This is a genomic window from Nonomuraea sp. WAC 01424 (assembly GCF_003947315.1).
GTDB classification, from domain to species: domain Bacteria; phylum Actinomycetota; class Actinomycetes; order Streptosporangiales; family Streptosporangiaceae; genus Nonomuraea; species Nonomuraea spiralis.
On sequence record NZ_QHHZ01000027.1, the window covers coordinates 1 to 57,671 of the forward strand.

At 68.5% G+C, this 57,671-nt stretch carries 34 protein-coding genes and 1 pseudogene (1 of these 35 running past the window's edge); 12 read left to right on the plus strand and 23 right to left on the minus strand.

Translation table 11 applies throughout. The annotated features are described in order from the left end of the window. Positions 1-227 precede the first annotated feature (227 nt). Together DMB42_RS48760 and DMB42_RS48765 are read right to left on the minus strand one after the other, a co-directional pair. Positions 228-1,655, minus strand: coding sequence for a DEAD/DEAH box helicase (locus DMB42_RS48760; RefSeq protein ID WP_260478385.1), 1,428 nt, complete (start codon positions 1,653-1,655; stop codon positions 228-230). 352 nt (positions 1,656-2,007) lie between these two features. After that, positions 2,008-2,214: a cold-shock protein gene (locus DMB42_RS48765; protein WP_020545593.1), complete on the minus strand. Its 207-nt coding sequence runs from the start codon at positions 2,212-2,214 to the stop codon at positions 2,008-2,010. A 1,191-nt stretch (positions 2,215-3,405) separates the two neighbouring features. Between DMB42_RS48765 and DMB42_RS48770 the strand changes: the two genes are divergently transcribed. Continuing rightward, the gene (locus DMB42_RS48770) at positions 3,406-3,807 is read left to right on the plus strand and encodes an integrase core domain-containing protein (protein ID WP_221762702.1); all 402 of its coding nucleotides are present in this window, start codon (positions 3,406-3,408) and stop codon (positions 3,805-3,807) included. 251 nt (positions 3,808-4,058) lie between these two features. Here the strand turns inward: DMB42_RS48770 and DMB42_RS48775 are convergent, their stop codons facing one another. The 3 genes from DMB42_RS48775 to DMB42_RS53885 form a co-directional block, all read right to left on the minus strand. Next, complete coding sequence (locus DMB42_RS48775; protein WP_125647813.1) at positions 4,059-5,324, minus strand: WD40 repeat domain-containing protein; 1,266 nt, start codon at positions 5,322-5,324, stop codon at positions 4,059-4,061. A gap of 295 nt (positions 5,325-5,619) precedes the next feature. Continuing rightward, on the minus strand, positions 5,620-21,597 hold the full coding sequence (locus DMB42_RS48780; protein ID WP_125647815.1) for an RHS repeat-associated core domain-containing protein: 15,978 nt from the start codon (positions 21,595-21,597) through the stop codon (positions 5,620-5,622). Between the two features lie 1,398 nt (positions 21,598-22,995). Further along, entirely contained in the window at positions 22,996-23,151 is a 156-nt protein-coding gene (locus DMB42_RS53885; protein ID WP_185845267.1) for a hypothetical protein, read from the minus strand. A gap of 235 nt (positions 23,152-23,386) precedes the next feature. On the opposite strand from DMB42_RS53885, the gene DMB42_RS48790 reads away from it, so the two are divergent. Next, on the plus strand, positions 23,387-24,253 hold the full coding sequence (locus tag DMB42_RS48790) for a hypothetical protein (RefSeq protein ID WP_125647818.1): 867 nt from the start codon (positions 23,387-23,389) through the stop codon (positions 24,251-24,253). 555 nt (positions 24,254-24,808) lie between these two features. Here DMB42_RS48790 and DMB42_RS48795 read toward each other — a convergent pair. The 3 genes from DMB42_RS48795 to DMB42_RS48805 all read right to left on the minus strand — a co-directional run bounded on the left by DMB42_RS48795 (position 24,809) and on the right by DMB42_RS48805 (position 27,343). Next, the gene (locus DMB42_RS48795; protein WP_125647821.1) at positions 24,809-25,036 is read right to left on the minus strand and encodes a hypothetical protein; all 228 of its coding nucleotides are present in this window, start codon (positions 25,034-25,036) and stop codon (positions 24,809-24,811) included. Between the two features lie 418 nt (positions 25,037-25,454). After that, the gene (locus DMB42_RS48800) at positions 25,455-26,159 is read right to left on the minus strand and encodes a response regulator transcription factor (RefSeq protein ID WP_185845268.1); all 705 of its coding nucleotides are present in this window, start codon (positions 26,157-26,159) and stop codon (positions 25,455-25,457) included. Next, positions 26,156-27,343, minus strand: coding sequence for a cell wall metabolism sensor histidine kinase WalK (locus DMB42_RS48805; protein WP_125647824.1), 1,188 nt, complete (start codon positions 27,341-27,343; stop codon positions 26,156-26,158). Before DMB42_RS48805 ends, DMB42_RS48800 begins: the two co-directional genes overlap by 4 nt. Positions 27,344-27,429: 86 nt before the next feature. Between DMB42_RS48805 and DMB42_RS48810 the strand changes: the two genes are divergently transcribed. Genes DMB42_RS48810 through DMB42_RS48820 form a run of 3 tightly spaced genes read left to right on the plus strand, consistent with a single transcriptional unit; the run spans position 27,430 to position 30,729 of the window. Further along, complete coding sequence (locus tag DMB42_RS48810; RefSeq protein ID WP_125647827.1) at positions 27,430-28,347, plus strand: ATP-binding cassette domain-containing protein; 918 nt, start codon at positions 27,430-27,432, stop codon at positions 28,345-28,347. After that, the gene (locus tag DMB42_RS48815; protein WP_125647830.1) at positions 28,344-29,921 is read left to right on the plus strand and encodes an ABC transporter permease subunit; all 1,578 of its coding nucleotides are present in this window, start codon (positions 28,344-28,346) and stop codon (positions 29,919-29,921) included. The genes DMB42_RS48810 and DMB42_RS48815 overlap by 4 nt, the downstream gene beginning before the upstream one ends. A gap of 43 nt (positions 29,922-29,964) precedes the next feature. Then, positions 29,965-30,729 carry an ABC transporter permease gene (locus DMB42_RS48820; protein WP_125647833.1) on the plus strand — a complete coding sequence of 255 codons (765 nt, stop codon included), beginning with the start codon at positions 29,965-29,967 and terminating at the stop codon, positions 30,727-30,729. A gap of 63 nt (positions 30,730-30,792) precedes the next feature. On the opposite strand, the gene DMB42_RS48825 is transcribed toward DMB42_RS48820, so the two are convergent. The 6 genes from DMB42_RS48825 to DMB42_RS48850 form a co-directional block, all read right to left on the minus strand. After that, positions 30,793-32,046: a hypothetical protein gene (locus DMB42_RS48825; RefSeq protein WP_221762703.1), complete on the minus strand. Its 1,254-nt coding sequence runs from the start codon at positions 32,044-32,046 to the stop codon at positions 30,793-30,795. A gap of 242 nt (positions 32,047-32,288) precedes the next feature. Beyond that, positions 32,289-35,606, minus strand: a complete 3,318-nt coding sequence (locus DMB42_RS48830) for a GH116 family glycosyl hydrolase (protein ID WP_125647836.1) — start codon at positions 35,604-35,606, stop codon at positions 32,289-32,291. A gap of 30 nt (positions 35,607-35,636) precedes the next feature. Continuing rightward, positions 35,637-36,608, minus strand: a complete 972-nt coding sequence (locus tag DMB42_RS48835; protein ID WP_125647839.1) for an ABC transporter substrate-binding protein — start codon at positions 36,606-36,608, stop codon at positions 35,637-35,639. A 53-nt stretch (positions 36,609-36,661) separates the two neighbouring features. Then, the gene (locus DMB42_RS48840) at positions 36,662-37,675 is read right to left on the minus strand and encodes an ABC transporter permease (RefSeq protein ID WP_125647842.1); all 1,014 of its coding nucleotides are present in this window, start codon (positions 37,673-37,675) and stop codon (positions 36,662-36,664) included. Continuing rightward, the gene (locus DMB42_RS48845; protein WP_125647845.1) at positions 37,672-38,448 is read right to left on the minus strand and encodes an ATP-binding cassette domain-containing protein; all 777 of its coding nucleotides are present in this window, start codon (positions 38,446-38,448) and stop codon (positions 37,672-37,674) included. Before DMB42_RS48845 ends, DMB42_RS48840 begins: the two co-directional genes overlap by 4 nt. A 113-nt stretch (positions 38,449-38,561) precedes the next feature. Next, positions 38,562-39,227 (minus strand): FadR/GntR family transcriptional regulator, encoded by a 666-nt coding sequence (locus tag DMB42_RS48850; protein WP_260478386.1) that lies wholly within the window; start codon positions 39,225-39,227, stop codon positions 38,562-38,564. 348 nt (positions 39,228-39,575) lie between these two features. Here DMB42_RS48850 and DMB42_RS56555 point away from each other — a divergent pair. Together DMB42_RS56555 and DMB42_RS48860 are read left to right on the plus strand one after the other, a co-directional pair. Continuing rightward, a pseudogene (locus tag DMB42_RS56555) lies at positions 39,576-39,824 on the plus strand (winged helix-turn-helix domain-containing protein); the annotation flags it as partial. Positions 39,825-39,983: 159 nt separating this feature from the next. Next, positions 39,984-40,922, plus strand: coding sequence for a BtrH N-terminal domain-containing protein (locus DMB42_RS48860; RefSeq protein ID WP_125647851.1), 939 nt, complete (start codon positions 39,984-39,986; stop codon positions 40,920-40,922). Positions 40,923-41,885: 963 nt separating this feature from the next. Here the strand turns inward: DMB42_RS48860 and DMB42_RS48865 are convergent. From DMB42_RS48865 to DMB42_RS48880, 4 genes are all read right to left on the minus strand, one after another. Further along, positions 41,886-42,329 carry a hypothetical protein gene (locus DMB42_RS48865; RefSeq protein ID WP_125647854.1) on the minus strand — a complete coding sequence of 148 codons (444 nt, stop codon included), beginning with the start codon at positions 42,327-42,329 and terminating at the stop codon, positions 41,886-41,888. A gap of 282 nt (positions 42,330-42,611) precedes the next feature. After that, entirely contained in the window at positions 42,612-43,958 is a 1,347-nt protein-coding gene (locus tag DMB42_RS48870; protein WP_125647857.1) for a caspase family protein, read from the minus strand. 56 nt (positions 43,959-44,014) lie between these two features. Beyond that, on the minus strand, positions 44,015-45,280 hold the full coding sequence (locus DMB42_RS48875; protein WP_125647860.1) for a hypothetical protein: 1,266 nt from the start codon (positions 45,278-45,280) through the stop codon (positions 44,015-44,017). Positions 45,281-45,301: 21 nt separating this feature from the next. After that, positions 45,302-46,876, minus strand: coding sequence for a hypothetical protein (locus DMB42_RS48880; protein WP_125647863.1), 1,575 nt, complete (start codon positions 46,874-46,876; stop codon positions 45,302-45,304). Between the two features lie 263 nt (positions 46,877-47,139). On the opposite strand from DMB42_RS48880, the gene DMB42_RS48885 reads away from it, so the two are divergent. The 4 genes from DMB42_RS48885 (at position 47,140) to DMB42_RS48905 (ending at position 50,982) form a co-directional block, all read left to right on the plus strand. Next, positions 47,140-47,514 (plus strand): nuclear transport factor 2 family protein, encoded by a 375-nt coding sequence (locus DMB42_RS48885; protein ID WP_221762705.1) that lies wholly within the window; start codon positions 47,140-47,142, stop codon positions 47,512-47,514. Between the two features lie 136 nt (positions 47,515-47,650). Continuing rightward, on the plus strand, positions 47,651-48,013 hold the full coding sequence (locus tag DMB42_RS48890) for a VOC family protein (protein WP_125647869.1): 363 nt from the start codon (positions 47,651-47,653) through the stop codon (positions 48,011-48,013). A gap of 261 nt (positions 48,014-48,274) precedes the next feature. Further along, positions 48,275-49,729, plus strand: a complete 1,455-nt coding sequence (gene rox / locus DMB42_RS48895) for a rifampin monooxygenase (RefSeq protein WP_125647872.1) — start codon at positions 48,275-48,277, stop codon at positions 49,727-49,729. Between the two features lie 200 nt (positions 49,730-49,929). Then, positions 49,930-50,982 carry an FUSC family protein gene (locus tag DMB42_RS48905; protein ID WP_185845269.1) on the plus strand — a complete coding sequence of 351 codons (1,053 nt, stop codon included), beginning with the start codon at positions 49,930-49,932 and terminating at the stop codon, positions 50,980-50,982. Positions 50,983-51,010: 28 nt separating this feature from the next. Here DMB42_RS48905 and DMB42_RS48910 read toward each other — a convergent pair whose 3' ends face one another. Genes DMB42_RS48910 through DMB42_RS48920 form a run of 3 tightly spaced genes read right to left on the minus strand, consistent with a single transcriptional unit; the run spans position 51,011 to position 54,964 of the window. After that, positions 51,011-51,814: an SDR family NAD(P)-dependent oxidoreductase gene (locus tag DMB42_RS48910; RefSeq protein WP_125647879.1), complete on the minus strand. Its 804-nt coding sequence runs from the start codon at positions 51,812-51,814 to the stop codon at positions 51,011-51,013. A gap of 10 nt (positions 51,815-51,824) precedes the next feature. Further along, the gene (locus DMB42_RS48915; protein ID WP_125647882.1) at positions 51,825-54,203 is read right to left on the minus strand and encodes a glycoside hydrolase family 65 protein; all 2,379 of its coding nucleotides are present in this window, start codon (positions 54,201-54,203) and stop codon (positions 51,825-51,827) included. Further along, complete coding sequence (locus DMB42_RS48920) at positions 54,200-54,964, minus strand: beta-phosphoglucomutase family hydrolase (RefSeq protein ID WP_125647885.1); 765 nt, start codon at positions 54,962-54,964, stop codon at positions 54,200-54,202. The genes DMB42_RS48915 and DMB42_RS48920 overlap by 4 nt, the downstream gene beginning before the upstream one ends. A 155-nt stretch (positions 54,965-55,119) precedes the next feature. On the opposite strand from DMB42_RS48920, the gene DMB42_RS54560 reads away from it, so the two are divergent. Then, on the plus strand, positions 55,120-55,512 hold the full coding sequence (locus DMB42_RS54560; protein WP_221762706.1) for a hypothetical protein: 393 nt from the start codon (positions 55,120-55,122) through the stop codon (positions 55,510-55,512). A 115-nt stretch (positions 55,513-55,627) separates the two neighbouring features. Here the strand turns inward: DMB42_RS54560 and DMB42_RS48930 are convergent, their stop codons facing one another. After that, positions 55,628-56,500: a hypothetical protein gene (locus DMB42_RS48930; protein WP_125647889.1), complete on the minus strand. Its 873-nt coding sequence runs from the start codon at positions 56,498-56,500 to the stop codon at positions 55,628-55,630. A gap of 235 nt (positions 56,501-56,735) precedes the next feature. Next, on the minus strand, positions 56,736-57,671 hold the 3' portion of the coding sequence (locus DMB42_RS48935; protein ID WP_125647892.1) for a site-2 protease family protein. The gene runs 186 nt beyond the window's last position; 936 of the gene's 1,122 nt are visible here — the last part of the coding sequence; its start codon lies beyond the right edge, outside the window — the gene reads right to left on this strand; it ends in the stop codon at positions 56,736-56,738.

Consider the following 57,671-nt stretch of genomic DNA (forward strand, 5'->3'; position numbering starts at 1 on the left):
CTGCTCCACCAAGACCCCAACCGCCCCTGACCAGCCCGGGACATCGCCCGCCACCTCCGCGATGTCACCCTCAACACCATGTAGCGGCAACTGTCTCGCTGGGCCAGCAGCCAACTCATCCGCAAGATTGGGCCGGGTATCTACACCGCCCGGCCAATCTCTTCAGCACTCTTGCCAACAGCCCAAAAGCCTCAACTGCCTGGCCTTGGGCGAGCCCCCATCCGCTGCTACCGGAACCGTCTGCCGTTCCGTCCCGACCGACGACTGACAACCGGTGCGGTGGTGGTCACGGGGATGCCTGAGGGAGCCTGGGCGCCCGTGATACGCCTCAGCTCGGCCTCGCCCGAACGGACCTCGCTGGTCTGCGGGACGATACCGGCGTCGGCCATCAAGCGGGTCATGTCACGGCGCTGATTGGGCAGCACCAGGGTGACGACGCTGCCGGACTCGCCGGCGCGGGCGGTGCGGCCGCCGCGGTGCAGGTAGTCCTTGTGGTCGCTCGGCGGGTCGACGTTGACGACGAGGTCCAGGTTGTCGACGTGGATGCCGCGGGCCGCGACGTTGGTCGCCACCAGCGCCGTGACGTGTCCGCTCTTGAACTCGGCGAGGGTGCGGGTGCGCTGGGGCTGGGACTTGCCTCCGTGCAGCGCGGCGGCGCGCACTCCGCTGTTCAGCAGCTGTTCGGTGAGCCGGTCCACAGCGTGCTTGGTGTCCAGGAACATGATCACCCGACCGTCGCGAGCAGCGATCTCCACAGTGGTGGCCTGCTTGTCGGCACCCTGGATGTGCAGCACGTGGTGCTCCATCGTGGTGACCGCGCCCGCCGAGGGGTCGACCGAATGGACCACCGGGTCGCTCAGATAGCGACGGACCAGCAGATCGACGTTGCGGTCCAAAGTGGCGGAGAACAGCATCCGCTGGCCATCTGGGCGCACCTGGTCAAGCAGGTGGGTGATCTGCGGCATGAAGCCCATGTCGGCCATCTGGTCGGCCTCATCCAGCACGGTGATGCCGACCTGGTCCAGGCGGCAGTCGCCGCGCTCGATGAGATCCCTGAGCCGTCCCGGGGTCGCGATGACGACCTCGGCGCCGTTGCGCAGCGCATGGGCCTGGCGGCTGATCGACATGCCGCCGACGACCGTGGCCAGCCGCAGCTTCAGCGCTTGGGCGTACGGCGTGAGCGCGTCGGTGACCTGCTGGGCCAGTTCCCTGGTGGGGACGAGGATCAGGGCAAGCGGTCGCCGCGATTGTGCCCGCTGTCCGAAGGTGCGGACGAGCAGGGCCAGGCCGAAGGCGAGTGTCTTGCCCGACCCGGTGCGCCCCCGCCCCAGGACGTCCCGGCCGGCCAGGGAGTTCGGCAGCGTGGCCGCCTGGATCGGGAACGGTTCGTTCACGCCCAGGCCGGTGAGCACCTTCAGCAGTGCGGGCGGCATGCTCAGCTCAGCGAACGTCGCGGCTGCCGGCAGGGCCGGGGTTACGGTGACCGGCAGCGCGAACTCTCTCTGGAGCGCGGCGGGACGCCGCCCGTTGCCGGACCGGCTGGAGGCGCCTGAACGGCCCTGAGCCGGAGAGCTGAATCGGCCGCCCCTGCTTCGGGCGGAGCCGCCCGTACGGGGCGAAGAGTTGCGATCGTGCGCGCGAGTTGCGTGGTTCATGCAGAACCTTCCTCGATGCGGCACGTGTCAGGATCCTCGGCGCGATGAGCGGCACAAGAACAGCTAGCACGAGCCGAAGAAAGACGAGTCGAACCGGCGGAAACAGCCTGGGCTCGTACGTCGAAATGGTCGGCTTTCGCCGGGAAGAACGCGGCTGTGATGCCGCGCCGTAGAACTGGAGCGGGCCTATGCCCGAACCGGAGCCATCGGTGGTGCATCCGGTGTGCGGCGGAAGAACAGACACGCTGTGCTTCTCGGGTTGTGAGGTCATCACGGCACAATGGATGCCACAAAAGCAACGCGCCGGGGACCGCGCCCTGCGGCGCGGGCCCCGGCTACGTGGTGCGCAGTGTCAGGCGGGAACGATGTTCTCGGCCTGCGGGCCCTTCTGGCCCTGCGTGACGTCGAAGGCCACCTTCTGGCCCTCGCGCAGCTCACGGTAGCCGCCGTTGGCGACGATGTTGGAGTAGTGCGCGAAGACGTCGGCGCCGCCGCCGTCCTGCTCGATGAAGCCGAAGCCCTTTTCCGCGTTGAACCACTTCACGGTGCCAGAAGCCATGTTGATCTCCTTCGATGGGTGCAAAGCCGAAATCCGCGTCGAACGGATTCCGCGTCGCCGCGATAGGACCACACACCCGGAAATGACCGGAGAACAAAAAATGCACCTGAGGCTACATACCGTCAGGTGCACACAAGTCTTTATGGGTACCACAACTGCAACTGAGTCCAGGCTAGCACATGTGCCGCCGTGCTGCGCATGCCCCCGCCAACGCCGACATCATCCGCGCGCCATTGCCGCCTTGACCTGCAAGTTCCAGGTTCAACTGCGCTGTTGCCCGCACCGCGCCATCCCGATCGGCCAGGCAATCTCCTCGTCCTGCAGCTCATCAAAGAGGCCGCCATTCAGGCTGGGAAAGGCTTACGGTTCCGGGCACCGCAGGCGTCCGGGCCAGCGCGGCCTGCCTGTACGACCGAGCAGACCAGCAGGTCGGCGAGGTACTCGGCGGCACCGGGCCGCTCGCCGGTCGAGGATCGGCTAATACTCCAGTGACACATCGGGTCGCCCACCTGGTCGAGAACCAGCCGGTCGCCGAGTACGGCGGCCCGGGCTGGTACCGCATCACGAGTCGTGGCAAATGCCTCTAGGCGGACGGGATACTCAGGCAGCTCAGCGTGCACGATTGCGACTGGGAGCCGCACCAGTGGTGGGAGCTGCGCGTGGGCGGCAACTGGACCCAGGGCCCGCCCGTCCCGGGCACCGGCCACCAACTGTGCGCCTGCCGAAAATCACGTCCATGCACGTCAGGCAGACCATGCATCGCATCCGAGGTCCGCTGCGAGCCATCCTGCCTGTGAACGCAAATGACCAGGCGATGACTGCTCGGTGGTTGCTCGCACAGTTCGGTCCACCGCAAAATTCGAGTTCACCACGCAAGCCTGGCCCCAGACAGCCGCGCCGAGATGGGGGACAAATGGCGCATAGTGCCGATGGTCAAGAACGCATGGTTGCTCGGTGGTTGCTCGCGTGTACGCGACACAGCACGGCACCCGTCGGCACAGACCGACACGACGACGGGGATAATTCCGGCCACGACAATACAAAACAGCACTCCGTGACACCGAGCGACATCAACCAAGGATTCTCATAATCCATGGGTCGTGGGTTCAAGTCCCACCCGCCCTACTCTTCAATACCGCGTTCGACCTGGGGGCTCTCGGTTCCCGCCGGCCCTGGATCTCGTTGTTGATCATGGCCCTGCTCATGGACCTCGGGGACCGCATCGGTTTCTTCCGCTTCCTCATCCGCGACCGAGATACCAAGTTCACCAAGGTGTTCGACGCGGTCTTCGCTGGCGCGGGCGTGACAGTGGTGAAGATCCCGCCGCGCACGCCGCGGGCGAACTGCTATGCCGAGCGGTGGGTGCGCACTGTACGGGCCGAGCGTACCGACCGCATGCTGATCTACGGCGAACGGCACCTGCAGTCGGTTCTGACGGAGTATGCCGCTCACTACAACGGCCATCGGCCACACCAGTCCCGCTCGCAGCGACCACCCGATCACGACGAGTGGACCATCGTACCCCTGGAAGGCCTGATCGAACGCCGGAAGGTGCTCGACGGGCTGATCAACGAGTACCACCGAGCCGCATAGCCGCTTCGGAGAACTCCCAGCTCAAGCCCTACTCGATGAACTTTGAAGCGGTACACCCATCTGGCGAGCCTGCCGGCCCGGAACGGCCGCGGCGATGAGGCGTTCGAGCTGCTGCGCCCGCACATCGAGCTGGTAGGTGTCGCTTCTGGTAGAGGCATCGGATCTTGGTCGACTGGTGTCTTACCGAGAGCCCTTTCTCATGCCAACCTGTCCCGGCGCCTGCCGACCGACGCGATCAGGTTGGAAATGCCTCACTTCTCGTCAAGCCGAGAGCATATTTCGAACGATTCTTCATTAATGAAATCCGGTTCTGGCACACCACTGATCGTCTTCCAGTACTCCGGATCAGGTCTAAGGAGTCCTGCATCGACGCAGGCATCCCTGATCAAACCATCCTGGAACTTTGGGAGCAACCATGAATATGCGCCGCCCGTCCTGGTTCCTGCTGTGACCACCTGACCGCTCGCGTTCATGGCCAGGCGCCAAATTCCCGATTCAGGGGCCCTGAGGGTGGCCAGCTTGATCGGCCCAGAATTATCACGCAGGCCCCAGATGACAACTGGATCCCGGCCGGACGTGTCGCCCGGTTCGTCGTCGACGGTTGCCGCGATAGACCCGTCACGGGAAATTGCCACGGATGTTCCAGATTCTGGCGGAATGGGGAGAGAACCTACACGAACAGGCAGCCGTGGATTAGTGAGATTGTAAACAGCTCTGCCGATGATCGCCCTTTGGCCATCGGCACTGAGGGCCCCGCTTGTCCACGAGCGCATTTCGGGATCAAGCTCCGCGCTCATGAGCTTCGTGGCCATGAAGGGGCGCGCTCGGCCGGCCAGTAGCCATATCGCCGCAGAGTCATCGCTGACAGTGAGCAGCATGCGGCCGTCTGTCGTGGTCGATATGCTATGCACTCCTGAAGCGTTCTCGTGCATGCGCGACAACAGCTTCGGCTTCTGCCTGGCGAAGAGCTGCCAAATTTCTACAGACCCATCCCCGAAGCCGGCGAATAAAGTTCTTCCGTCAGCACTCAAGGACACATCTAGCAGGTCCGCCTTATAGCTGCCCACACGGATCATCGTCTTGATTGGTTTGACGGGGTCGCCGAGGTCCCACATCGCGATGTCACCACTGGCGCTTTCACCGACGACTGCGACTCTCCCGTCGGAGGAAAGAGCTACCGGCCCGGACTCGTCATCGAGCGTGACCCTTCGGGCACCCTCGAGATTTTCCCGGTCTGTCGTGGCGTCCTTCTCCAGCCGCCATATTCCGGAGCCCTCGAGCGCATCGGATATCAGCACTACTTCGCCGCTGAGATCCTGTGCGAGATCGATTATGTTGGCGCTTCCCGGAAACGATCCCCTGCGCTCTGCGACAAGGGTGTCCTCCAAGGTTGATCTCGTGTAGGAGTTGGTATGGACCTGGACCGACACGTAGCCCAGCAACTTCGCGGCGTACCAATCAGAGCCACGCTTGCCGACACCATCAAGAGCGATCGCGTAAGCATCGGATACATCCACCTGATTCCGGTGAATGGGTATTCCGATTCCGATGCACAGTCCGAGGGCCAGTCCTACGAGAGCCGGCCAACACAAACGACGCCGGCACCTGTGAAGCATGATCCCCATGGAGAGAGGTCTGTCGTGCGTGCCGGTACTCGTTCGGGCAGCGCTCGAGGCGTCCGACATGCTTCTCTCCTCCGAGCCGCACGGACCGGGCAGATCTCTGCCCGGTCCCGATACGAGGCAATGCTCTGCCCCACGACATCCGACTGTTCTCAGATCATGCTGGTTGCGTTCAGATGTACGCTACTACTCATTCGATGAACCCGATCGTCGTTGGCTTGTCGTAGATCTGGACGCCGCCGCCGAAGAAGGTCGCCGTGTAGCCAAGGGCGACCCAACGTCCCGGGTTCGCCTTGATGAAATCGTCGATCATTTTATTGATTGAGCTTGCTTGAAGCTGGTTAGCCCAGGCTGAGACCGAGTTGAGCATATCGCATATTTCACCGCCCTTGTCAGCGTAGGCCTTCAGCCGCTCCACCTTTCCGGAGAATTTGATCGACTCGCACACCCCTCCCAGGAAACCCTTGTTCGCCTGGACGTGCATCACACCCATCCACGCCTGGTACGGATTGTACGTCTTGGTACATCTGCCTACACGGTCCGTCCGATCCGTCATTTTACAGCTAACGGTCATGGGCCGATCGTCGCACCCTTCCTTCTTGCCGCTCGCGGCGGCAAGGACGCAGCTGATCGCACCATTACCGACGATCATGCATCCTTCGGGATTCTTCGTCTCCTTGACGCAATTGAGCTGGACGATGCCGGCGGCGAAGCAGTCCGACCCGGTCCCGCCGCTCACATGGCATCTGGCAACGTTCTGGGCAACGCCGTGACATGTCTTCGCATCGAGCCCATAGCCGTCGAAGTTGGTCGCCATATTGCCCTTGTAATTGCAGACCGCGTATGCGTCGATTGCCGCCCGGCAACCCTTTCGCGTGCCATCCGTCCCGTCGCCCCGGCATCCTACGTATTCGGCCGTCCCGCCATTGCACATCTTCACCACCGCTGAAGAGGCGTCGTACTGCTGACCGCTGTAGCTGCCTCGGCACTCGGCGTTCTCCTGATATGCCTCTACGCATACCTGCCGGGAAGTGAGTTTGTCCTGCCGGCAGGTCTGGTATTCGGATTGCCAGCCACAGCGATTGCCGAGGCCTATCTTCTGGCAAGCCACCTGAGTCCCGTCGGCTTCACATGCATACGCCGACTTCTTGTTGCGAATGCGGCAGTCCGCATAGGCGTTAGCCCCCTTCTTGCATGCTGTCGCACTATTCAAGTGATCAATGCCCAGCTCGCAGTCGTCTTGGTACGCTTCCTTCTGATTATGGAGCTTGTTCTCCTCGTAGCACTTCTTCCCCTCGAAGCCCTTTTTCTCGCAGGCCTTGTAGCTCGCCTTGGTCAGAACCCCGTCACCCTTCTTCTTGCATTTAGCCTGATTAGGCTTCTTGCTGCAGGACGCATGGCCGTCAGGGTCGACGTTGAGCAGGGGGTTGTTGTTCGCATAGCTGTAGCGGTTGAGCTGTACGGACGGGTCCGGGTTCTGGGTGAGGCTGTCACGGCTGACGAAACTGCCGGCGGTGGGCTGGTACCAGCGAGCGGCCATGTTGACCTTGCCCGTTGAAGGATCTGTGTACCCACTCTGGTAGCCGAGGGCGTGCACGGTCTGGCCAGTGCGGGCGGTCACTTCACCGAAGGGGTTGTAGGCGACGGAGTCGACCAGGCTGGTGCCGGTTGCGGTGAATGCACCGATGAGATCCCCGCGCAGGTCGCAGAAGGCGAGCTGCGCGCCACCCCCGTCGTCCAGACCGAGGGTGCGGCCGAGGGCATCCCGTCCGAACGAGGCGCTCTTGGCTCCGGTGGCGGTGTCGGTAATGGTGACGAGGTTGTTGCTTCCGCCGTCATAAGTCATGCGCTGGGTCTTAGCGTTGTAGGTGCGGGTTTCGACCCTGTCGAGCGCGTCATAGTCGTATTGGACGCCGTCGTCGTTGACCATGCGGTCGAACGCGTCGAATTTGGCGGTGCGGACCATGCCGCCGCCTTCCTCGGCGAGGGTGCCACGAGCGCTGTAGGTGTAGGTACGGCCGTCACCAGCGGTGAGCCGGTTGCGCTCGTCGTAGGTATAGGTCTTGTCACCGGCCTTGATACGGTTGCCGGCGGCGTCCCAGCCGTACTGGGTCGTTACCGCGTCCGGCCCGGTCCACGAGGTGAGCCGGTTGGCCCAGTCGTAGGTGTAGGTGCTCTTCCCGGCGCCGGCCGTGCCAGTGGTGGTCTTGGACGTCATGTCGTCGTCCAGGTCATAGCCATACTCGATGGCCGCGATCGGCGCGTTCGCCGACGTTGTCAGCACATCCTTGGTGAGCCGGTTCAGCCCGTCGTAGGCGTACGTGCGCCGGGCACCACCAGCACCGTAAGCCATCCCGATGAGGCGGTTGGACTTGTCGTAGTTGTAGTCGACCGTCGTCGCCGAGACGGGATCGACCGCTTTGGTGAGCCGGTCGGCGTTGTCCCATTCGAAGATGGACGTGCCGGTCGCGTCCACACGCTGCACGAGCCGGTCATTGGCGTCGTAGGCGTACGTGTTCAGGTCCCCGGCCGTCGCGCTGCTGGACTTCAACAACTCGCCACGGTCGTTGAAGGTGAAGGTCAGGTCGTTGGCTGTGACCAGGCGGCCGGCCTGGTCGTAGCCGAACGTCTTGGCCTCGGTGTCCACCTCGGCGCCGGAGCCGGTTTGCTTGATGAGCCGGTTCAGCTCGTCGAAGGTCCGCTCCACGCGCACCCCGCCCGGGGCGAGGCTGACAACGGGGTTACCGCCCGCGTCGTAGGAGACAGTCCAGGTGCGATCCTTCAGCTCCGGGTGCTGTGCGGTCGCGGGCTCGATGACAGATTCCACCAGGCCGAGGCTGTTATAGGTGGTGTAAGTCGCGCGACCTAGCCCGTTGGTCGCGCGGGTCTGAGCGTCGACGGCGTCGTACCCGAAACTGCTGGTGATCCTCTCGCTCGCCGAGACGGGCTCGACCAACTGGGTCATCCGGTTGGCGGCGTCGAAGACTCGGGTGACGGTGTGCCCCTCACCCGAGGTGCTGCTGATCAGGTTTCCGGCCAAGTCGTAGCCGGCCTTTCGAGTGCGTAGAACCGTCCCGCCGGCGTCCAGCTCACGCATTTCCACCTTGCGGCCGGCCAGGTCGTAGACGGCGGTCGAGGTGAGCCCGAGCATATTGGTCGTCGTCGTGGGACGTCCGGCCAGGTCGTAGCCGAAGGTTGTGGCGTTGCCGAGCGCGTCGGTGTGCTTGGTCAAAGCGCCCGTCGCGTCATACTCACGCGTCGACGAGTCCCCTGTGGGACGGGTGGTCTTGGTCAGCCTTCCGGCATCGTCGTATTCCAGCGTGGTGACGTAGGCGCCGGGCGTCGGCTTGCGCTCGATCGTGGTGAGCGTGATCTGCCGGCCGAGATCGTCGTAGGTCGAATCCGAGCGTGCACCAGTGGGGTCGACCGTCCACAGAGCCTCGCCGAGCAGGTCATAGCCGAGGGTCCAGATCCCCGCTTGCCCACCGCCGGCAGGAGGGTCATCGACCTTCACCTTGCGGCCCAGCGCGTCATAGACGGTGGTGGTGGTCTGGCCGCGGGGATCGGTGGCCTTCACGAGGTGGCCGGCAGCGTCGTACTCCGCGGTCGCGGTCGGCGTGATCGGCTGCCCGCCGGGTGGAGAGTAGATCGGGAGGGTCTGCGAAGTGACGCGCCCGGCCCGGTCATAGGCGACCGTGGTGGTCCGGCCTTCGGGATCGACCTGGTGGGTGCGCTCGCCGAAAGCGTTGTAACCCAGCTTCGAGGTCGGCCGCTCGCTGACCGGCGCGCCTCCGTTACGTTCAACCTGTACGGACGGCAGCTGCAAGCGCACCGGCAGCCCAGCGGCGTTGTAGGTCATGTTCGTGGTGAAGTCGGCCGCGTTCGCACCCGACGCATTACCCCGCGGGTCGGTCATGGCGGTGACCAGACCGCGATCGTCCACGGTCAGCGTAGTGACCAGGTCGGCGCCGTCGTTCCGGAGGATCTGCTTGATCGGCTTGTTGAGCACGCTGTATTCGAACTCTGACTCCTCAATACGGTTGCTGCCCGCGCCCGTGCGCGTCACCTTGAGCACGTTGTCGTTGGCGTCGTAAGCGAAGTTGATCTTACGGGCCAGCTTCTCCGGATCCACCACCTGCGAAGCGACTCGGCCAGCCGCGTCATACGACGCTTCGATCTTCAATGTGCCACCACCGGTCGTCTGCCGGATCAGTTGCCCGGCCGCGTCGAACACCCTGGATTCCAGCACGACGTCCCGTCCGCTGGAAGCCCCGTTCAACTTCGCGCCCTTGGCGATCGCTTCGAACGGCAGATTGTCGGCGTAGTAGGTGTAAGCGGTCGTGCGCCCCATGGCATCGGTCTTGGACGCGACCCGGCCCGCCGGATCATAGGCGATGGACTCCATCACCACATCCCTGGCGGCCTCTGGAGCGAGCGGGCTGCCTGTCCACCCCTTCAGCACCGTGGTCGCCAGCTGGCCTCCCGGCGTGTAGGTGTAGGCCAGCGTGGTACCACGCGGGTCGGTAGAGCTGACTTTCCGGCCCTTGGCGTCGTAGGTGAACGTCTCCACGCCCCTCTCGGGATCGGTGATCGTCTCCTGCCGGCCGTAGGCGTCGTAGGTGTAGGTGGTGCTGCGCGCCGCGTCCCCGCCTGTCGCGTCGGCGCTGGTCTCCGTCAGCAGCAGGCCGTCGGCGTCGTAGGTGGCCGACCACGTCACGGTGTGGGTCTTGCCATCGATGTCGTTCTTGATGCCCGGCCCTGTCTTGGCGGTCACCTTGCCCAAGGCGTCGTAGGCGATCGTGCTTGTCACGCCCTCCGGGTACGCCTGGGAGATCTCCGTGGTGGAGATCACGCGACCGAGCGCGTCATGGGTGAATTTCTTCACCAGTCCCGACGGAAGCGTCTCGGTCGCCAGGTCACCGGCGGCGGTGTAGGCGTAGATGGTCTCGCTGCCCTTGAAATCCTTGGCCGACTTCACGAGCCCGGCAGGCGTGGTTCCGCCGCCGACTGCGGACTCGGTGCCATTGGTGTAGGACTTACTCATACTGCGGCCGGTGGGGAAGTCTGCCGTGGCCGGAGTGGTGGACTTGACCTCTTCGCCGAATTCGTCAAACGTCCACGAGGTCATGTAGGTCTCGTCGGTGGCCGAGGCCGACCGGGCGTCCCGCTGGCCAATCTTCACGTCGTTGCGCGGGTCGAACGGTTTGTCGTTGATGACGAAGTAGTCGTAGTACTCCGTCGAGCAGTCCGCGCCCGCCGTCCGGCAGGTCCTCTTTGACAGCAGGTTCCCACGTGCGTTGTAGGCCAGCTCGACCACGTTACCGTTGGGGTCGATCACCTTGGCTGGATTCCCGCCCACGTCATAGGCCCACTTCGTGGTCGCGCCAACCTGGTCGGTCACCGACACCTCCCGGTAGCCGCGCTGCGCGTCGGCGACGTAGGTGACGACGCCGTTGTGCGGGTCGGTCACCGTCACGGTGGCGAAGGTGGAGATCGTGGTCTGCTTCGCGTACACCGGGTCCGACAGCTTCCACGTGCCTCCGTTGGCGTCGGTGTTCGTCATCAGCCGGCCGCCATCGGGGTTGTAGGCGTTGACCGCCCATACCCGGCCCGACGGCTGGGTCACCTTGGTCAACTGCGGCTGCGCATTGCCGGCCGCGAAGTGCCGCTGCACGGCTGCCGTGCTCAGCGGTCTGCCGTAGATCGCGGCCTCGTCGATGTCGCCGTTGAACGGGAAGATCGCGGCTGCGCTGGTCGTGGACGGCCAGGCCGAGGAGCCCTGACCGGAGCCGATCCGGGTCTCCGCCATCTCTCCGTGCCGGATCTCCCCCGCCAGCGTGCCCACCTCGACGGCGTCCAGATACAGCGTCTGGGTGTGCTCCGCCGGGGTCGAGCTGGTGGCGGGCTTGGTCTGCACCGCAGACAGCACCACATGGTGCCAGGCTCCGTCGTTCACCGTGCCCGAGGAGGTGATCGGGGTCTGCGCGATCGTGGACGGGCCGGTGTAGAACTGACCGCGCAGCTTGCCGTCGGTCCCCACGTACACCACCGGCATGGACTTCGACGGCGTGCCGTCAATGCTCGCGTCCATCGCGGTTTCGGGCGGCGCCGATGTGTTGTCGGCGGTGCTCTGCATGCCGATGACCGTGCCGGAGGCGGTGGTCTTGAACCACGCCTCGACCGCCAGTTCCCCACCCCGGCCGCTGATGGCGTTCTTCGGCAGCTGCACGAAGGTCGAGCTCGCCGCTCCCTTGAAGCGCATCGCCGGGTCGGGTGAGCCGGCCAGCGCGCCCGGGACCCGAGGACCGAGGTCGGCCGGCGTGGACCCGTTCAGTTTGGCCTGCTCTTCGGTGATGTTCCAGCTCGCCGCGCTGGCGACCACGGTGCCGGTACGAGTGTCGGCTTCATTCAGCCGGTAGTAGTACTCCGGCTCCGAGTCGATGACCACACTCTTGTACCGTGAGGCCGTGTCGTAGGTGTAGGTCGTGCAGGCCGTGGCCGAGGTTGGCGGGCACACCTTGACCAGCAGATCAGCCTCGTAGGTGTAGGTCCACGTCAGCGGCGTGCCGTTCACCGGGTCGGTGGACACGCTCGCCACGTGATTGCCCTGCCAGGTGAACGTCAGCGACCGGCCTCCGGTCGCGGTCACCTTGGTCAGCTTGCCATCGCTGCCGCGGGTCAGCTCCTGCCCGCGTCCACGATGGTCTGTGATCCTGGTGAGCAGGCCGGATGCGTCGAACCAGTAGGAGGTGGCCGACTTGTCCATCAACCGCCAACCCCCCGTCTGCTCGGCGGCCATCGTCGCGAACGTGCCCTGCGGCGGCGCGTAGTTGCCGTTACCGGTGGGCGCAAACCGCAGCTGCTCCCCGCCCGGGTAGGTCACCAGCAGACTGCCCGTCGGCTCGGCCTCGATCCGCATGTCGTACCGGGTGGTCCAGCCGGCGCCGAACATGCCGTCCGTACGGGGGTCCAGGCTGTTGTAGGTACGGCTCACCGACAGCTGTGGCCCGACCACCGTCACCGAGGCGTCGGTCTCGGTGTGCACGTAGTTGCCCGAAGTGTGGTTGAACTCGTGACCCTCCGTGCCGGCGGTCAGCAGTCCGTTGATGTTGCCCTGCTCCGGCACCGGAGTGAAGGTCCGCCACGAAGACGTCACCGTGGTGTAGGTGGTGGCCGCCTTGGCCATCCACGAGTACGTCTCGCCCCACTTCAGCCGCTCGTCGACGACCTGCCAGGCGCCTTCCTTGGTCCAGTCCTCGGTCTTCTCCGCCGAGTCCTTGCACCAGCGCCAGTTCGGTGCGCTGCCCGCGCAGATCTGGAACCAGTACTTGACCTCACCCTTGTTGAAGGGCCGCGCGTTCGCCGACAGCACCGGCGTCAGCGAGCCCACCTGGCTGTTGTTCGCCGGGGAGAACGACTCGAACGGCAGCGCCGTCACGCTCGCGTACACCCAGTCCGACCACGGCCCCGACACCCCGGAGGTGGTCGTGGCCCTGGCCCGCCAGCGGATGTGCCAGCCGTCGGTCAGCTTGTCGGCCGGTACGGCCGTCCAGGCGTTGGTCCCGGAGGCGTAATCCTTGTCCGAGGTGCCCGACCAGATCAGGCCGGTGCCCTCGTCGCCGTTCGCCGGGTCGTGCTCCACCTGGACGTCGAGCTTGCCGGGGCGGTTTTCCGGGTCGGTGACCTTGGCGTACATCCACGGCGTCAGCGACTCCGCCGTCCAGGATGTCGTGCCCCGGATGGCGGGGTTCATCCCCAGGCCGTCGATGCTTGGTTTGCCGAGATCCACGGTGCCGTTCTGCCAGGGTGACCATTCGCCTTCCGCACCGGCGGTGGTGATGCCGCGTACCCGCCAGCGGATCTTCATGCCGTCGGTCAGTTTCCCGGCCGGGACCTGCAGCCAGGCGTTGCCGCCGGAGGCGTACTGAGTGGTGCCCTTGCCGGACCAGATCAGACCCGTGCCCTGGGCGGGAGCGGCCGGGTCATGCTCGATCTCGGCGCCCAGCACCAGTTTGGAACCTCCGGCGTCGGTCACCTTTGCGTACAACCACGGTGTGACGGACGCCAGCGTCCACGAGTCGGTGCCACGGGTGGCGGGCACCGCGCCCAGGCCGTCGCCCGCCGTTCCGCTCACCGCGACGGTGGACGCCTGCCACTCCGTCCACGGGCCCGCGATCCCCTCGGCGGTGGACACCCGTACGCGCCAGCGGACCAGCCAGCCGTCCTTCAACTTGCCCGACGTCACCGTGGGCGTCTGCAACCAGCATCTGCTGGTCGTGTAACAACCACTGCTCGACAGGTCGCCTGTGCCCGACCAGATCAGGCCCGTGCCCTGCGCGGTGACCGACGGGTCGTGCTCGACCTGCGCCTCCAGGCGTAAGGTCCGCGAGTCGGGGTCGCCGCCGTAGGCGTAGAAGGTGGGCTGCGTCGAGGTCAGCGTCCACAGTCCTGACGTCTGCTGTCCTGGGGAAGCCGTCGCCTCCGAGACCACAGGCTTGGAGGCGTCCACCCGGGTGGCCTGCCACTCCGACCACTGACTGGCCACTCCGTCGGCGGTGAAGACCCGTACGCGCCAGCGAACCTGCCAGCCGTCCTTCAATTTGCCCGACGTCACGGCGGGGGTCTGCAACCAGCATCTGCTGGTCGTGTAACAACCACTGCTCGACACCGTGCCGGTGCCGGACCAGATCAAACCTGAGCCCTGCCCGGCGGCCGACGGGTTGTGCTCGATCTGCGCCTCCAGGCGCAACGGCCGCGAGTCCGGGTCGCCGCCGTACGCGTAGAAGCTCGGCTGCGTGGACGGCAACGTCCACAAGCCCGCGACCTGCTGGCCAGGCGAGGCCAGCGGCTCCGACACCACCGGCTTGCTGGTGTCCACGCGCCCGGCCTGCCACTCCGTCCACTGGCTGGCGACCGAGGCCGCCGTGGACACACGCACGCGCCAGCGGATCAGCCAGCCGTCCTTCAGCTTGCCCGACGCCACGGCGGGGGTCTGCAACCAGCACCTGCTGGTCGTGTAACAACCACTGCTCGACACCGTCCCGGTGCCGGACCAGATCAAACCTGAGCCCTGCCCGGCGGCCGACGGGTCGTGCTCAACCTGCGCCTCCAGGCGCAACGGCCGCGAGTCCGGGTCGCCGCCGTACGCGTAGAAGGTCGGCTGCGTGGACGGCAACGTCCACGAACCTGCCGCCTCCTGCCCCGGCGTGAGCAGCGGCTCCGACACCACCGGCTTGGAGGTGTCCACCCGCCCGGCCTGCCAGTCCGACCACTGACTGGCCACCGAACCTGACGTGCTCACCCGTACGCGCCAGCGGATCAGCCAGCCGTCCTTCAGCTTGCCGGCCGTCACCACGGGTGTCTGCAACCAGCACCTGCTGGTCGTGTAACAACCGCCGCTCGACACCGTGCCGGTGCCGGACCAGATCAACCCTGTGCCCTGGGCGGTGGCCGACGGGTCGTGCTCGATCTGCGCCTCCAGGCGCAACGCCCGGGCGTCCGGGTCGCCGCCGTACGCGTAGAAGCTCGGCTGCGTGGACGGCAACGTCCACAGACCTGCCACCTGCTGACCGGGCGAGGCCAGGAGGTCCGACGTCACCGGCTTGGAGGTGTCCACCTGGCCGAACTGCCACTCCGACCACGGGCCGGGCACCAGCGCGCCGGGAGCGGCGGTGGACTGCACCACCGCGCGCACTCGCCACCGGATCTGCCAGCCGTTCTGCAGCCCCGTCACCTCGGGCGACTCGTGGGAGGCCGAACACGTCTGGTTCGTGAAACAGGTGTTACCGAACGTCGTGCCCTGCCCGGTCCAGATCAGGCCGGTGCCCTGGCCGGTCGCCGCCGGGTCGTGCTCGACCTCCGCCTGCAGTACGCCGGGCCGCCGGTCGGCGTCCGCGATCGCGGCGGTGAAGGACGGGCTGGTGCTCGGCAGGATCCACTTGCCGGACACCAACTGCCCGACCGGCGCCGACACCGTGCTCACGACCGGGCCGGGCGGGATCGTCTTGGCGATCGCCGTGTCCACCCGCGCCGACACCCACGCCGACCACGGCCCGGACGCCCCTGACGTGGTGGTGGCGCGGGCGCGCCAGCGGATCTGCCATCCGTCGGTCAGCTTCCCGGCCGGTACGGCCGCCCAGGCGATCGTTGCCGTCGCGTAGTCCTGGTCCGATGAGCCCGACCAGATGAGCCCGGTCCCCTGCCCGGCGGCGGCCGGGTCGTGCTCGACCTCCACGTCGAGCTTGCTCGACCGGTTGTCAGGATCGGTGACCTTCGCGAACAGCCACGGCGTCACCGTTCCGGCCGTCCACGACGCGCTGCCCTGAAGCGCCGGGTCCATGCCCAGCGACTCGACCGACGGCTTGTTGAGGTCCACGCGTGCCTGGGTCCAGTCCGACCACGGGCTGATGGCGCCGCTGGTGGTCTCGGCACGGGCCCGCCAGCGGATCCTCATCCCGTCGGTCAGCTTCCCGCCCGGCACCTGCACCAGCGCGTTGTCACCCGAGTGGTACGCCTGAGCGCTCTTGCCCGTCCAGATCAGGCCGCTGCCCTGCCCGGTCGCGGCCGGGTCGTGCTCGATCTCCACGGCAAGCAGGGAATCCCTGGTCTCCGGGTCGGTCACCTTCGCGTAGAGCCACGGCGAGGTCGCCGCCGCCGTCCAGGTTCCCGCGTCCCAGGTCGCGGGCGTCATCGACAGGCCGGACACCGACGGTTTGCGCAGGTCGAAGCTGGTCGCGGTCCAGTCGGTCCATGGGCCGAGCGCGCCGGTGGTGGTCTCACCGCGTACGCGCCAGCGCACCTTCATGCCGTCCGTCAGCTTGCCCGCGGGGACCTGCGCCCAGGCGTTGCCGCCGGAGGCGTAGGCGGTGGTTCCCTTGCCTTCCCAGATCAGGCCGCTGCCCTGCCCGGTCGCGGTGGGGTCGTGCTCGACCTGCACCGACAGTTTCGAGGCCCGCGAATCGGGGTCGCTGACCTTGGCGTACAACCACGGCGTCACCGACGACGCCGTCCACGAGGTCGCGCCCTTGGTCGCCGGGGTCAGACCCGCGTCGGACGCGGCGGGTTTGGTCACGTCGACGCTCGCGCTCTGCCAGGGCGACCACTCGCCCTCGGCGCCGGCGGTGGTGACGCCGCGTACCCGCCAGCGCACCTTCATCCCGTCCGTCAGTTGCCCGGCCGGGACCTGCAGCCAGGCGTTGCCGCCCGAGGCGTAGGAGGTGGTGGCCTTGCCGGACCAGATCAGGCCCGTGCCCTGGGCCGGTACTGCGGGGTCGTGCTCGACCTCGGCGCCCAGCACCAGCTTGGAGCCGCCGGCGTCGGTGACCTTGGCGTACAACCACGGTGTGACGGACGCCAGCGTCCACGCGTCGGTGCCACGCGTCGCGGGCACCGCGCCCAGGCCGTTACCGGCTGTGCCGCTGACCGCGACCGTCGACTCCTGCCACTCCGACCACGGACCGGCGACACCGTCCGAGGTGGACACCCGCACCCGCCAGCGAACCAGCCAACCGTCCTTGAGCTTGCCCGCTGTCACCGCAGGTGACTGCAAATAGCATCGGCTGGTCGTGTAACAACCACTGGACGACAAGGAACCGGAACCCGACCAGATCAGGCCCGTACCCTGCGTCGCCACCGACGGGTCGTGCTCGACCTGCGCCTCCAGACGCAAGGTCCGCGACTCGGGGTCGCCGCCGTACGCGTAGAAGGTCGGCTGCGCGGACGACAACGTCCACAACCCCGCCACCTGCTGGCCCGGCGAGGCCAGTTGCTCCGACACCACCGGCTTGGAGGTGTCCACGCGGCCGGCCTGCCACTCCGACCACTGACTGGCTATGCCGTCAGCGGTGGACACGCGCACCCGCCAGCGAACCAGCCAGCCGTCCTTCAACTTGCCCGACGACACGACGGGGGTCTGCAACCAGCACCTGCTGGTCGTGTAACAACCGCCGCTCGACACCGTGCCGGTGCCGGACCAGATCAGGCCCGTACCCTGCGTGGCGACCGCCGGGTCATGCTCGACCTGCGCCTCCAGGCGCAACGGCCGCGAATCCGGGTCGCCGCCGTACGCGTAGAAGCTCGGCTGCGTGGACGGCAACGTCCACATACCCGCCACCTGCTGGCCAGGCGAGGCCAGTTGCTCCGACACCACCGGCTTGGAGGCGTCAATCCGCGCGGACTGCCACTCCGACCACGGGCCCGCCTCCCCTTCAGCGGTGGAGGCCCGCACGCGCCAGCGGATCAGCCAGCCGTCCTTGAGCTCGCCCGACGCCACCGTCGGGGTCTGCAACCAGCACCTGCTGGTCGTGTAACAACCGCCGCTCGACACCGCGCCGCCGGCCGCCCAGATCAGCCCGGAGCCCTGGCTCGCCGCCGACGGGTCGTGCTCGATCTGCGCCTCCAGGCGCAGCTTGCGCGAGTCGGGGTCGCCGCCGTACGCGTAGAAGGTCGGCTGCGTGGACGGCAACGTCCACAGTCCTGACGCCTGCTGACCTGGGGAGGCCAGTTGCTCCGACACCACCGGCTTGCTGGTGTCCACGCGCCCGGACTGCCATTCGGACCACGGGCCCGCCACCTGGTCGGCGGTGGACACCCGCACCCGCCAGCGAACCAGCCAGCCGTCCTTCAACTTGCCCGACGCCACGGCGGGAGACTGCAACCAGCACCTGCTGGTCGTGTAACAACCACTGCTCGACAGCGTGCCAGTGTCGGACCAGATCAGCCCGGAGCCCTGGCCGGCGGCCGACGGGTCGTGCTCGACCTGCGCCTCCAGGCGCAGCTTGCGCGAGTCGGGGTCGCCGCCGTACGCGTAGAAGGTCGGCTGCGTGGACGGCAACGTCCACAGGCCCGCCACCTGCTGACCTGGGGAGGCCAGTTGCTCCGACACCACCGGCTTGCTGGTGTCCACGCGCGCGGACTGCCACTCCGACCACGGGCCGGACACCAGCGCGCCCGCTGTGGCGGTGGACTGCACCACCGCGCGCACCCGCCACCGCACGTGCCAGCCGTTCTGCAAGCCCGTCACCGCGGGCGACTCGTGCGAGGCCCAGCACGTCTGTCCCTTGAAACACGTCTCATCGAACGTCGTGCTCTGCCCGGACCAGATCAGCCCCGTCCCCTGCGCCGGTACGGCCGGGTCGTGCTCGACCTCCGCCTCCAGCGCGCCGGGCCGCCGGTCCACGTCCGAGATCGCGGCGGTGAAGGACGGACTGGTGGTCGGCAGGATCCACTTGCCCGTCACCAACTGGCCGGCGGGCGCCGACACCTCGCTCACGGCGGGCCCAGGCGGGATCGTCTTGAACACCGTCGTGTCCACGCGCGCCGACACCCACTCCGACCACGGCCCCGACACGCCGGACGTGGTGGTGGCGCGGGCGCGCCAGCGGATCTGCCAGCCGTCGGTCAGCTTGCCCGACGGCACGACCGCCCAGGCGTTGGTGCCCGGCGCGTACGCCTTGTCCGAGGAGCCCGACCAGATCAGCCCCGCCCCCTGCGCGGGAACGGCCGGGTCGTGCTCGACCTCCACGTCGAGCTTGCTCGACCGGTTCTCCGGGTCGCTCACCTTGGCGAACAGCCACGGCGTCACCGTCCCCGCCGTCCAAGACGCGGAGCCGGGAAGAGCGGGATCCATGCCGAGCGACTGGATCGCCGGCTTGTTGAGGTCGATCGCGGTTGCGGTCCAGTCGGTCCATGGGCCGAGCGCGCCGGTGGTGGTCTCACCGCGTACCCGCCAGCGCACCTTCATGCCGTCCGTCAGCTTGCCCGCGGGGACCTGCGCCCACGCGTTACCGCCCGAGGCGTAGGCGGTGGCGCCCTTGCCCTCCCAGATCAGGCCGCTGCCCTGCCCGGTCGCGGTGGGGTCGTGCTCGACCTGCACCGACAGTTTCGAGGCCCGCGAATCGGGGTCGCTGACCTTGGCGTACAACCACGGCGTCACCGACGACGCCGTCCACGAGGTCGCGCCCTTGGTCGCCGGGGTCAACCCCGCGTCGGACGCGGCGGGTTTGGTCACGTCCACCGCGGCGCTCTGCCAGGCCGACCACTCGCCCTCCACGCCCGCCGTGGTCACACCGCGCACGCGCCAGCGCACCTTCATCCCGTCCGTCAGTTGCCCGGCCGGGACCTGCAGCCAGGCGTTTCCACCCGAGGCGTAGGAGGTGGTGGCCTTGCCGGACCAGATCAGGCCCGTGCCCTGCGACGGAACGGCGGGGTCGTGCTCGACCTCGACACCCAGCACCAGCTTGGAGCCGCCGGCGTCGGTGACCTTGGCGTACAACCACGGTGTGACGGACGCCAGCGTCCACGCGTCGGTGCCACGCGTCGCGGGCACCGCGCCCAGGTCGCTACCGGCCGTGCCGCTCACCGCGACCGTCGACTCCTGCCACTCCGACCAGGGGCCAGCCACCCCGTCGGATGCCGACACGCGCACGCGCCAGCGAACCAGCCAACCGTCCTTGAGCTTGCCCGACGACACCGCAGGCGTCTGTAAGTAGCACCTGCTGGTGGTGTAACAACCACTCGACGACAAAGACCCGGAACCCGACCAGATCAGGCCCGTACCCTGCGTCGCCACCGACGGGTCGTGCTCGACCTGCGCCTCCAGACGCAACGTCCGCGACTCCGGGTCGCCGCCGTACGCGTAGAAGCTCGGCTGCACGGACGACAACGTCCACAACCCCGCCACCTGCTGGCCAGGCGAGGCCAGTTGCTCCGACACCACCGGCTTGGAGGTGTCCACCCGGCCGCCCTGCCACTCCGACCACGGGCCGGCCACCCCGTCGGCGGTGGACACGCGCACCCGCCAGCGAACCAGCCACCCGTCCTTCAACTTGCCCGACGCCACGACGGGCGACTGCAGATAGCACCTGCTGGTCGTGTAACAACCACTCGACGACAAGGAACCGGAACCCGACCAGATCAGGCCCGTACCCTGCGTCGCCACCGACGGGTCGTGCTCGACCTGCGCCTCCAGACGCAACGTCCGCGACTCCGGGTCGCCGCCGTACGCGTAGAAGCTCGGCTGCGTGGACGGCAGGCTCCAGATCCCGGACGTCACCTGTCCGGGCGAGGCGATCGCCTCCGAAACGACCGGCTTGGAGGTGTCCACCCGCGCGGCCTGCCAGGCCGACCAGGCGCTCACCACGCCGCCGGACGTGGAGACCCGCACCCGCCAGCGAACCAGCCAGCCGTCCTTCAACTTGCCCGACGCCACGGCCGGGGTCTGCAACCAGCACTTGCTGGTCGTGTAACAACCGCTGCTGGACAGCGAGCCGGTGTCGGACCAGATCAGGCCCGTGCCCTGCGCGGCGACCGACGGGTCGTGCTCGACCTGGGCCTCCAGGCGCAAGGTCCGCGAGTCCGCGTCCCCGCCGTACGCGTAGAAGGTCGGCTGCGTGGACGGGAACGTCCACAGGCCCGACGTCTGCTGGCCCGGCGAGGCCGACATGCCCGACACCGCCGGAAGCGCGGCGGCCGTCACGGCCTGCGTCCGGGTGGTCTTCGCCGCGCTTGCCACGGAGACCTTGTGCAGGGCGGCGCTCTCGGCGCGTGCGCGGGTCTGCCGTGCGTCGTCATTCGTACGCGGCGATTCCCAGGTCAGCGGCGGCGGGCTGTTCAGCCCGTCCGTGGCCGGCTCGTCCGGCACCTCGCGCGGCTTCTCCAGCGGGAGCGACCCCTTGGGCCGCTTGTCGCCGGTGCTCTTCGCCTTGTCCTCGGTCTTCGGCTGAGTGGCGGCCGGATCGACGAGGTGCGGCAGGTTCGCCGCGCTTCCTGAGCGCTGGACGGGAACGGCGCCGGCGGAGCCCGCCCCCGGGGAGCCGGGAATCGCCAGCCGGTTCGGCGAGGGGTCCACGACGACCGCCTGCGCCTGCAGCGCGAGGATCCCCGGCATGAGGATCATGGTCACGACCACGACGAGGCGGCTCAGCCACCTGGATGGTCCATTGATTCCGATTCCTAGCCGGGTCCGACCCAGCACACCCGCACCTGTCCGAGCACGCCGCATGGCCACGCCCACGCTCCCCGCAGACCAGGCGCATCCCCGTAAGCGCCGCATAAAGAACGCCACAGATATACACAGAAAAGTCGAACCAGGAATAGGCCTTGACAAGGTGATCACTGGTGGTGCAGCAGGCCGGAAATAGTCCCGGCCAAGGGGATTCGGCCAGCTCATGCACAGGAAGCCTAAAGTCGCAGTGTGACGTACATCACACAGGAATTCTTGATTTCCCAAGGGGGTGGACGAATTCTGTAGCGTCCCCGTCACCATGCGTCTCACCTGGCCGGCACTCGCGCCTGCGCGAGGGACTCCGGGGCGGGCAACCAGGCAAGAAGGCGCGGTCCGTTATTTTGGCGGGAAGCAGCTGAGGCATTCGCGTGGAGGTGGAAGCATTCGGTCCCCGCGCTTACCGGCTGCTCACGACAAGGGCGGGACCGATTTTCTCTACGACATCAAGGATCACGCGAGCGGTTCAGAGCCGCTTCGAATTCCGATGTCGTCGCGCCCGTTTATGGCCCAGCGAGAAGAACAACACAGGCGAACGGCTGACACCCTGATTCGATCATCACAGGTGGCGCCACGCTGAAGAATTCTCCGTCAGCGCAAGTGGGCACTATGTACAGATGGCGGTCAGCGTGCTCGGCACGTGCTCCAACACCTGGCCGAAGGGGTAAGCGGCACATAATGGTGATGGTCAAGAACACATGGTTGCTCGGTGGTTGCTCGCGTGTACGCGATGCAGCACGGCACCCGTCATCACTTCCCGACACGACGGTGGGGAGAATTCCGTCCACAGCGATAGAAAAGGTCACTCCGCGACACTGAGCGACACCCAGGGAACCGACTCATAATCCGTGGGTCGTGGGTTCAAGTCCCACCCGCCCTACTCTCCTCACCACCGTATCCCTAGTGTGAGCAGGGGTTTTGCAGGATCGCAGGCCACGCGGACAGGCAGCGGAGAGCAGCCATGTGCCACCCGTCGCGGAACATACGCGGAATGGACCGCGGGGGTGTTCTCCCAGGTCACGCACAGCAAATGACCCTGGGACCAGCCCAGGGACTTTGCGTTCCAAGGATCACTGCGACAGAGCTTCCAAAGTGAGACAGCCGCGTGCCTCAGGTCGTACGGTCTGACAGCCAACGGGGACAAGACCTGGTCATGGGCGAGGGCGAAGGCCCGTGCTTCCTTCCCCACCTGGGAGACGGTCAAGCCCGAGAAGACCGCACCGGTTCGGGTGCGGAACAGCCGGCCGTCTTCCGCCGCGCCGTGCTGTTCGATGTGCTCGCAGAGAATGGCCACCAGCTCCGGAGGGATCGGCACGACGCGGGTGGTCTTCACGTCGCGATGCCTCAGGCCCCGCTCGTCGTGCCTCTCCCCTCAGTCCGCGTAGCGCTTGACGCTCTCCGGTCGGGTCTTCTGAAGGGTGAGCAAGCCCCACCCCTTCTTTGGGAGCAAGCGGTCGTCGTGCCGGAGGCCTGCCGCCTCTCCCGGTCGAAGGGCACCGAAGTACGTGCAGGCGAACAGCGCCCGCAGCATCGGAGCGCGCGAGCGTCCGACGCAGGCGACCGCCGTCAGCGTTCCCATCCCTGCCCGGGGTTGATGACGGAGCGCCGATCAACCTCGCCGCTCACCTTGGCCTTGCGGAACTTGACCTTGTGGAGGGGATTTGCCGAAAGCTCCTCCGACTCCACGGCGTATTCAAGCGGCGGCGCGGCGCGCTGCCGCACCCCGGCCCTCCGCCCGCCCGCCGTCCGGGCGTGCGGCCTGGGGGTGCCACGCCGCCGCACAGATGCAGCCCTCACGATCGCCACATCATGGCCGGTCGCCATACAGGGTCGGGGGCGATCGAAGGTCCAGGGCTTCGTTCCTCAGCCCTGGACCACCGGATTGCCTGGAACTCTCCGTGCTGCCTGCGCCATCGGGGCTGGGCAGGGGAGGGTCCTCAAGACCTACAATCCGCACATGAACGCCTTATGCCGGGCCGTAATCGTGGGAAGCGTGATTGGGCTGATGGAGGTCTTCCTTTACCTCAACAGGTCGGAGGACGACTTCACCGGCACAAATGTGATGCTACTTGCGCCGTTCGGTGCGGGCTTGCTACTCGGATGGCTTATCAGATTGCCGCGTTGGTGGCTGGTGGCAGCTCTGGCTCCGTTCGTCAACATTGCGATCATCGTTCTCGCGCTTCGGGACCTGACGCTCCCTGACATCATGGATCTCGGTGTACTTCGCGGTAGCCTCCTTTTTGCCACCATTGGAGTCGGCGGCCATGTGGCGGCGACGGCCATTATGGTGCAGATGGATCGAACACTTCGCTTCTCAGTAATCGGCGCACTCATCATCGGGTTCGTCGGTATGTTCTGGAACCGCGACGCGATCAGCGAGGCGGCGGGAGAGCGGAGGCTCACTCAATCCGGCCTCCCACTGATAGACCTTGGCTCTCAGCAGTATCGATCCATTTACCTGACAGAGTGGTTCGGAGAATGGGAGATGGGGCTGCCGTCCATCGAACTTGGCTATGCCCGGCTACGCGACCAAGCGGAGATCGAGCTCTATGTCATGCCGAGGACAGTGGCCTCCCCACAGGCCGCTTGCACCGAACCTGTGCCAGATGTGACCCACAGGCCCGACATAACCGGGGTCTGCCGACAAGTGTCAACGGACGTCTGGGTGCGCACAGAAAGCTCCAGCACGCGAGTTTTTGCGAGGCATGGCGGCGCCCTCGTGCAGGTGGCGAGCGACACGGTGTCAGAGGCTGACCTGCCTTCCATTTTGCCGATGCTCCGCCCCGCCACGGCGAGGGAGTTGGCTGCGATTGGTGGGATCTGAGTCTCCATGAATCCGCAAGCTGTGGATTGAGCAGCGACCCCAGGGCCAAGGTGGTTTCGATCAGCGGTAGGGAACGATCAAGCAGGGACTCTCTACCCGGCAGCCGTAGCCGGCACCGATGTGTTATTGGAGATCATCGCTAAGCATCCTGGGCCGCCGAGGAACGCCGCTCTTGGCGTCCTCTTCGATTGGTGGGGATGTTTCCGACCTGAGCCTGGATTCGAGTCGTACACCGATCAGAAGGGAGGGAGGATCTACGTCGTCGCGGCGATTGTCGAACGCGTGAGGGAGGCGGTTGGCCCTCTGAGAGTGATCGCGAAACAGGACTCCAACGCCCGTGAGCTCATTCGGGAGTTGATCAAAGCCCGGGACCAAGGTGGATGCTCATTGAACAGAGCCTGCGTAGGGATGTCGCCAACACGCCCAGTCAGCGAACCTCAGCTCCGACGCATGGCTTGGGAGCCACCCAAGCGGACGATCTTGAACTTCGGCGAACGTCCACGGACACACCGCGCCCGCAGGTCGAAGCTCCGGACCTGGATCGGGGCGTCTTCTTCAATGCACTGATTCCGGCTGGTCCCGTTCAGGGAGCATGTTGAAGCCGTTGTCGGCGAGCGCTGTGATGGCGGCCTCCATACAGTCGCGTGTGACTTGGTCAACCACGACGAGGTTGGGCTCTCTGAAGAAGCCCGTACCACGTGCCAGCTCGTCGGCGACTTCTTGCCCGAGTCGGACCGGATCGTAGAACACTGGCCGGTAGCACTGCCCGTTCCACTCGATCAAGACATCCGCGACCAGCCCTTGGACTCGACAAGAAGAGCCTGCTCGTCGAAACAGTCCGGCCAACGCATGCTGTACATGGCAAGAGCGTACCGACGCCGCATCGCAGACGATCAACCGTCAGTTGCAGTCCCTGTTGCGGGTCAAGCCCGTACCGGCCCGTTCAGAGCAGAGCCTCCATGCCCGTCGACCTGCATTGAACGATCCGGAACGGCTCGAACTGGATCTTGCATCCGTAGGTTCCGGGATCGAGCCCCCTGGGCGCCCCACCATCCTCGACCTCGAATCGTGTGTCCTGGACGTGGCCGGATGCAAGGTCACCTGCCGGCGCCTGCGGGTCGGGGGCGCTGTGCCCGGCCAGGGCGAGAGGCCGTAGCGCCGAGTTTGTCGTGATCCATGGTCGATGCCTCATCGCGGATTCTCACGCGCCGGCCGGGGAGTCGGATGACCGATCTCCGCGGAGATCGGGGGCCGTGATCCGGTACCCCACCCCGGGCGTGGTGGTGATGGCCGAGGGCTCGCCGAGTTTGCGGCGGAGGCGGCCGATGGTGACCGTGACGGTGTTGGTCAGGGGGTTGGCGTGCTCGTCCCACACCTGTTCGAGCAGGTCCTCGGCGCTGAGGAACGCGGGAGCGGCGCGGAGGAGGGCTTCGAGCAGGGCGAACTCCTTGACCGACAGGTCCAGGTGGCGGCCGTCGCGGGTGACGGTACGGCGCAGCGGGTCGAGCTCGATCCCGGCCGCGCGCAGCGTGCGGGGCCGGGCGGCAGGCTGGCGGCGGGCCAGGGAGCGGATGCGCAGCACCAGCTCGGGGAAGTGGAAGGGCTTGGCCAGGTAGTCGTCGGCGCCCATGGTCAGGCCGGTGACGCGGTCGACGGGCGCGTCGGCTGCGGTCAGCATCAGGATCATGACGCGGTCGTCGCGTTGAGTGATCATCTGGCAGAGGGTGTCGCCGTGGATGCCCGGCAGGTCGCGGTCGAGGACGACCACGTCGTAGGCGTTGAGGTCCAGCTTGGCGGCGGCCTCCAGGCCGTCGTGGGCCACGTCCACGGCCATGCCCTGATCGCTCAGACCTTCGACGAGTACGGCGGCCAGGGAGCGGGCGTCCTCCACCACGAGCACCCTCATGCCGCGACCTCCGCCGGCACGGCCGCCGCCGGCAGCGAGATGGCGACGCGGAGACCGCCTTCTGGCCGGGCCCGCAGGTCGAGGGTGCCGCCGTGTGCGGCGGCGATGGTCGCGACGATCGAAAGGCCGAGCCCGGAGCCGTTGCCGGAGTGGGTACGGTCGGCGCCGAGTCGCTGGAAGGGCTGAGCCAGCCGGTCGACCTGCCGCTGGTCGAGGAGGCGTCCGCCGGTCTCGACGACGAGCTGAGCTGTTGTGCCGTCGGTGGTGGCGGCGAGGCGGATCCAGCCGCTTTCGTGGTTGTGGGTGATGGCGTTGTCGATGACGTTGTCGATCATCCGGGTGAGGAGTGTGCTGTTTCCCTGCGTCCACGCGCTGTCGTCGACGAGGCCCGCGGAGTGGACGGTGAGGTTGCCGGCGGTGATGTCGGCGGCCCGGGCGTCCAGGGCGGCGGTCGCCAGATGGCGGAGCGAGAGCGTCGTGCGGTCGGTCAGGGCGACGTGCTGGGTGCGGGCGAGCATGAGGAAACCTTCGAGCAGCCGGTCGACCTGGTCGAGCTCGGTGCGGAGCCGGTCGGCCAGCGCGGCGGTCTGCACGGGTACGGGCTCCGGCTTGGCCAGGGCCACGTCCAGGGACGCGCGCATGGTGGCCAGCGGGGTGCGGAGTTCGTGGGAGGCGTTGGCGACGAACCGGCGTTGTGCGGCGAATGAGTTCTCCAGTCGTTCCAGCAGTTCGTCGATGGTGTCGGCGAGAGCTTTGACCTCGTCGGCCGGGCCCTGGGCGGCCAGCCGCTCGTGCAGGTTGTCGGCGGAGATCCGGCGGGTGGCCGCGGTGATCATCCGTAGGGGGCGCAGCACCCGGCCGGCGATGAGGCGGCCCAGGACGAGCGACAACACGGCCATGACCGCGAGTGCCAGCGCCGAGCCGATCAGGAGCTGGCGTGCCTGAGCCGCGTGGGTGTCCGACAGCTGAGCCTGGAGCCATGCGATGCGATCGGTGGCGGCGGCGAGCGTGGCCGGCTCGACCGGCAGGGCCTCAAGGGGCGCCGACCGGCTGACTCGCGTCCCCCCGAGGCCCACAAGATTGGTGATGGCCAGCAGCCCGACGGCGGACAGCAGGAACATGGCGCCGTACAAGAGGGTGAGGCGCAGTCGTACGGTGTGCGCCGGTCGTCGCCACTTTCGCATGGGTCCAGGATGCCGTGCCGGACCTAACAGCGATGTGACAGCCCCTGTTCGGCCCGTGTTAGAGCCGGGTCCGTACAACCGATCGCATGCGAGCAACCATCGAAGTCAGCGGGCTGCGCAAACGATTCGGCCCGACCCTGGCGCTGGACGGCATGTCGTTCACCGTGCTGCCCGGCCGGGTCACCGGGTTCGTCGGCCCCAACGGGGCGGGCAAGTCCACCACGATGCGGGTGATCCTCGGCTTGGACGCGGCCGACGAGGGCCACGCGCTGGTCTGCGGACGGCCGTACGCCAGCCTGCGCAACCCGCTCACCCACGTCGGCGCGCTGCTGGACGCCGGGGCGCTGCAGCCGAGCCGCACCGCGCGCAACCACCTGCTGTGGCTGGCCCACTCCCAGGGCCTGGACGGCAGGCGGGTCGATGAGGTGCTGCAACAGGTGGGGATGCGGTCCGCCGCCCGGCGCAGGGCGGGCGGCTTCTCGCTGGGCATGCTCCAGCGGCTCGGCATCGCGGCCGCGCTGCTCGGGGACCCGCCGGTGCTCATGCTGGACGAGCCGGTCAACGGCCTTGATCCCGAAGGCATCGTGTGGATGCGCGGCTTCCTCCGGTCGCTGGCCGGCGAAGGGCGGGCTGTGCTGGTGTCCAGCCATCTGATGAGCGAACTGGAGGACACCGCCGACCATCTCGTGGTGGTGGGGAAGGGCCGTGTCATCGCCGACACCAGCGTGGCCGATCTCATCACGACCGCCTCCCGCGGCCGGGTCACACTGCGGACGGCGGCGAGCTCGGCGGCGATGTCGGCGCTGGGCCACGCCGGCGCCACGACGGCCGTCACCGATCGCGACACGATCGTCGTCTCAGGGCTGCCCCCGGAGCACATCGTGGCCGTACTCAACGCCAATGGGGTGCCGTTCTCCGAGGTGGCGACGCACCGGGTGACGCTGGAGCAGGCCTACATGGACCTCACCGCCGACGCCGTCGAATACCGGGGAGCGGCACGATGAGCACCATTTCACCCCGCTCCTCACACCGCCCGGAACCGCAGGCCGGGCCCGGGGGATTCGGGCGGTTGCTGCGCGCCGAGTGGACCAAGTTCAGGACGGTACGCGGCTGGGTGGTCGCCCTGACGGCAGCGGCGCTGGTCACCGTGCTGCTCGGGTTGTTGTCGGCGTCCAGCAACCACGCCTCGTGCGGCGCCGGTCCGGTCGAGGTCGCCTGTCCACCGCCTCTGACGGGGCCGGACGGCGAAGCGGTGGACGACAAGTTCTACTTCGTGCATCGGCCGCTGGCCGGGGACGGCGGCATCACCGTCCGCCTCACCTCCATGACCGGCAAGATCCGTAAGCCCGACGTCACCCCAGGGGTGCGGAACGAGGTTGCCGGGCTCGTGCCGTGGGCGAAGGCCGGAGTCATGATCAAGGAGAGCACCGAGCAGGGCTCCGCGTACGCGGCGGTGATGATGACCGGCGCGCACGGGGTGCGGATGCAGCACAACTTCACCCACGACCTGGACGGCCGGCCGGGCGGCGTCTCCCCGCAATCACCGCGCTGGCTGCGGCTGACCCGCGCCGGCGACACCCTCACCGGGTACGAGTCCGCCGACGGCACACACTGGACCGAGATCGGCACCGCGGCCCTGGCCGGGCTACCGGCGACCGTCCAGATCGGGTTGTTCGCGACCTCCCCCGGGGATCTGACGGTCACGCAGGGAGATCTCGGCGGGTCCGTCGCGGCGGCCCGCTTCACCGAAGCCACCGGCGAGTTCGACCAGGTCAAGCTGCAGGGCAACGCGTCCGGCGCATGGCGCGACGACGACATCGGCGTCACCGTCGCGCCCGACGGGGTCGAGCACCACCCGGGCCGCGCCGACCGGTCCGGCGGCACCTTCTCGGTCACCGGCGTCGGCGACATCGCGCCGGCCATCGAGGGCCCGACCCTCGAACGTCCCCTCAGCAGCGCGCTGACCGGGCTGATCCTGGTGATCGTGGTGGCGGTCATGTTCATCACCGCCGAGTACCGGCACGGCCTGATCCGCATCACCCTGCTGGCCGGCCCGCGCCGCGGCCGGACGCTGACGGCCAAGGCGCTGGCGCTCGGCCTGGTCACCTTCGCCGCCGCCCTGCCCGCCACCGCGATCACCTTCACCGTCGGCGGGCGGATCCTGCGCGACAACGGCAACGCCGTACTCCCGGTGTCCGGGCTCACCCAGGTGCGCATCGTGGTCGGCATGGCGGCGCTGTTCGCGCTGGCCGCCGTGCTCGCCCTCGACGGCGGCGCGCTGCTGCGGCGCAGTGTCGCGGCGGTCATCACCGCCATCGCGGTGATCGTGGTCCCGCACGTCCTCGCCACCACGTCGGTCCTGCCCGACAGCGCGGCGCAATGGCTGCTGCGCCTCACCCCGGCGGCCGGCTTCGCCACGCAGCAGAGCATCCCGCAGTACGCGCACGTGCTCGGCCATTACGCGCCCATCGCCGGGTTCTACCCGCTGCCGCCGTGGGCCGGTCTGGCCGTGCTGGCCGGATATACCGCGCTCGCCCTCGGCTTGGCCGTCCTTCGACTCCGCCGGAGGGACGCATGAGACCTCCCCATCGGGACCTCTTCCGGTGTCGCGGGAGGAGTGCGTGAGAGAGCACCTGCATGCGGAGTGGACGAAACTCCGTACCCTGACCGGCACCGGCCGGCTGCTGCTCGCGATCGTGGTGCTGACCGTCGCCGTCAGCGTCGCGGCCTCCGCCGTCGTGTCCTGCGCCTCGCAGGGGTGCGGCTACGACCCCGCCAAGATCGGCCTCTTCGGGGTCCAGGTGAGCCAGGCGGTCGTCGCCGTCCTGGCCGTCCTGACGATCACCGGCGAATACGGCACCGGCATGATCCGCCTCACCCTGACCGCCATGCCGCGCCGGACCGGCGTCCTGGCCGCCAAGGCGATCATTCTGACCGGCCTGACCCTGATCGCCGGGAGCGTCGCCGTGCTCGCCTCCGCGCTGGCCGCGCGGCGCATCCTGCTCGACAACGGCTTCCCCGCCGACGTGCTCCTCCTGACCAGCGGTCCCATGCTGCGCGCCGCCGTCGGCTCGGTCCTCTACCTGACGCTGATCGCCCTGTTCAGCCTGGGGGTCGCCACCGCCGTACGGGACTCCGCCACCGCCATCGGGGTCGTGCTCGGCCTGCTCTATCTCTTCCCCGCGCTCATCCTCATGATCGCCGACGATGACTGGCAGCGGCTTCTCTGGCGGATCTCCCCGATGAACGCCGGGCTCGCCATCCAGGCCACCACCGACCTCGCCGGCCTCCCTCTCAGCCCGTGGGCCGGCCTGGGCGTACTCGCCGCTTGGGCCACCGCGGCGCTCCCGGGCGGCGGGCTGCTCCTACGGATGCGCGACGCGTAGCCGCCGGCCGGATCCCGGGCGACACGTCCGGCTCCAGCGAGCCGGACGTGAGCCGGGGTGACGTCAGGAGATGGTGAGCGTGCCGTTCGCATTACGGGCGCACGTGACGATCGTGCGGGGCGCCGTGGCCAAGGCGCCGGTCAGGCACTGGCCGAGGACCGTGTGGCCCGCGACGTTGGGGTGCCACGACTCCTGGCAGGTCTGGAAGTAGGTGACGCAGGTGTTCGCCGCCCGCTGGATGCCGATCTTGTCCCAGCCGGACAGGCTCGTGATGAACGTGCCGGACGGCCCGTCCTGTACGCGGACCGGCGTCGCCAGCGCACCCGCCGGGCTGCCGGGGTTCTCGCAGAGCCTGGCCCCGTCGAAGGCCTTCTGGACGTCCAGTACGCGCAGGTCGGCGGCCGGGCGTTCGGCTGCCAGAGTGGCGTACGTGTTCTTGACCAGGGAGCCGAGGTTCTGGGAGAACACGTGCCCGGGGGCGAGGCTCGCACGGTGGATCGGGCACCCGGCGGCGTAGCGCTCGGCGCCGAGGGCGCGGAACTTGTCGCGGGTGTCGGTACGGCCGTCCTCGTCGTAGTACTGCGGGGCGAGGTCGGGCGGCAGCGGGTTGGTGTAGGTCTGCAGAATCACCTGGTGGGTGCCGTCGGCGTCGATCTGGTCGAGAGTGTCGAGGATCTGGCGAAGGGCCGCGGTGGTCTCGGTGGTGGCGGCGGCGACCTCGGTGTCGGTGGCCAGGTCCGAGGCGGTGCAGGGTTTCTGCGGCACCTCGCCCTTCAGGTAGGCCCAGAACTCCCACCAGCCCGTCCAGGCGTCGGCGATGAACCGGTTGGCGCACAGCGTGGCCACGTCGCCGAAGGTGAACTGGGTGTTGTTGGAGCCGAGGCCGACGAGGACGACGTCGATGTCGTACGTCTGGGCGAGGGCGCGCAGCTGATCGAGTTGCGAGGCGACGGTGCGGCCCTCGAGCCGCGCGCCGGCGGGGGCGGCGATGTCGGCGGGCTGGGCGCCGGAGCACGCGAGGTTGAAACGTTGCTGAATGCCCGGGAGCGATGCCTTGAACACCGAGGCGTTCGCCGACCGGTGACAGAAGTAGGCGTTGCTGTTGGCCGCCGACCAGCCTGGGAAGGCCTGTGCCGTACCGGAGGCGTCGACAACGGGCTGGTAGTCCCCCGCGCCTTCCCCGCTGATGAAGCTGTCGCCGAGCGCGACGGCGGCGGTGGGCAGGGCCGCCTGCGCCGGTCCACTCTGCACGGCCTGGATGCCCGCCGCGCTCACCAGGAGCATGGCAACCGCGGCGGCACGCTGGAGGAACCCCACAACCGCCTCATTTCCTACTAAATAAGTACGAAATTCGCATGTGTGGATCACAACACGCCGCACCAACGGCGTCAACATGCCCGCCCCCGGCGATAGCAGCCGAACGAGCGCGGTGAGGCCCTGTGCGCGAAGCTGCGCGCACAGGGCCTCACCGCGCTTTCACCCTGGCCCGAAGGCAGGGCTCGTGATCACCAGCGAGTGGCGGCTGACGGTTGCCGCCGAGCCCCGGCCCTGCCGGACGTTCATCGCACGACGTGGACGCGCAGGGCCGAACCAGCCTTGAGGGTGACGGGCTGGGAGAGGTTCACAGCCAGGCGCGTCCCTTCGGCGGTGACGGTGGCGGTCACCGGCCTGCCGTCGAGGTACACCTTGACGTGCTTGGGCGTCCCGGCCGCCGCCAGCTCCAGGTTGACCGTCCGCACTGTCGCGGTGCCGTACTTCAGGGTGAGGACGTCGTTCTGGGTGACACCGGCCCGCTTCTGGGTGAACGTGCCCCAGGCGGCGCCCGTGCTGAAGAAGGAGCGGTGGTTCTCCGGCTTCCAGGTCGGGGCGAAGGTCACCTTCTGGGCGGGCCCGTCGAAGGTGAAACCCTGCATCGCGGTCAGCAGCGACCAGGACGAGAGGGTCCTGCCGTACCATTTGCCGCACTCGTCGTCACCGAACGGGCTGCCGGTGCCGTCACCTGTCGAGCACGGTTCCGCGCTGATGTGCTCGGTCCTGGCCCGGCCGTCGTAACGGTCGGAGACCGCCTTGACCACGCGCAGGCCCTCGTCGAGCAGGCCGCGCTGGAGCATCAGCGCCGCCGCCGAATATTCGAATCCGGACATGACCTCGTCGAAGTAGAGCGGGCTGTTGCCCGGCTTGGGGTTCTTCGGCCAGGTCATCATCTGCAGGCCGGCGTCGGTCTCCTCCACGTACTGCCGGAACTGGTGGCTGTCGTCGTAGCCGAGGAAGTGCTCCTTGAAGTTGTAGTGGAACAGGTTCTTGGCGGCCGTGGTGATGTCGGCGGACGGGTAGATGTCGCCGAGGCCGAGCTGAGTGGACCACCACTGGCCGAGCAGCATGTCGATCTCGACGCCGTCGCCGTAGGAGTGTCCCTGGGTCGAGTAGACCTCGTGGAAGTACTCGCCGTTGAAGAACCGCTCGCTCTGCTTCGTCCGGCCGGAGGCGTAGATCGTGTCGTAGCCGGCCTTGGCCGTGCCGTCGCCGGCGAGTTCGGCCATCTTGGCCGAGGCGTTGACGGCGGCCAGGTAGAGCGAGCCGAGCCAGGATCCGTCGCCGGTCTCGCCGCCGTCGAGCGTGGTGTTGTGGATGCCGGTCAGCACGCCGTCCCGGTCGGGGTCGGCCTGCGCGACCACGTACTCCATCGCCGACTTGATCTTCGGCCAGTTCGCCGTCAGCCAGGCCCGGTCCGTGGTCTGATAGGTCCGGTACGCCGAGAGGATCACGCCGGTCTGCCCGTCGAGGGTGAAGGTGGCGTCACTGTCGAACCGCATAGGGATCTTGCCCGCCGCGTCCATGTTGTCCAGCCACTGCTGGGTCCAGCGCTGCCCGACCTCGGGCCACAACCACGCCTGGCTCTGGGCGTAGTGGAAGACGTGGGTGGGCATGCCCGGACAACAACCCCAGCCTTCACGGGCGCCGAAGAAACCGTTCTTGGCCCACCACACGGTCGGGGTGTGCAGCAGCGCGGTGGCCGAGGTGACCCGGTCGAGCAGGTACTGGGGCAGGTTCGAGTCGTAGACGGTGTCGTGGTAGAGCCTCGTCCGGCCGACCAGCTGGTCGAGATTGTCCTTCACGTAACCGGCGACGGCGTCGGCGCCGGTCCACCAGTTCTCGTACTGCCGGCCCGGACCGCCGTTGAAGTTCTGGGCGTCGGGGAAGTTCCAGCTCAGCACGACGGGGATGGTCTTGGACGCACCGGGCTGGAGCGTCACCGTGGCCGCCAGCGCGCCGTCCACGGTGGTGTTCGCCGCCGGGCTGACGGCGTCGGCGGGGCCGGCGAGCGTGCCGTCGTCGGTGAGGTCGCCGTGCAGGGCATCGAGCGTGGTCCAGGCGGCGGTGCCGGTGACGCCGCCGGTCAGCGCGGCGAGGTTCATGCCGCCCGCGCCCTGCTTGCCGGTCATGCGCAGGTTCCTGCCGTCGAACACGGTGCGGTTGTCCCCGTAGCCCGCCACGACCCGGTTGTTCGCGCCGCCGATCGTGTCGTAGCCGTTGAAACCGACCGCGTTCTGCTGCGCGGCCAGCACCGACACCTCGGCGGGCCGCGGGCCCGAGTTCTTGACGGTGATGTTGTAGATCGCGGTGGGGATGGCCGAGTCCTTGACGTCGCCCGGGATCATCGGGTTGAGGACCTCGGTGGAGACCTCGACCGGCAGCGACTCGTCCTTGTACTGATAGTTCAGGATCGGATACTCACCCTGCTGGGTGAGCGACTTCATCGGCTCGAACGCGCCCACCCCGGTCGTCTGCAGCGCCCGCACCACCGGCCGTCCGCCCGCGGCCTTGGCTCGTACGGCGAAGAAGCTGTTGGGCAGCTTGCCCTTCTGGTAGGTGTCGGCCTCGAGGTGCCAGCCGCCGCGGCCGAGGTTGTTGAAGATCCACCAGGTCGGCCGGGCGCCCGTGCCGTCGTGCACGATGCCGGCCGAGCCGAGCGGGCCCACGGGGAAGCGGGTGTCGGTGAGGTTCCGTCCCGCGTAGGTGACCGTCTCGCCGCGCGCCCGCAGGTCGGCGTACGGCCGGGCGTAGGCGTACACCTTGCCGGACTCGGCGCCCGGCGAGAGCGAGGACACGGCGTAGAAGTAGGCCGTGTCCGGGCCGGTCTCCCCGTCGGTGAAGCTCGTCCCCGAGACCTCGCCGAGCCTGGTGAAGCCGGAGTCGCGCTCGGTGGAGCGGTAGACCGCGTAGACGCCTCCGCCGATGGCGGGGTCCCAGGTCAGCGTCGTCCGGCTCGCCGTGCGGGCCACCCGTACCTCGCCGGGGGTGGCGGGCAGGTCGTTGCGGATGTCGTCGACCGTGATGTGGCCCCAGCCGCTGGTGGAGTCGTCCACCACCTTGATGATCGCGCGTTCGCCGATGTGCGCGGACACGTCGAGCAGGCGCCGGGCCATGACTTCGGCGCTGTTGCCCCGGGCGACGGCGAGCTCCTGCCCGCAGCCGTCGGGCCTGGACTCGTCGTAGGCGCAGACCGCGACGTAGGTGTTCGCGCCGCTGCCGCCGCCGACCAGCATGGAGACGACCGGCTGGGCGATGGTGAACGCCCCGGAGACGACCACGCCGCGGTAGCCGTCGTCCGGCGTCTGGGTGGGACTCTCCAGGGTGGACAGGTGGTAGGCGCCCTCCCTGTTGTACGGCCTGCTGTCGTTGTGGTTGACGGCCCGGCCGGTGATGAGCTGGCCGAAGGAGCCCGAGACGATCCGCCAGCCCGTGGGCAGCGTGCCGCTCTCGAAGTTCTCGGTGAAGGCGCCGGCGGCCTGGGCGGGGATCTCGACGACGACGGCGGGCAGGGCCAGCAGGCCGCCGACGGCTAACGTGATGAGTCGTCCGGATGGTGTGCGCATGGGTGTTCTCCTGAGGGGGGCGCCGGTCGATCAGTCGCAGGTGGTCTTGTAGATGAACTTCGCGACGTCGGGCTGGGTCATGTTGTCCTTGGTCAGCACGACGAACGGCGTGGAGATCTTGGGGGTGGTGGCCTCGCCCTTCAGCGCGGCGACGGCCTGGGTGACGGCGTCCACGCCCATCTGCAGCGGCTGCTGGACGATCAGCGACTCGACGACGCCGTTCCTGACGTCGTCCAGGATCGGGTCGGAGGTGTCGAAGCCGACGATGTGCACCGCCCCTGACTTGGACGCGTTCTGCACGCCGGTGGCGACCCCTTCGACCTCCTGCGTGCTGACCGCGAACACTCCGGCCAGGTCGGAGTTGGCGGCGAACACGGCGGCGAACTTGGACGTGGCCGTCGCCGGCTGGCTCTCGCTGTACTGCGGGCCCAGATAGGTGATCCCCGAGTGCTTGCCGATCTCGTCCTCGAAGCCCTTCTGCCGGGCGTCGGTCGTGGAGATGCCGGGCTTCGCGCCCATCACCATGACCTTGCCCTTCTCACCGACCTGCTTGGCGAGGGTCTGCGCGGCCAGCACACCGCCCGCGTAGTTGTCGGAGGCGATCTGCGAGACCGCGAGGGTCGCGTCGTCGGCGACCGAGTCGGCGAAGACCAGCTTGATGCCGGCCGCCTTGGCCTTGCTCAGCGCCGGGACCATGGCCTCCCCCGCCATCGGCGAGATGACGATCGCGTCGGGCTTCTGCGCGATGACGCCGTTGAGGATCGGGGTCTGGCTCTGCGGGCTGTAGTCCTTGCCGCCCTGCGCGTCGAACTGCACGCCGAGCTCTTTGGCGCGCTCCTGCGCGCCGCAGGTCAGCGAGGTGAAGAACGGGTTCCCCGCCATCCCCTGGACATATGTGATCTTGTACGGCTCGGCGCCGCCGGCCGCCGGTCCGCCGGTGTCCGAGCAGCCGGCGACCAGGGCGAGGACCGCGACCGACAGTGACAGGACGCTTGTGCGCATGCTGACATGACCTCTTCTCGAATGGGGGGTGTCTCTCGTCCGGGACGAGGGGGCTACGATTTTTCGCGCGACTTGCGCTTGAGCTGGTCGATGTAGACGGCGAGGACGAGCACCACGCCGATCGCGACCTCCTGCCAGAAGGTCTGCACCTTGAGGATGACGAAGCCGTTCTGCAGCACCGCGGGGATGAAGACGCCGATCACGGTTCCGGGGATGGTGGCCACGCCGCCGAACAGGCTGGTCCCTCCGAGCACCACGGCGGCCACGGCCTGGAGGTTGTCGGTGGAGTGGCCGGCGATGTTGGCGCTGGCGAACAATGCGAGGTCGAGGAAGCCGGCCACCCCGGCGAGCAGCCCGGCCAGGCCGTACACCTTGATCAGGTGCAGGTCGACGTTGATGCCCGACCGGCGCGCCGCCTCGGCGCCCGAGCCGACGAACAGCGTGTACCGGCCGAACCTGGTCTGGTTCAGCACCACCGCTCCGGCGACGGTCACCACGAGCGCGATCACGACCAGCCAGGGCACGACGCCGAAGAGCTTGCCGAGGCCGACCGTCTCGTACAGCGCCTTGGGCACGCCGGACAGGTCGTTGCCGCCGGTGACGAGCTGCGCGATGCCCAGGGCCGCGCCCATCGTGCCGAGCGTGGAGATCAGCGCGGGCACCTTCGCCTTGGCCACGAGCAGGCCGTTCAGCGTGCCCCAGACCACGCCGGACACCACGGCGACGGCGAATCCGGCCAGTACGACGCCGAATCCGGAGCCGCCCAGCGCGGTCATCGTCCGCAGCGACATCACCGCCGAGAAGACCAGCACCGAACCCACCGACAGATCGATGCCCGCGGTGGCGATCACGAACGTCATGCCGACCGACAACACCAGCAAGACGGAGGTGACCGTCAGCATCGTCTGGATGTTGTAGGCGGACAGGAACGCCTCGGGCGCCGCGACCGAGAAGACCGCGATCATCGCCGCCAGCGAGGCGGACAGGTAGGTGAGCGGGGACGCGGTGAGCCTGCGGCGCAGCCCCGCCGACGGCCTGAGGCCCTCCTCGATCGATACCGACGTCATGCCGTCTCCTCCAGAGTCACGCCGTGAGTGAGCAGGCCGGTCATGGCGGCGACGAGGTCCTCGGCCTTGGCCTCACCCGTGGTGAACCGGGCGACTCTGGCGCCGAGCCTGAGCACCTCGATCCGGTCGGACACCTCAAGGACCTGCGGCATGCTGTGGCTGATCAGGACCACCGCGATGCCGCGGTCGCGCACCTGGCGGATCAGGTCGAGCACGCGCCTGGTCTGCACGACGCCGAGCGCGGCCGTGGGCTCGTCCATGAAGATCACCCGTTTGGCCCAGGTGACCGCCCGGACGATCGCCACGCTCTGCCGCTGCCCTCCGGACAGGGTCGAGATCGGGCCGTCCACATCGGCCAGACGCACGCCGAGGGAGGCCAGCTCCTTGATCGTGCTGTCCCGCATGCTCGCCTTGTCGAGGAATCCGAGCCTGCCCAGCGGGCCGCGGCGGGTCACCTCACGGCCCATGAAGAGGTTGGCCGCCGGGCCGAGCGCGGGCGCCAGGGCGAGATCCTGGTAGACGGTCTCGATCCCGGCCGCCTGGGCGTCGGTCGGCGAGGAGAAGGCGACGGGCTCTCCGTCCAGGAGGATCCGGCCGCTGTCCGGCCGTACCGCGCCTGACAGCACCTTCACCAGCGTGCTCTTGCCGGCGCCGTTGTCGCCGATGAGCGAGACGATCTCGCCCGCGTAGGCGGTGAAGTCGGCTCCTCTCAGCGCGTCGACGTGGTCGAACCGCTTACGGATGCCGCGGGCCTCCAGCAGCGGCTCAGCCATCACGGCCTCCGAGGGACATGGCAGGCATGACGCATCGTCCTTTCGACGGGGGGTGTTTTCGGGCAGGCTTCCGCCACGGCGTGGCATGGGAAGGGAGGACGGAGGGAGGACGGTCAGTGAGCGGTGAGAATCGCGTCCTCGATGCCGGCGATGTGCGCGGCCGCCCTGATGCGGGCACGGTAGCTGTCACCGGCGGTCAGGGCCTCGTAGATCGCCTGATGTTCGGTGAGGGTCAGGTGCAGGTCGGACTCGCCGGTCATCCCGCACCAGGCGTGGGGCCGGAGGGTCTTGCCCGACATGGTCTCGACGATGGTGGCCAGGACGGGGTTGCCCGACGCGCGGGCGATGATCCCGTGGAAGGACTGGCCGTTCTCGCGCAGTCGCGCGCGGTCGGCCGGATGGGCGGCGACGAGTTCGGTGGCCTCGGCCTGGAGCGCGGCCAGCTCGCCGAGCGCGTTCCTGTCGATGTGCAGGGCCGCCATGGCGGTCACCTCCGGCTCCAGCAGCCGGCGCACCTCCAGGAAGTGCCGGATCGTACTGTCCTGGTGCAGGTCGACGACCATGCTCATGGTGCCGAGCAGCAGCTCAGGATCCAGACTCGTCACGTACGTGCCGTCGCCGCGGCGAGTGTGCAGCACGCGCATCATGGTGAGCGCGCGAACCGCCTCCCGCAGCGAGTTCCTCGACAGGCCGAGCCGGGCGGCCAGCTCCTTCTCAGCCGGCAGGCGGTCACCAGGCTGCAGCTCGCCGGTGATGATCATCTGACGGATCCTGTCCACGGCATCGTCCGTGAGCGTCACTGGGCTCCTCTCCTGCGCGCCTCCCATCTTGGCGGATCGTCGGGGACGTCGCCGCGAGTGATCGTCGAGTTGTTACCTACGTCGTGAGGACTTGGTCAAATCGACCCGATGTTTGCGGGTAGCAGCACGGTATGCTCAGCAGCGAGACGGTGTCAATAAGCCCATCTTTAACGTGTTCGTTACGAGGGCCGCGTGGTCTGCGGGAGCTTTTGTCCGCATTTGAGGTGATCCTCCAGCGCAGGCCGTACACAAACATCGGGTTAATCGACGCGGACGGCGGCTACCCGCAGGTCACCCGTCAACCTGCCCATGGCACCAGACCGGGCGGCGCCCAGGGAGTTCGCTCTGCTCGAATGCCTGCTCGCCATACCCGGTCTGGTCGTCTCCGCCGAGGAACTGCTCGAGCGCGCATGGGACGAGGCCGGCGCCCCCTTCACCAGCGCCGCCGAGCATCAGGCAGCCGAAGAGCCCGTGCTGCTCGAGGATTGTGCAGCCCTTGAGCCGGCCTCCGGGAGGCACGGCATGAACAGAATGACCTCCTGGTACAGTTCTGCGCGGGTGCCGTCCTGCACCTGACCTCCTGACCGCGCGCCCAGGCCGCGCGGCATGTGCGGAGGCTGAGGGGATCGATGTCCTCGGGGCGATGTCGCGATCGTGCCGGTCTGCTCTCAGACGGCGGGCCGTGTGACCGGAGCGTGGGTCCTCGCACGTGAGCCCGCCTCAGGAGCCGTCAGCATGACCGACCACAAACATCTCAAGCGACGTGTACGCGAGCGTATGGCCAGGACGGACGAGTCCTACGCCACCGCCCATCGCCACGTCACGGCGCACCGCCATGTCACCACCGACTCCGCGCACCCCGCCGCTCAGGACCTCGAGCACCACCATGAGGCCGCGCTGCTGCGTCGCGTCCTGGGGGATGACAGCTACTCCGAGGCCATGCTCCTCGGCCTCGGCGGCGGCATCGGGTTCATGTACTTCGTGTTCGAGTACACCGGACAGGCGCCGATGCTCACCATCGTCGCCCAGGCGCATCCCGAGCCGATCATCCCGCTCGCCCTGAAGCGGGCCGGCGTCCCGCATCAGATCCGCCGTACCGGCTCGGCGAAGGTCGCCGAACGCAATCTGCGCACCGCCCTCGACGCCGGCCGTCACCCCATCTGCACCCTCGCCCGCCACCTCCTCCCCTGGCGGCCGCCGCAGTCCTTTCCCGATCCCGTCGACGTCGCGGTGCTGGGCGTCGAGGATCAGGTCGTGCATGTGCACGACGACCGGCCCGGCGAGATGCCCCTGACCGACTTCATGGCGGCCTGGTCGGTACTGAAGAAGTCCAAGCACCAGCTCATAGAGGTGACCGGAACCGCCGCAGGGTCCCCGCGGGTGGCCGAAGCCGTCCAGGACACTGCGGCCAAGCTGACCGGGCCGGTGCTGAACAACTCCTTCGACGTCAACTTCGGCCTGTCGGGCATGCGCAAACTGGCCGCTCAGCTCGCGGACACCACCGGCCACGACGTGGCCGCGACCGTCTACCGGCAGGCGGGCGAGCAATGGTCACAGGTGGCCGCAGCCGCCACCGGCCGGGCGTCTTTCGTCGAGATCGCCGAACTGGTGGAACAGGCGATACGACTCGAAGAGCGGGGCGTCCGAGCGCTGGAACAGGGCAGGCGCATGTAGGTCGCCACACCGGATCGCCGGCTGACGCCATCAAGAAGCCGCAGGTCAGGCACCAACTCCAAACACTGAGCCCCGCAATGTCAGAGCAGGCGACGTAGTTCTCGGCACCCACCATGCCCGCCCCGGGGGCTTGACCTGCGGCACGTTCGTGAGCTCCGGCCCCCCGGGAGACGGGAACGGGCCCGGCAGGATGACCCGGTGTATTCCTTCGCCTGGGCTGGTACCAAAGCTCGGGTCGGTGTAGGCACCCTGGTAGCCGAGGGTGTGGGCGACGCCGCTGCGCGCGATGACCTCGCCGAAGGGGTTGCCGGCGACCGAGTCGATCAGATGAGGTGCCGGTCGCGGCGAAGGCCTCGACGAGGTCGCCGCGCCGGTCCCAGAACGCCGGCTGAGCACCCACGCCGTCCGACAGGCCGAGAGTGCGGCCAGGGGCGTCCCGGCCGAACATCGCGATCTTTGCACAGGTGGCGATGTCGGCGACGGCGAGCGTCGTAGTCGTACTTCACGCCATCGTCGCCGGTCGAGACCGAGAACGTCGAGCGCTCCGCCGAGCTCCCGCAACCCGCCCATTACGCGTCACCGGGACGCGATGGCCGCCATCTTCTGCCTCCTGCGACTGAAGCTCCGGGCTCGTCGAGGCAGTCCAGATAGAAGTATCCGTAGTCACCGCATTCGAATACGGAGACACGATCGCGCAAACAATTGAGCATGTCGAAGGCGATCATTTTGCAGGCGGCGGAGTTCTGCCGATAGGTCTCGCGGCAGTCGTCATGCAGTTGAACGGCGGTGCGACACGCGGTCAACCCCCAATTGTCGTATGTCGTTCCACCGCATTCCACGAAGGCCGCGTATGCCTGGTCGCATACTGGGGCGCTGTCCCTGTCCCGGCACTCCGTGAGCACCGGCCTGGCCGACGCCCCGGATACGTACAGATCTGACGGCCAGAAGTCCGGGGCGGGCGGGTCAGCTGCGTTTGCTGCGCCAGCGGGAGGTGCGGAAGCCGTCGGAGCGCTCCAGGAGGAAGGCCAGCCGGGCCGCCGTCTGGCGTACGCCGTCGTCGTGCCGGTGGCGTTTGTCGGGAGCGAGGCGGGAGCGCAGGTCGAGGATGTGGGCCAACTGCCCGGCGACCTCCGAGACCACCCGGTAGCGGATCCCGAAGGAGTGCAGGTCGCCGTGGACGTCGTCGACCAGGTCCTCGTCCACGTGCCGCAGCAGCGGCTTGAGCTTGACGAGCAGTTTGGCGTCCATCCCGGCCACGGGCGCCTTGCGGCGGCTGTCGTCGGCCGGCATGGCGACCAGGGCGCGGACCCGCGTGAACGCCAGTGCCCGCTCGGCGTCCGGAGTGGAGGGGTGTTCGGCGAGGTCCAGCAGGCGCCGCAGGGTCTCCTGCGTTTTGTCGTCGAACATGATGACAAGTCTATTCACTCCAGCTCAGGCGCCGCCCGTCCGCGCCGACCTCCTGAGGTTGATCCGTAGGTGTCAGGTGGTGGTGGCGTCACCGGTGTGGTTCGGCGGTGGGATCAGCCGGGCTGACGAGGTGGTGGTGGGTTCCGCGGCGGTGCGGGCCATCTCGGGGCGGACGCTGGTGGGGGTGGAGGAGCGATACACCCGATTCCGCCGCTACAGGCGGCCAGGCCGGGGAACCCGCCACGTTTGCCTGGCCCGCGCCGTCGCGGGCCAGGCGCGGCGTCAGGTGGAGAACGGGCGGACGTAGATCAGGTTCTCGGCTCCCCTGCCGTACGTCGTCAGCACCGGGGTCGCGTCGGCCCGGCTGCGGTCCAGCAGCGCCTGGTAGAACTGGCGGTAGTTGCCGGTGAAACCGCCGCGGTTCCAGGCGGTGATGATGTTGTAGGTGAACAGGCTGTACACGCTTCCGGCCGGGGTGGTCTGCGCGTCGTTGCAGGCCGACAGCGTGATCATGGTGGCCTGGATCTCGGCCTGCTCTTTGGGTCCGGCGGCGTCCCGGACGGAGTCGTAGAGGTCCTGGCTCTTGTCGTAGATCCCGGTCAGGGAGTCGAGCAGCTTGCCCTTGCCGGTCGTACCGTCGGCGTAGAGATCGGCCAGCACCTCCAGCCCCTCGCCGACGGCGAGGGGCGCGAGAGGGGCGAGGTCCGCGCCGTCGGCCGCGGGCGCCGGCGGCAGGTCCTCCTCCAGCTGGGAGCGCAGCTCCTCCTCGGTCAGCGGGACGGCGCTGTACGCCTCACCACCCGAAACCACGCTCCTGAAGCTCTCCTCGTAGGCCGTGGCGGCCTTCTCCATCTGGTCCAGGCGCTCGGCGCGCCGCTGCCGGCGATCCTGCTCCACGCCGAGGGACCCGATCTTCTTGGCCGCCGTGCCGCTGTGGCAGGAGTCGAAGACGCCGATGACCCGCACCCCCTGCTGCAGCTCCGCCACCAGCGCGTAGAACTGGTCGTCGACCAGCATTCTGTCGTGGAAGCAGAAGGTCTCGTCGAGCCCGTCGGCCTCGGCGTCCGAGCCGGTGTCGGGGATCTGCGAGCCGTGGCCGGAGAAGGTGAACAGGAGCGTGTCGCCGGCGAACAGGTTGACCGCGGCGTAGCGCATGAACGCGCTGAAGTTCGCGACGGTGGCGTTCTCGTTCTCGAAGATCGTGGCACGGTAGCCGAGGGCCCCGGCGAGCGCCGCCATCCCGCGCGCGTCGTTGACGCAGGAGGAGAGCGGGAACGACTCGCCGTAGTGGCCGGCGTCCAGTCTGTCCACGCCGATGTGCACGCTGATCCCGATCGGCTCGCGGTTCACGGCGGTCGAGTAGATGGCGTCCAGCTGCACGATGGTCTGCTTGCCGACGACGCCGTCGGCGAACAGCCCGTAGTCGCGCTGGAACGCCTCGACCGCCGTGGCGGTGCGCGCGCCGTAGAAGCCGTCGGCTTCCACGGGCAGCATGTAGGACGAGTTCAGGTCGGCCAGCGCGGTCTGTACGGCACGCACCGCGCTGCGCTGCGTCTCGCCCCGGCCCATGGGCTTGTCGTTGCTCGCCACGAGTTCCAGGCGGGCACGGGTGTCATCGGTGGGCGTCACGGTGAAACGATGCGACGTCAGCACGGGGACCACTCTTCTTTCTGATCGTGGGAAGGTCACCAGGTGTAGGCGGGGTTCGGGCGGGGTGAGGACGGCAGCTGCACGCAGCCGAACCCCACGACCAGGCACTCCGACGGCGCGGACGGCACGGGGGTGGCGGTGCCGAGCCGGGCCAGCTTCCTGATCCGGTCGATCTGCTCGATCCAGTCGGCACGTCTGAGTACGGGCGAACCCCACGAGACCGGCCGCGGCGGCCCGATCACGACCGGCGGCCGGTCCACCCGCGGCAGCGGACCGCCCACGACGCCCGGCCGGAGGCCGCCCACGACGCCCGGCCGTGGGAAGGCCGGGCCGTCGCCCGGCGGGCGCGCGACGATCGGCCGGGACGGCCCGCTCACCCCTTTGCCGCCGCCGGCCTGCGGGCGTACGACGTAGACCGACTGCACGTACCCCGGCATGCGCCCGGCGCCGCCGAAGCCGTCGGAGACGATCTCACCGGGCGCGAGCCGCCAGTCGTCCGCCTCGTAGAGGCTCGCGGAGAACCAGGGCCGGCCGAGCTCCAGCACGGTATGGCCGAACTCGCAGGTCCCCTCGGCCTGGCTGCTGAGGAAGGTGCCGCCCAGCCCCGTCAGCTCGCCGGGTACGGCGGCGCGCAGCTCGGCGAAGGAGACCGCGTTCCTCGCCCACGTCGCCTCCGTGACGGCGGCCAGCGGCGCGAAGTACGTCGGCGCGAAGCTCACCTCCCCCGCCCTGGGCAGGGCCTCCTCCGCCAGGTCGCCGCGCTCGCGTACGGCGTCGTCGACCGACGAGCGCCTGGCCAGCCGGGCCAGCAGCGCCAGCGCGCTCTCCACCTCGGACTTGAACCCGAGCACCAGCCAGTCGGCGTACGCCTGCTCGATCTCGTCGGCGGGCCGCCGGTCCAGCTCCAGCCGGTCCACCACGGCCTTCATCTCGCGGTAGGCCAGCAGCTTCTCCGAGATCGCCGGCCGTCCCGAGGCGTCGGGCGGATAGAGCAGCGCCCGGGCCCGAGCCAGCGCCGCGGCCTCCTCGGGAGTCAGCGGCTCCAGCGCGAACCGCATGCCGGCGAGCGTCTCCCGGTGGACGATCCAGAGAGCACGCGCCGGACCGTACGGCTCGGCGGGGCGACCTCGGCGCGGGACGAAGTTGGCCATCAGCGCGAAGTCGGCCTCCACCGCCGGATTCTGCCGCGTCACCAGCGCTTCCAGCAGTGAGGGCTGGATCGGCAGCGGCCGCGGCGGCACCGACAGGAAGCCTGGATAGGTTCGACGGGCGTCGATCCAGGCGGCGATCGCGACGTGCATGCCGTCGGGGAGCATCGGTGGTCAGAGCCACTTCTTGACGTTCGGCGAAGGGTCGGGGCCCATCGGGGTCAGCGCGCTCATGAAGGCCACGAGCTGCAGTCCGCGCATCGTGATCGAGGTGTCGGTCAGGTCGAAGGCGGACTCGCGGCTGACCCGCGACTGGTGGTAGCCGCCGCCGACCACGAAGGGCCCGATGGCGACCGCGCCGCCGGCGACGATGTCGTCGCGTTTGGTGTGCATGTAGCCGGCCAGGTCGCTGGAGTGGAAGGTGAGGTTGCGGACGAACAGCGCCTTGGTCGGATAGCCCACCAGGGCGCCGGTCGGCTGCTCCGCCTTGCCGTCCGAGAGCCGATCGGTACGGTACCTGTCCACGAACTCGGTCTTGAGCCGCCAGCCGCGCGAGGCGAAGAAGCCGGGGTTGAACCACGGCCGCACGATCTCGACCTGGGTGTACTCGAACTCCATGCCGAACGTGCTGGACTTGAACCTCAGGTCCGTCTCGGTCTGACCGGCGCTGCCGCCGCCCGAGAAGTTGACGATCCCGAGGGGGAAGCCCACGTGCGCGGCGCCGCCCCGCGAGCTGGCGGTGTACTGGCTCGACGAGTGCAGCTCAAGGTTCTTGAACGTGGTCCAGCCGTCGTTCCTGGCGAAGCTCCCCGGCACCACGGTGGCGGGGAAGAAGGGGTAGCCGAACGCGCCCTGGACGTTGTCCTCGATCGCGTCGACGTCGGAACGGAGTTTGGCCACCCACTGCACCATGCTCGTGCCGAGGATCTGGTCGAGGACGGCCTGGGCCCGTTCGACGTCGTTCTTGTAGCCCTGTGCCTCCCAGTCGGCCCTGGCCCGCTGGGCCCGCGAACGGTAGATCCCGCCGCTGCGCGACCACTCGATGAGGTCGGCGGCCGATCCCGACTGGGAACGGGCGAGCCTGCCGGCGTAGTCGATGACGGCGTTCTCGTAGCGTGTGCGGTAGTCGGCGTACGTCTTCAGGATGCGCGACTCCTGGATGACCGTACGCTTCTCGCCGGTCAGGAAGTCGGTCGTCTCCACGGTCTCCTGGAGCAGGGCGCGCATCTTCTGGATGAGCGCCAGCTTCTCCGGGCTGAGCTCGTCGTCGGCCACCTCGCAGAGCGAGAGCACGTCGCCGTAGACCTGGGAGAGGGTACGCCCCGCCTGCCCGTACACCACCTGGGCGTGCCGCTGTCTGCCCTGGTCACGGTCGAGTCGCCAGCTGTGTTGCGCCGGGCCGGGCTGGACGAGGGGGATGAAGTCGACGAGCCTGGACCAGTTCTCCCAGGTGCCCAGGAGGAACCCCTGGTACATGGCCTTCGCCTGTTTGACGACCTCCTCGCGGGCGATTCCGGGGTTGTCGCCCTGGATGGTCTCGGCCAGCTTCCTGAAGAAGTCGAGGGTCAGCGGCGACGGGCCCGAGAAGGGGCCCGCGACGGCGAAGTCGAATTCGCTCGGGTGGAAGACCATTCCCGGTTGGATGAAATTGATGACCATGTTGCCGGGCAGGGGGATTTCCGCGTCCCCTCCGGTGAGGCCGGAATAGAGCTCGTCTATCACCCGAGCCATCATGTTCTTGAGATCCATCGTATGCTCCCGCCCCTGGTGAAACGATGGTGGCCTCAACACAAGCACTCCAGTGGCAGCGTGCCAACGTCCGATTTGTGACACGCCGCCGGACGCTTTCCCCCTGGTTCGTCTACGACTCTCTTTTCTCATTCGTGCTCTGCTGCCGACCGACGACAATCCGTCCGGCAGGCGGCGCGGAACCCCCGAACCCGCCCCGGCGAGGGGCCGAAATGTGATATGATCATTTTGTCATGAGTAGTCATGACAATTCCCAGCCTCAGATGCTTCTCGCCGGAGACCCCGGCGGCCCCGTGGCCCGGTACACCGCGGCCATGAACGCCGGTGATCCTCACGCGCTCGACCAGGTCTACGAGGACGGCGCGGTCCTCGTACCGGTGCCCGGCCATCCCGTCACCGGCCCCGCGCGCCTCGCCGCCAACCAGCACCTGCAGAGCTTCGGGCTGCCGATCGAGGCCCGTACGAGGCACGCGTACGTGGCCGGCGACATCGCCCTGCTCATCGTCGACTGGTCCATGCGCGGCACGGCAGGCGACGGCAGCGAGATCGACATGAGCGGCACCGCGACCCACGTCGTCCGCCGCGGCCCCGACGGCCGGTGGCGCTACGTCATCGACAACCCCCACGGCACAGCCTGACGGATCACCCTCCGCCCCGGATTCCTCACATACACTCCTGCATGTCGCGCTGGGCCAGGCCCGGACCCGGACCCGGGCCGGGCGCTGTGCACCACCGCCGACATCCGATGCGGCCGAGCCGGCAAAGGAAATATTTATGATCACCCATATCAACGTCGCCGTCATGTACGTGGCCGACCAGCAGCGGTCGGTGGACTTCTATGTCGACAAACTCGGCTTCGCCAAGACCGTCGACGCCGAGATGTGGCCGGGAGCGCGCTGGGTCGAGGTCAGACCGCCGGACGGGCAGACCTCGATCACCCTGCACAGCGCCGAGGCGTTCGGCAAGAAGCCGGGTGAGGGCGCGTACCTCACCTTCGCCTGCGACGACATCGACGAGACGGTGCGTCAGTTGCGCGCGGTCGGCGTCACCGTGACCGACCCGGTGAAGGAGCCCTGGGGCACCTACATCAAGGCCACCGACCCGGACGGCCACGAGGTCATGATCTCCAAGAAGTGACAGGCCAGGGCTGATCCCTGCGGACCGCGGCCCCGGATTCGCTGAGGGCGCGTCCGGGGTCGTGGACACGTGGCCGGAAAATGGTTGGACGGGACGACGCGAGGGCTTGTAGCTTGCGAGCGACCGTGACATCGCCCGAGGAGGTGAGCCCCATGAACGACGTTTCGATGCGGGTGCTCCCCCTTCCCGTCACGGCCGGCGACTGACGTAGGTGTCGCCGGGAGCGCCGAGCCACAAGGCACTCCCGAAGGGGCAACACCGATGAACTCTCAAGTCACCGCCGGACCCGCGTCGAACGACGTGATCATCGTCGGGTGCGGGCCGACCGGCGCGATGCTGGCCGCCGAACTGCGGCTGCACGGCGTACGGGTGCTCGTGCTGGAGAAGGAGACCGAGCCCAAGTCGTACGTCCGCATCGTCGGTCTGCACGTTCGCAGTCTCGAACTGATGGCGATGCGCGGACTCCTGGACCGTGTTCTCCAGCACGGAAGACGGCGTCCGGCCGGCGGCTTCTTCGCCGCCATCCACAAACCCGCCCCCCAGGGCCTGGACTCCGCGCACGCCTATCTGCTGGGCATCCCGCAGCCGGTCATCGAACGCCTGCTCGAGGAGCACGCGATCGAACTGGGCGCGCAGGTCCGGCACGGCTGTACGGTGACCGGTCTCGCGCAGGACGACGAGGGCGTGACCGTCGAGCTGGCCGACGGGCAACGACTGCGTGCGCGCTACCTCGTCGGCTGTGACGGCGCCCGCAGCACGGTACGCAAACTGCTCGGCGTCGGCTTCCCCGGCGAGCCCTCCAGGGCCGACACGCTCATGGGCGAGATGGAGGTGGGCGTGCCGCAGGAGGAGATCACCGCCAGGGTGCGCGACCTCGGCCGGACCCATCACCGTTTCTGGCTCCGGCCCTTCGGCGAGGGAATCTACAGCGTGGTGGTCCCCGCGGCGGAGGTCGGCGATCGCGCGCAACCGCCCACCCTCGATGAGTTCCGGCGGCAGCTGCGCGCCGTCGCCGGGACCGACTTCGGCGTGCACTCCCCGCGCTGGTTGTCCCGCTTCGGCGACGCCACCCGGCTGGCCGAACGGTATCGGGCCGGGCGGGTGCTGCTGGCCGGCGACGCGGCGCACATCCATCCCCCCATCGGCGGACAGGGCCTCAACCTGGGCGTTCAGGACGCGTTCAACCTCGGCTGGAAGCTGGCCGCGCAGGTCCGCGGCTGGGCGCCGGAACCGCTGCTGGACACCTACCAGGCCGAACGCCATCCGGTCGCCGAGGACGTGCTGGACAACACCCGCGCCCAGATGGAACTGCTGTCCGCCGAACCGGGCCCGCAGGCCGTGCGCAGGCTGCTCACCGAACTCATGGACTTCGAGGAGGTGAACCGCCACCTGATCGAGAAGATCACCGCGATCGGCGTCCGCTACGACTTCGGCGCGGGCCCCGACCTGCTCGGCCGCCGCCTGCGCGACATCGACGTCAAGGCGGGCCGCCTGTACGGTCTGCTGCATCGTGGCCGCGGCCTGCTGCTGGACCGTACCGAACGCCTGAGCGTCGGCGGCTGGGCGGACCGGGTCGACCGGCTAGCCGATCCCACCGCGGCGGTGGACGTTCCGGGCCTCCTGCTGCGCCCGGACGGCCACGTCGCCTGGATCGGCGACGATCAGCGGGACCTGGACGACCATCTCGCCCGCTGGTTCGGCGAGCCCGCCGGCTGATTCCGCTCGCCCGTGGGACCGGCCGCCCTCACCCGTGTCGGGCGGCCGGTGACGCTGCGTCAGCTGCTCACCCACACTGCGGGTCTCGACGAGGACGACATGCTCGGCATGGGCGGCGCCCGCGCCGGTCGACCTTCCTGCGAACCGGCTCGGGGATGTCGCTCCCGGATCCCCGTCCCGGCCTCTCCGAGAATGGGGACGTGCGGACGAAGCCGGCGGGGCGGCCATGGGTGCACGGCGTCGAGGTGGCCACGCGGACGGCGGTCACGCTCGGGATCGTGCTCGTCGCCCTGGCCTGCGCCGGGCGGCTGGACCTCGCCTCGTACGGCATGTTCGGCGCGTTCTGCGCGGTGTACGGGTTCAACGAGCCCTACCGGGTCCGGGCGCGGACCGTGGGCGTCGCCGGGGCGGGCATCCTCGTCGCGATCGTCGCCGGGATCCTGCTCTCGGCCACCGCGGCGCCCCTGGCGGTGACCGGGGTGGTGACGCTCCTGGTCCTGGTGGGCGGGGTCGTCGTGAACACGATGGTGGGCCTCGTGCCGGCGCCGCCGTTCTTCGACGTCATCGCCCTGCTCATCTGCGCGGCGATCCCGACGCCGCCCGGGGAGGTTGGGCTGCGCGCCGGGGTCGCCGCGGCGGCGACCGTGCTCGCGTGGTTGCTGAGCCTGTCCGGATGGGTGGTCAGGCGTGCCTGGCCGGGGCACGCGGAGACGTCGAGCCGGGTCTTCCGCCCGTTCTTCAAGGACCTGAGCCGGGTGCCGGTCGTCGATCGGACCGTGTTGCGGGACCCGCTGGTGTGGCGGGCCGTCGCGGAGAACGTGGCCGGAGCCGCCCTCGCCTACGTGATCGGCGTGGCGCTGGGGGGCGCGCATCCGTACTGGGCGGTCCTCACGGTCGTCTGCGTGATCGCCCCGGCGCGGGCCCGGCCCTCGGCCGCGCACGCGATCGAACGGGTCATCGGGACGGCGGTCGGGCTGGGGGTCGTCTGGCTGCTGGAGCCGCTCCGGCTCCAGGCCGCGCCGATCATCGTGATCATGGTCGTCTGCCAGTTCTTCACGCAGCTCTTCGTCGTGAACACCTACGCGCTCGCGCTCGTCTTCATCACCGTCATGGTGTTCATGAGCATGTCCTTCATCATGCCGATCACCGGTCCGCTGTTGCTGGAACGGCTCGCCGAGACCGCGATCGGCTCCGGCGTCGGCCTGCTCCTCATGACCCCCGACTGGTTCCGCGCACGCCTGCGCCGCGCGTAGGGCGGGAGCGGCACGCACGGGCCGTGGGTCAGCGGCGGGGCGGGAGCATGGCCTGACGGCCCGGCGCGGCCGGGGACTGGATCGTCATCCCGCCGTCGACGACGAAGAGCTGGCCGGTGATGTACCGCGATTCGTCAGAGGCGAGGAAGACCATGGTGTGGCCGATGTCCTCCGGGCTGCCGAGATAGGGCAGGGCGTTCGTACGTTTGAGCCCCTCGACGACCTCCTGGGGCAGGTTGTCCAGCAGCGCGGGCGTGACCACCGCCCCCGGCGCCACGGCGTTGCAGCGGACGCGGTCCGGGCCGTACTGCACGGCGATCGACTTCGTGAGGTTGATGACGGCGGCCTTCACCGCGCCGTACGAGATCTGCAGGACGTCTCCCACCAGGCCCGCCACCGAGGCGGTGTTGATGACCGAGCCGCCTCCGCCCTGGATCATGTGGGGAAGGGCGTGCCGGGTGCCCAGCAGCGTGCTGCGTACGTTGAGGTCGACGGCACGATCGAACTCGGCCATGTCCAGCCGCATCAGGTCCAGGTCCAGGCGCGGATTCGTGCCGCCGACGTGGTTGCAGAGCACGTCCAGGCGGCCGAACTCGTGCACGGTGGCGCTCACCATGTCGGCCACCGAGCCCTCGTCCGTGACGTCGACCGTCATCGCCAGCGCGCGGCCGCCGGCGGACTCGATCAGCCGGCCCGTCTCCTCGGCGGCGTGCTGATCGCGGTCGGCCACGGCGACCAGCGCGCCCTGCGCGCTCATCAGCTGCGCGGCGGCGCGGCCGATGCCGCTGCCCGCGCCGGTGATCAGTGCGGCCCTGTCCTTCAGACGGTCCATGAACGGTTCCTCACTCGGCGGCGGCGGTGGCCGCGGGTGGCTGATGGCGGCGGGCCGGTTCGCGGCCGGGTGGCTGGTGGATCTCCTGTTCCGGCGCGGGCCGCTGCGGGTTGATCCGGGTGATCTCCGTCCGGTCCAGGTGGATCTGCTCGCCGTGGTGGGTCAAGGTGAGCGGCGGTCCGTGCAGCAGCCGGTACGACGTCGCCTCCCGGGTGGCGACGACGCTCAGCAGGCTGCCGCGGTAGCGCAGCCGGAAGGCCAGCCGGGTGATGTCGGCCGGAAGGGACGGGGCGAAGCAGAGCCGTCCGTGTCCCGCGCGCATCCCGCCGAAGCCCGCGACGAGGGCGATCCACGCGCCGGCCAGCGAGGCCATGTGCACGCCGTCCACGGTGTTCTTCTCCAGATCCTCCAGATCCATCAGGGCCGCCTCGCCGAGATAGCGATAGGCGAGCTCCAGGTGGCCCACCTCCGCGGCGATCACCGCCTGGGTGCAGGCCGACAGGGACGAGTCGCGTACGGTCAGCGCCTCGTAATAGGCGAAATTTCGGGACTTCTGGTCGGCCGTGAAGGCGTCCCCGCGCAGATGCATGGCGAGCACCAGGTCCGCCTGCTTGACCACCTGCTTGCGGTAGAGATCGAAGTACGGGAAGTGCAGCAGCAACGGGTACTGCCCGGGCCCGGTGGCGGCGAAGTCCCAGAGCGCGTGCTCGGTGAAGCCCTCGCACTGCTGGTGAACCCCCAGCCGCTCGTCGTACGGCACGGACATCGCCTCCGCCGCGTCGCACCAGCGGCGGCTCTCCTCCTCGGTGACCTGGAGCCGCTTCGCCTGGTCCGGATGGCGGGCCGCCGCCTCGGCCGCCGCGCGGAGGTTCTGCTGGGCCATCAGGTTCGTGTACGCGTTGTCGTCGACCACGGCGGTGTACTCGTCGGGGCCGGTCACACCGTCGATGCGGTAGCGTCCGGCGGCGTCGTGGTGGCCGAGCGCGCACCACAGCCGGGCCGTCTCGACCAGCAGCGGCAGGCCGGTCCGCCGTTCGAACGACATGTCCTGGCTGGCGTCGACGTACTGGATGACCGCGTGCGCGATGTCGGCGTTGATGTGGAAGGCCGCGGCTCCGGCGGGCCAGTAGCCGGAGCACTCCTCACCGTGGATGGTCCGCCAGGGGAAGGCGGCGCCGTGCAGGCCGAGTTGCCTGGCGCGGGCCCGTGCCAGGGGGATCGTGGTCCGCCGCCACGACAGCGCGTCCGCGACGGCCGTCGGATGGGTGTAGGTGAGCACCGGCAGTACGAAGATCTCGGTGTCCCAGAAGGCGTGCCCGTCGTAGCCGGAGCCGGTCAGGCCCTTGGCCGGGATGGCACGCTCTTCCAGGCGCGCGGCCGACTGCAGCAGGTGGAACAGCCCGAAGCGGACCGCCTGCTGCACCTCGGGGTCGCCCTCCACCTCGACGTCCGCGCCCTGCCAGAAGTCGTCGAGGAAACGCCGCTGGTCCGCGTACAGGCCGTCCCATCCGTCCAGGCGGGCGGACGCCAGCGCCCCGGCCACCTGGTCGTGCAGCGCGGCTCGCGAGCGCTGCGCCGACCACCCGTAGGAGAAGAACTTGACGAGCCGCAACGTCTGGCCGGGCGTCAGCCGGGTGGCCACGGTGACCCGGCTGACGTCGTCGGTGCCCTGCGCCTCGACGAGGGTGCCGTCCGGCCCGTCGATCTCGTGGCACATCCCGGCGGCCACGCGCAGGCCGCTGGCCCGGGTGCGATGAACCATGATCGCCGTTCCCTCGCTGCTGGGGACGTTCTCCTCCGCTACCAGCGGCGCGTGCAACGGGGCGCCGGCGCGCGGGTCGCCGCCCGCGTAGGTCTGGGTCTCGTTGGCGATGAGCTCCGACTGCACGGCGACGCGCAGCGGCCGGTCGACGGCCTCGACCTCGTACAGGATGGCGGCGACCGCGCGATGGGTGAAGGACACCAGCCGGGTGGACCTGATCCGGACCGGGGCCCCGGTCGGGGAGCTCCAGTGGGCCGTGCGCGTCAGGGTTCCGGCGCGCAGGTCGAGAACGCGTTCGTGCCGGTGCAGGGTCCCGTACCGCAGGTCGAAGGGCTCGTCGCCGACCAGCAACCGGATCACCTTGCCGTTGGTGACGTTCACCACCGTCTGCCCGGATTCGGGGTATCCGTAGCCCGCCTCCGCGTACGGCAGCGGCCGCCGCTCGTAGAACCCGTTGAGATAGGTGCCCGGCTCGCCGTTCGGCTCGCCCTCGTCCAGGTTGCCGCGCAGCCCGATGTGCCCGTTGGACAGCGTGAACACCGACTCGGTCTGCGCCAGCACCCGCAGGTCCAGATGCCGTTCCCGGACCGCCCACGGCTCGACCGTGAACGCGGGGTGCCGGATCATCCGGCCCTCCGCGACGGCCTGCCCCGGCCCAGCAGGTCGGCCAGGTCGTTGACCACGACGTCGGCGCCGTGGTCGCGCAACGCGTCCGCCTGTCCCGTCCGGTCGACGCCGACGACGAAGCCGAATCCGCCTGCCCGTCCGGCGGCCACTCCCGCCAGGGCGTCCTCGAACACCACCGCCTCGGCCGCTTCCAGGCCCAGTGCCTCGGCGCCCGCCAGGTACATGTCCGGAGCCGGCTTGCCCGCGAGGTGGCGCTCCCGGGCGACCACGCCGTCTATCCGGGCCTCGAACTGCGTGGCGAGCCCGGCGGCCGCGAGCACCTGCTCGGTGTTGGCGCTGGAGGACACGACCGCCCGGCGCAGTCCCGCGTCCCGGACCGCGGCCAGGTAGCGGACCGAACCCGGGAACACGTCCACGCCTTCCTTGTCGATGAGGGCCTGCACGAGGGCGTTCTTCCGGTTGCTCAGCCCGTACACGGTCATCGTGCCGGGCGGGTCGTCCGGCGTCCCCTCCGGCAGGCCGATGCCTCGCGACTGAAGGAAACTCCGCGCGCCGTCCAGCCGTTTCTTGCCGTCGACGTAGCGGTCGTAGTCGGCGACCGCGTCGAAGGGCACGAACTCGGTCCCGTGTTTCTCGGCCCAGGCTCGCAGGAAGTCGTCGAACATCGTCTTCCACGCCCTGGCGTGCACGGTGGCGGTGCGCGTCAGCACGCCGTCCATGTCGAACAGGCACCCCCGGATGCCCTCAGGCAGCCCCAGCATGGATCCTCCGTCCCCCGGCCCCCACCTGCGCCTACCCCTCCACCTCCACTTCTCACCGTCCCGGCGGTCCGTGCGTCCACCCGAGTTGCGGCCGCAGCGATCCACGTGGTGGTGGGCTCTTCCCTCCGCGTTGCTGGTCGGCGCGACGGACCGAGTTGTACGCCAAGGCGGTCGAGCAACTCGGCAACGAGCAGGCTCCGGTCCGGCTCGGCGGCCTGTACGCCCTGGAACGGCTGGCCCAGGACACCCCGGCGCTGCGGCAAACCATCGTGGACGTCATCTGCGCGTACCTCCGCATGCCGTACGCACTCCCCGCGAACGCATCCTGGCCGACCACCTGCGCCACCACGCCTCTGCCGTACGCGGCCGAGTTGAGCCACGTGCGACTGGCGCCTGCGGCTGACGGCGTGTTGCGGGTGTGGCCGCCGGCCTGGCGGGTGGAGGCGGCCGCGGACGGGTGGCAGGCCGTACGTTCTGCCCCTGTGCTGGAGGAGGGCCGGGCGGGTGGTGGTCCTGGTGCGGGGCCGGCTGACCTGGCAGGTCCTTAGGGGGCCCGCCACCGGAAATCGTGTCACCCCGCGCTGCCGGCAACGCCGACGGTGTGGTCGGCGTCGCCGGTTCGGCGGTCACGGCCCGAGGATGGACATCCTCAAGCCCATGCACCTAGTTGATGCAGCCCGGGACCGGTGTGGGTGAGCAGTTGGTCGGGACGTTGCCCCGTACGACCGAGGCCGTCAGGGTCACGGACCCCGGAGCGCCCTCGTTGTCGATCCCGCCCGGAGGGTTGTTCGCCGTATTGTTGTTGATCACGCTACGGCTGATCGTCACGGTGCCGGGCCCGAAGTTCGCCACGCCTCCCCCGACGTCGGCCGAGTTGTCGTTGATGACACTGCGGATCACGGTGAGGATCCCGTCGTTCGCGATCCCTCCGCCTCTTTCTCCGGCGCGGTTGTTGTTGATGACGCTGTTGGTGAAGGTCATCCGACCGTCATTGGCCGCGCCGCCGCCGTTCCTGGTCACCGAGTTGAACTGAATAGTGCTGTTCGACACGTTGACGATGGTTCCGCCGATGCCGCCGATGCCGCCGGAGAATGTGCCGGTGTTCTTGATGACAAGAATTCGGTCGAGGTTCGTGGTTCCGCTGTTGACCGCGACGGCTCCGCCGAATCCTCCCGGGGAGGTCGTCGCGTCACCCCCCATGAGCTTGACCCGGTCGAGGTTGAAGTTGTTGTTGACGGTGAACAGGCGGAACGGGGCCGCCGTCGGGTCCCGCCGGATCGTGCTGTTCTGGCCGTGGATGGTGAGCAGCGCGTTGATGGAGGGCAGCGGACCGGTCGAATTGTTCAGGACGTACGTGCAGCCGTGTGTCAGAAAGAGTGTGGCGCCCGGCGCGGCGGTGTTGATCGCGTTGACCAGCGCGGCCCCGGCGCATGGCACGTTGGCGACCATCGCGCCGGCCGCTGGTGTTCCGGCCGCGAACGCGGCAGCCGTGAGAACGGCGCCCCCGATAACCCGGTAGGCCCTGGTTGCCTGCATAGAACTATCTCCCCCGAAAGGACTCATGGTGGTTGAGTAGCGAATAGCTGGATTTGTCATCCCCGGGGCTAATAAGCACTACACGTACGACTTATAGGGCATAAAAACGAAAACGGGCATTTGGGGCACGGCCATTCTTCGAGCCCTTTCGGCAGCATGAGAATACTTAACCTCGTACTTACGAAATCCGGTCGAACAGGCCGGCCGGGAGTTGAGGCCGGGACCGGCCCGGGGGTCAGTCCGCCGTGTCCGGGCCGGCTCTCAGGATCGCCTGGCCGACGATCCGGTCCAGGTCCGCGGCGGTCACCATGCCGACCAGGACCCCGGCCTCGACCACCGCGATCAGCTGCCCTCCCGCGGGCTGAAGCAGTTCGGTGGCCTCGCCGCCGGCTTCCACGGCTCGTACGGGACGCCGGGTCGGGAGTGCGTCGATCCGGGTGACGCCGCGGCTCTGGCGGGGCACCGCCATCAGGGCGGCCAGCGTGACGCTGCCGATCGGGGCGCCGGTGAGGTCGACGACCGGGAAGACCGACTGGCGGGAGGTGAGCGCGGTCTTCCCGATGAACTCCCCCACCGTCATCCACGCGGGCGCCCGGTCCGGATCCGCGGTCATGACCTCGCGTACCAGCATGCCGCGCAGTCCCGCGGAGGCGATCGTGACGGTGAGCTCCTGACGGGCGGCGGCGACGATGAACCAGCCCACGAGCACCAGCCACAGGCCGCCCAGCCAGCCCGCGAACACGGTGCCGAACAGCCCTGCCGCGACCAGCGTCGTACCGACGAAATGTCCTGCCCGCGCCGACGCCCGGTCCGCGCGCGAGCGGTCCTTGAACCGCCACCACAGCAGCCCGTGCAGGACGCGCCCGCCGTCCAGCGGGGCGCCCGGCAGCAGGTTGAACGCGCCGATCAGCAGGTTCATGCTGGAGAGCCACGTCACCGCGGAGGCCGTCAGGCTCTTGCCGGGGATGATCATGAGTACGAGGAAGCCCAGCCCACCGAGGGCCACGCTGGCCAGCGGTCCCGCCGCCGCCACCACCAGTTCGACGCGCGGGTTCTTCGCCTTCTCCTCCACCTCGGTGTAACCACCGAGGCCCCACACGGTGATCGAACCGACCTTGAGGCCGCACCACCGGGCGACCAGCGCGTGGGCCATCTCGTGGATCAGCAGGGA

Coding starts and splice junctions, on each gene's coding strand:
- DMB42_RS48800 (WP_185845268.1), bottom strand. CDS start 26,159: ATGAGGGTGCTCGTGGTGGAGGACGCCCGCTCCCTGGCCGCCGTACTC.
- DMB42_RS48930 (WP_125647889.1), bottom strand. CDS start 56,500: ATGCAGGCAACCAGGGCCTACCGGGTTATCGGGGGCGCCGTTCTCACG.
- DMB42_RS48880 (WP_125647863.1), bottom strand. CDS start 46,876: ATGGATCTCAAGAACATGATGGCTCGGGTGATAGACGAGCTCTATTCC.
- DMB42_RS48865 (WP_125647854.1), bottom strand. CDS start 42,329: ATGTTCGACGACAAAACGCAGGAGACCCTGCGGCGCCTGCTGGACCTC.
- rox (WP_125647872.1), top strand. CDS start 48,275: ATGAACTCTCAAGTCACCGCCGGACCCGCGTCGAACGACGTGATCATC.
- DMB42_RS48920 (WP_125647885.1), bottom strand. CDS start 54,964: ATGCTGGGGCTGCCTGAGGGCATCCGGGGGTGCCTGTTCGACATGGAC.
- DMB42_RS48830 (WP_125647836.1), bottom strand. CDS start 35,606: ATGCGCACACCATCCGGACGACTCATCACGTTAGCCGTCGGCGGCCTG.
- DMB42_RS48805 (WP_125647824.1), bottom strand. CDS start 27,343: ATGCGAAAGTGGCGACGACCGGCGCACACCGTACGACTGCGCCTCACC.
- DMB42_RS48790 (WP_125647818.1), top strand. CDS start 23,387: ATGAACGCCTTATGCCGGGCCGTAATCGTGGGAAGCGTGATTGGGCTG.
- DMB42_RS48760 (WP_260478385.1), bottom strand. CDS start 1,655: ATGAACCACGCAACTCGCGCGCACGATCGCAACTCTTCGCCCCGTACG.
- DMB42_RS48885 (WP_221762705.1), top strand. CDS start 47,140: ATGCTTCTCGCCGGAGACCCCGGCGGCCCCGTGGCCCGGTACACCGCG.
- DMB42_RS48780 (WP_125647815.1), bottom strand. CDS start 21,597: ATGAGCTGGCCGAATCCCCTTGGCCGGGACTATTTCCGGCCTGCTGCA.
- DMB42_RS48840 (WP_125647842.1), bottom strand. CDS start 37,675: ATGACGTCGGTATCGATCGAGGAGGGCCTCAGGCCGTCGGCGGGGCTG.
- DMB42_RS48875 (WP_125647860.1), bottom strand. CDS start 45,280: ATGCACGTCGCGATCGCCGCCTGGATCGACGCCCGTCGAACCTATCCA.
- DMB42_RS48835 (WP_125647839.1), bottom strand. CDS start 36,608: ATGCGCACAAGCGTCCTGTCACTGTCGGTCGCGGTCCTCGCCCTGGTC.
- DMB42_RS48890 (WP_125647869.1), top strand. CDS start 47,651: ATGATCACCCATATCAACGTCGCCGTCATGTACGTGGCCGACCAGCAG.
- DMB42_RS48810 (WP_125647827.1), top strand. CDS start 27,430: ATGCGAGCAACCATCGAAGTCAGCGGGCTGCGCAAACGATTCGGCCCG.
- DMB42_RS48910 (WP_125647879.1), bottom strand. CDS start 51,814: ATGGACCGTCTGAAGGACAGGGCCGCACTGATCACCGGCGCGGGCAGC.
- DMB42_RS48815 (WP_125647830.1), top strand. CDS start 28,344: ATGAGCACCATTTCACCCCGCTCCTCACACCGCCCGGAACCGCAGGCC.
- DMB42_RS48860 (WP_125647851.1), top strand. CDS start 39,984: ATGACCGACCACAAACATCTCAAGCGACGTGTACGCGAGCGTATGGCC.
- DMB42_RS48765 (WP_020545593.1), bottom strand. CDS start 2,214: ATGGCTTCTGGCACCGTGAAGTGGTTCAACGCGGAAAAGGGCTTCGGC.
- DMB42_RS48915 (WP_125647882.1), bottom strand. CDS start 54,203: ATGATCCGGCACCCCGCGTTCACGGTCGAGCCGTGGGCGGTCCGGGAA.
- DMB42_RS48770 (WP_221762702.1), top strand. CDS start 3,406: ATGGCCCTGCTCATGGACCTCGGGGACCGCATCGGTTTCTTCCGCTTC.
- DMB42_RS48845 (WP_125647845.1), bottom strand. CDS start 38,448: ATGGCTGAGCCGCTGCTGGAGGCCCGCGGCATCCGTAAGCGGTTCGAC.